At 71.4% G+C, this 55,992-nt stretch carries 50 protein-coding genes and 1 pseudogene (2 of these 51 running past the window's edge); 21 read left to right on the top strand and 30 right to left on the bottom strand.

Features of this window, described 5'->3' with window-relative positions:
* The 9 genes in view from ACTMTU_RS14725 to ACTMTU_RS14685 are tightly spaced (at most 41 nt apart) and all read right to left on the bottom strand, a layout consistent with a single transcriptional unit that may run on beyond the window.
* Positions 1-692, bottom strand: partial view of a GNAT family N-acetyltransferase gene (locus ACTMTU_RS14725; protein ID WP_441263927.1) — the 5' portion only. Its footprint begins 463 nt before the window's first position; 692 of the gene's 1,155 nt are visible here — the first part of the coding sequence; the start codon lies at positions 690-692; its stop codon lies beyond the left edge, outside the window.
* Positions 689-1,354 (bottom strand): lipopolysaccharide biosynthesis protein, encoded by a 666-nt coding sequence (locus tag ACTMTU_RS14720; protein WP_441263926.1) that lies wholly within the window; start codon positions 1,352-1,354, stop codon positions 689-691. Before ACTMTU_RS14720 ends, ACTMTU_RS14725 begins: the two co-directional genes overlap by 4 nt.
* Positions 1,351-2,508: a glycosyltransferase gene (locus tag ACTMTU_RS14715; protein WP_441263925.1), complete on the bottom strand. Its 1,158-nt coding sequence runs from the start codon at positions 2,506-2,508 to the stop codon at positions 1,351-1,353. Before ACTMTU_RS14715 ends, ACTMTU_RS14720 begins: the two co-directional genes overlap by 4 nt.
* Positions 2,505-3,275 (bottom strand): polysaccharide deacetylase family protein, encoded by a 771-nt coding sequence (locus ACTMTU_RS14710; protein ID WP_441263924.1) that lies wholly within the window; start codon positions 3,273-3,275, stop codon positions 2,505-2,507. Before ACTMTU_RS14710 ends, ACTMTU_RS14715 begins: the two co-directional genes overlap by 4 nt.
* On the bottom strand, positions 3,265-5,160 hold the full coding sequence (gene murJ / locus ACTMTU_RS14705) for a murein biosynthesis integral membrane protein MurJ (RefSeq protein ID WP_441263923.1): 1,896 nt from the start codon (positions 5,158-5,160) through the stop codon (positions 3,265-3,267). Before murJ ends, ACTMTU_RS14710 begins: the two co-directional genes overlap by 11 nt.
* Positions 5,157-6,473, bottom strand: a complete 1,317-nt coding sequence (locus ACTMTU_RS14700) for an O-antigen ligase family protein (protein WP_441263922.1) — start codon at positions 6,471-6,473, stop codon at positions 5,157-5,159. Before ACTMTU_RS14700 ends, murJ begins: the two co-directional genes overlap by 4 nt.
* 1 nt (position 6,474) lies before the next feature.
* Positions 6,475-7,959: an exopolysaccharide biosynthesis polyprenyl glycosylphosphotransferase gene (locus ACTMTU_RS14695; protein WP_441263921.1), complete on the bottom strand. Its 1,485-nt coding sequence runs from the start codon at positions 7,957-7,959 to the stop codon at positions 6,475-6,477.
* On the bottom strand, positions 7,956-9,137 hold the full coding sequence (locus tag ACTMTU_RS14690; protein ID WP_441263920.1) for a glycosyltransferase: 1,182 nt from the start codon (positions 9,135-9,137) through the stop codon (positions 7,956-7,958). Before ACTMTU_RS14690 ends, ACTMTU_RS14695 begins: the two co-directional genes overlap by 4 nt.
* Before the next feature lie 41 nt (positions 9,138-9,178).
* The gene (locus tag ACTMTU_RS14685) at positions 9,179-10,279 is read right to left on the bottom strand and encodes a DUF3344 domain-containing protein (protein WP_441263919.1); all 1,101 of its coding nucleotides are present in this window, start codon (positions 10,277-10,279) and stop codon (positions 9,179-9,181) included.
* Positions 10,280-10,631: 352 nt separating this feature from the next.
* Between ACTMTU_RS14685 and ACTMTU_RS14680 the strand changes: the two genes are divergently transcribed.
* Positions 10,632-10,928 (top strand): hypothetical protein, encoded by a 297-nt coding sequence (locus ACTMTU_RS14680; protein ID WP_441263918.1) that lies wholly within the window; start codon positions 10,632-10,634, stop codon positions 10,926-10,928.
* A 193-nt stretch (positions 10,929-11,121) separates the two neighbouring features.
* Complete coding sequence (locus ACTMTU_RS14675) at positions 11,122-11,532, top strand: rodlin (RefSeq protein ID WP_441263917.1); 411 nt, start codon at positions 11,122-11,124, stop codon at positions 11,530-11,532.
* A 67-nt stretch (positions 11,533-11,599) separates the two neighbouring features.
* Here ACTMTU_RS14675 and ACTMTU_RS14670 read toward each other — a convergent pair whose 3' ends face one another.
* Positions 11,600-12,241 (bottom strand): vitamin K epoxide reductase family protein, encoded by a 642-nt coding sequence (locus ACTMTU_RS14670; RefSeq protein ID WP_441263916.1) that lies wholly within the window; start codon positions 12,239-12,241, stop codon positions 11,600-11,602.
* A gap of 158 nt (positions 12,242-12,399) precedes the next feature.
* On the opposite strand from ACTMTU_RS14670, the gene ACTMTU_RS14665 reads away from it, so the two are divergent.
* Both ACTMTU_RS14665 and ACTMTU_RS14660 read left to right on the top strand, forming a co-directional pair.
* Positions 12,400-12,810 carry a rodlin gene (locus tag ACTMTU_RS14665; RefSeq protein ID WP_441263915.1) on the top strand — a complete coding sequence of 137 codons (411 nt, stop codon included), beginning with the start codon at positions 12,400-12,402 and terminating at the stop codon, positions 12,808-12,810.
* Between the two features lie 288 nt (positions 12,811-13,098).
* On the top strand, positions 13,099-13,332 hold the full coding sequence (locus ACTMTU_RS14660; protein ID WP_441263914.1) for a chaplin: 234 nt from the start codon (positions 13,099-13,101) through the stop codon (positions 13,330-13,332).
* Positions 13,333-13,416: 84 nt separating this feature from the next.
* Here the strand turns inward: ACTMTU_RS14660 and ACTMTU_RS14655 are convergent, their stop codons facing one another.
* Positions 13,417-14,250: a putative protein N(5)-glutamine methyltransferase gene (locus tag ACTMTU_RS14655; protein ID WP_441263913.1), complete on the bottom strand. Its 834-nt coding sequence runs from the start codon at positions 14,248-14,250 to the stop codon at positions 13,417-13,419.
* Between the two features lie 360 nt (positions 14,251-14,610).
* Here ACTMTU_RS14655 and ACTMTU_RS14650 point away from each other — a divergent pair, with 360 nt between their 5' ends.
* Together ACTMTU_RS14650 and ACTMTU_RS14645 are read left to right on the top strand one after the other, a co-directional pair.
* Positions 14,611-15,822, top strand: a complete 1,212-nt coding sequence (locus ACTMTU_RS14650; protein WP_005312781.1) for a pyridoxal phosphate-dependent aminotransferase — start codon at positions 14,611-14,613, stop codon at positions 15,820-15,822.
* Between the two features lie 90 nt (positions 15,823-15,912).
* Positions 15,913-16,299 (top strand): SCO4983 family protein, encoded by a 387-nt coding sequence (locus ACTMTU_RS14645; RefSeq protein ID WP_441263912.1) that lies wholly within the window; start codon positions 15,913-15,915, stop codon positions 16,297-16,299.
* A 169-nt stretch (positions 16,300-16,468) separates the two neighbouring features.
* Here ACTMTU_RS14645 and ACTMTU_RS14640 read toward each other — a convergent pair whose 3' ends face one another.
* Together ACTMTU_RS14640 and ACTMTU_RS14635 are read right to left on the bottom strand one after the other, a co-directional pair.
* Positions 16,469-17,557: a glycosyltransferase gene (locus tag ACTMTU_RS14640; protein ID WP_441263911.1), complete on the bottom strand. Its 1,089-nt coding sequence runs from the start codon at positions 17,555-17,557 to the stop codon at positions 16,469-16,471.
* Between the two features lie 46 nt (positions 17,558-17,603).
* Positions 17,604-19,103, bottom strand: a complete 1,500-nt coding sequence (locus ACTMTU_RS14635) for a glycosyltransferase family 39 protein (protein ID WP_441263910.1) — start codon at positions 19,101-19,103, stop codon at positions 17,604-17,606.
* A gap of 323 nt (positions 19,104-19,426) precedes the next feature.
* Between ACTMTU_RS14635 and ACTMTU_RS14630 the strand changes: the two genes are divergently transcribed.
* Positions 19,427-20,341: a hypothetical protein gene (locus ACTMTU_RS14630; protein WP_441263909.1), complete on the top strand. Its 915-nt coding sequence runs from the start codon at positions 19,427-19,429 to the stop codon at positions 20,339-20,341.
* A gap of 71 nt (positions 20,342-20,412) precedes the next feature.
* On the opposite strand, the gene ACTMTU_RS14625 is transcribed toward ACTMTU_RS14630, so the two are convergent.
* Both ACTMTU_RS14625 and ACTMTU_RS14620 read right to left on the bottom strand, forming a co-directional pair.
* On the bottom strand, positions 20,413-22,128 hold the full coding sequence (locus tag ACTMTU_RS14625; RefSeq protein ID WP_441263908.1) for an Ig-like domain repeat protein: 1,716 nt from the start codon (positions 22,126-22,128) through the stop codon (positions 20,413-20,415).
* Positions 22,129-22,373: 245 nt separating this feature from the next.
* Entirely contained in the window at positions 22,374-24,194 is a 1,821-nt protein-coding gene (locus ACTMTU_RS14620; protein ID WP_441263907.1) for a phosphoenolpyruvate carboxykinase (GTP), read from the bottom strand.
* A 207-nt stretch (positions 24,195-24,401) separates the two neighbouring features.
* Between ACTMTU_RS14620 and trhA the strand changes: the two genes are divergently transcribed.
* The 4 genes from trhA to ACTMTU_RS14600 all read left to right on the top strand — a co-directional run bounded on the left by trhA (position 24,402) and on the right by ACTMTU_RS14600 (position 29,147).
* A complete protein-coding gene (gene trhA / locus ACTMTU_RS14615; RefSeq protein WP_441263906.1) occupies positions 24,402-25,079 on the top strand; it encodes a PAQR family membrane homeostasis protein TrhA in 678 nt (225 codons plus the stop codon).
* A 98-nt stretch (positions 25,080-25,177) separates the two neighbouring features.
* Positions 25,178-26,686 carry an MFS transporter gene (locus ACTMTU_RS14610; RefSeq protein WP_441263905.1) on the top strand — a complete coding sequence of 503 codons (1,509 nt, stop codon included), beginning with the start codon at positions 25,178-25,180 and terminating at the stop codon, positions 26,684-26,686.
* 5 nt (positions 26,687-26,691) lie between these two features.
* On the top strand, positions 26,692-27,315 hold the full coding sequence (locus tag ACTMTU_RS14605; RefSeq protein WP_441263904.1) for a TetR/AcrR family transcriptional regulator: 624 nt from the start codon (positions 26,692-26,694) through the stop codon (positions 27,313-27,315).
* A 77-nt stretch (positions 27,316-27,392) separates the two neighbouring features.
* Positions 27,393-29,147, top strand: coding sequence for an NlpC/P60 family protein (locus ACTMTU_RS14600; RefSeq protein WP_441263903.1), 1,755 nt, complete (start codon positions 27,393-27,395; stop codon positions 29,145-29,147).
* A gap of 122 nt (positions 29,148-29,269) precedes the next feature.
* On the opposite strand, the gene ACTMTU_RS14595 is transcribed toward ACTMTU_RS14600, so the two are convergent.
* The 5 genes from ACTMTU_RS14595 to ACTMTU_RS14575 form a co-directional block, all read right to left on the bottom strand.
* Complete coding sequence (locus ACTMTU_RS14595; protein ID WP_441264225.1) at positions 29,270-31,648, bottom strand: galactose oxidase-like domain-containing protein; 2,379 nt, start codon at positions 31,646-31,648, stop codon at positions 29,270-29,272.
* 117 nt (positions 31,649-31,765) lie between these two features.
* Entirely contained in the window at positions 31,766-32,971 is a 1,206-nt protein-coding gene (locus ACTMTU_RS14590; RefSeq protein WP_441263902.1) for a glycosyltransferase, read from the bottom strand.
* Complete coding sequence (locus ACTMTU_RS14585) at positions 32,968-34,644, bottom strand: ArnT family glycosyltransferase (protein WP_441263901.1); 1,677 nt, start codon at positions 34,642-34,644, stop codon at positions 32,968-32,970. Before ACTMTU_RS14585 ends, ACTMTU_RS14590 begins: the two co-directional genes overlap by 4 nt.
* Positions 34,641-35,912 carry a glycosyltransferase gene (locus ACTMTU_RS14580; protein WP_441263900.1) on the bottom strand — a complete coding sequence of 424 codons (1,272 nt, stop codon included), beginning with the start codon at positions 35,910-35,912 and terminating at the stop codon, positions 34,641-34,643. The genes ACTMTU_RS14585 and ACTMTU_RS14580 overlap by 4 nt, the downstream gene beginning before the upstream one ends.
* Before the next feature lie 168 nt (positions 35,913-36,080).
* A complete protein-coding gene (locus tag ACTMTU_RS14575; RefSeq protein WP_441263899.1) occupies positions 36,081-38,099 on the bottom strand; it encodes a thioredoxin domain-containing protein in 2,019 nt (672 codons plus the stop codon).
* 407 nt (positions 38,100-38,506) lie between these two features.
* Between ACTMTU_RS14575 and ACTMTU_RS14570 the strand changes: the two are divergent.
* Positions 38,507-38,686: pseudogene (locus ACTMTU_RS14570) on the top strand (Uma2 family endonuclease); the annotation flags it as partial.
* Positions 38,687-38,766: 80 nt separating this feature from the next.
* Here the strand turns inward: ACTMTU_RS14570 and ACTMTU_RS14565 are convergent.
* Both ACTMTU_RS14565 and ACTMTU_RS14560 read right to left on the bottom strand, forming a co-directional pair.
* Positions 38,767-39,321 carry a dihydrofolate reductase family protein gene (locus ACTMTU_RS14565; RefSeq protein WP_441263898.1) on the bottom strand — a complete coding sequence of 185 codons (555 nt, stop codon included), beginning with the start codon at positions 39,319-39,321 and terminating at the stop codon, positions 38,767-38,769.
* Between the two features lie 112 nt (positions 39,322-39,433).
* Positions 39,434-40,135, bottom strand: coding sequence for a helix-turn-helix domain-containing protein (locus ACTMTU_RS14560; protein ID WP_441263897.1), 702 nt, complete (start codon positions 40,133-40,135; stop codon positions 39,434-39,436).
* Positions 40,136-40,324: 189 nt separating this feature from the next.
* Here ACTMTU_RS14560 and ACTMTU_RS14555 point away from each other — a divergent pair, with 189 nt between their 5' ends.
* Positions 40,325-43,531 carry a tetratricopeptide repeat protein gene (locus ACTMTU_RS14555; RefSeq protein ID WP_441263896.1) on the top strand — a complete coding sequence of 1,069 codons (3,207 nt, stop codon included), beginning with the start codon at positions 40,325-40,327 and terminating at the stop codon, positions 43,529-43,531.
* A 69-nt stretch (positions 43,532-43,600) separates the two neighbouring features.
* On the opposite strand, the gene ACTMTU_RS14550 is transcribed toward ACTMTU_RS14555, so the two are convergent.
* Positions 43,601-43,951 carry a DoxX family protein gene (locus ACTMTU_RS14550; protein WP_441263895.1) on the bottom strand — a complete coding sequence of 117 codons (351 nt, stop codon included), beginning with the start codon at positions 43,949-43,951 and terminating at the stop codon, positions 43,601-43,603.
* 127 nt (positions 43,952-44,078) lie between these two features.
* Between ACTMTU_RS14550 and ACTMTU_RS14545 the strand changes: the two genes are divergently transcribed.
* The gene (locus ACTMTU_RS14545; RefSeq protein ID WP_441263894.1) at positions 44,079-44,984 is read left to right on the top strand and encodes a LysR family transcriptional regulator; all 906 of its coding nucleotides are present in this window, start codon (positions 44,079-44,081) and stop codon (positions 44,982-44,984) included.
* Positions 44,985-45,052: 68 nt separating this feature from the next.
* Here the strand turns inward: ACTMTU_RS14545 and ACTMTU_RS14540 are convergent, their stop codons facing one another.
* The 3 genes from ACTMTU_RS14540 to mca all read right to left on the bottom strand — a co-directional run bounded on the left by ACTMTU_RS14540 (position 45,053) and on the right by mca (position 47,457).
* Positions 45,053-45,298, bottom strand: coding sequence for a hypothetical protein (locus ACTMTU_RS14540; protein WP_441263893.1), 246 nt, complete (start codon positions 45,296-45,298; stop codon positions 45,053-45,055).
* A 1,039-nt stretch (positions 45,299-46,337) separates the two neighbouring features.
* Entirely contained in the window at positions 46,338-46,583 is a 246-nt protein-coding gene (locus tag ACTMTU_RS14535) for a hypothetical protein (RefSeq protein ID WP_441263892.1), read from the bottom strand.
* Positions 46,576-47,457: a mycothiol conjugate amidase Mca gene (mca, locus tag ACTMTU_RS14530; RefSeq protein WP_441263891.1), complete on the bottom strand. Its 882-nt coding sequence runs from the start codon at positions 47,455-47,457 to the stop codon at positions 46,576-46,578. Before mca ends, ACTMTU_RS14535 begins: the two co-directional genes overlap by 8 nt.
* Positions 47,458-47,554: 97 nt before the next feature.
* Here mca and ACTMTU_RS14525 point away from each other — a divergent pair, with 97 nt between their 5' ends.
* Both ACTMTU_RS14525 and greA read left to right on the top strand, forming a co-directional pair.
* Positions 47,555-47,962, top strand: a complete 408-nt coding sequence (locus ACTMTU_RS14525) for a DUF4307 domain-containing protein (protein WP_441263890.1) — start codon at positions 47,555-47,557, stop codon at positions 47,960-47,962.
* Between the two features lie 162 nt (positions 47,963-48,124).
* Positions 48,125-48,622, top strand: a complete 498-nt coding sequence (gene greA / locus ACTMTU_RS14520) for a transcription elongation factor GreA (RefSeq protein ID WP_005312833.1) — start codon at positions 48,125-48,127, stop codon at positions 48,620-48,622.
* 61 nt (positions 48,623-48,683) lie between these two features.
* Here greA and ACTMTU_RS14515 read toward each other — a convergent pair whose 3' ends face one another.
* The 3 genes from ACTMTU_RS14515 to ilvA form a co-directional block, all read right to left on the bottom strand.
* Positions 48,684-49,541 carry an ABC transporter permease gene (locus ACTMTU_RS14515; RefSeq protein WP_441263889.1) on the bottom strand — a complete coding sequence of 286 codons (858 nt, stop codon included), beginning with the start codon at positions 49,539-49,541 and terminating at the stop codon, positions 48,684-48,686.
* On the bottom strand, positions 49,538-50,551 hold the full coding sequence (locus tag ACTMTU_RS14510) for an ATP-binding cassette domain-containing protein (protein ID WP_441263888.1): 1,014 nt from the start codon (positions 50,549-50,551) through the stop codon (positions 49,538-49,540). The genes ACTMTU_RS14515 and ACTMTU_RS14510 overlap by 4 nt, the downstream gene beginning before the upstream one ends.
* 196 nt (positions 50,552-50,747) lie before the next feature.
* On the bottom strand, positions 50,748-51,974 hold the full coding sequence (gene ilvA, locus ACTMTU_RS14505; RefSeq protein ID WP_441263887.1) for a threonine ammonia-lyase: 1,227 nt from the start codon (positions 51,972-51,974) through the stop codon (positions 50,748-50,750).
* A 246-nt stretch (positions 51,975-52,220) separates the two neighbouring features.
* Between ilvA and ACTMTU_RS14500 the strand changes: the two genes are divergently transcribed.
* The 4 genes from ACTMTU_RS14500 to ACTMTU_RS14485 all read left to right on the top strand — a co-directional run bounded on the left by ACTMTU_RS14500 (position 52,221) and on the right by ACTMTU_RS14485 (position 53,760).
* Positions 52,221-52,751: a MarR family winged helix-turn-helix transcriptional regulator gene (locus ACTMTU_RS14500; RefSeq protein WP_441263886.1), complete on the top strand. Its 531-nt coding sequence runs from the start codon at positions 52,221-52,223 to the stop codon at positions 52,749-52,751.
* 53 nt (positions 52,752-52,804) lie between these two features.
* A complete protein-coding gene (locus ACTMTU_RS14495; RefSeq protein WP_441263885.1) occupies positions 52,805-53,257 on the top strand; it encodes a sigma factor-like helix-turn-helix DNA-binding protein in 453 nt (150 codons plus the stop codon).
* Positions 53,254-53,505 carry a hypothetical protein gene (locus tag ACTMTU_RS14490; protein ID WP_441263884.1) on the top strand — a complete coding sequence of 84 codons (252 nt, stop codon included), beginning with the start codon at positions 53,254-53,256 and terminating at the stop codon, positions 53,503-53,505. The genes ACTMTU_RS14495 and ACTMTU_RS14490 overlap by 4 nt, the downstream gene beginning before the upstream one ends.
* A gap of 63 nt (positions 53,506-53,568) precedes the next feature.
* The gene (locus ACTMTU_RS14485; protein ID WP_441263883.1) at positions 53,569-53,760 is read left to right on the top strand and encodes a DUF1059 domain-containing protein; all 192 of its coding nucleotides are present in this window, start codon (positions 53,569-53,571) and stop codon (positions 53,758-53,760) included.
* Between the two features lie 65 nt (positions 53,761-53,825).
* Here the strand turns inward: ACTMTU_RS14485 and ACTMTU_RS14480 are convergent, their stop codons facing one another.
* Complete coding sequence (locus ACTMTU_RS14480) at positions 53,826-54,980, bottom strand: cystathionine gamma-synthase (RefSeq protein WP_441263882.1); 1,155 nt, start codon at positions 54,978-54,980, stop codon at positions 53,826-53,828.
* Positions 54,981-55,050: 70 nt separating this feature from the next.
* Here ACTMTU_RS14480 and ACTMTU_RS14475 point away from each other — a divergent pair, with 70 nt between their 5' ends.
* On the top strand, positions 55,051-55,992 hold the 5' portion of the coding sequence (locus ACTMTU_RS14475; protein ID WP_441263881.1) for a hypothetical protein. Its footprint extends 162 nt past the window's final position; 942 of the gene's 1,104 nt are visible here — the first part of the coding sequence; it begins with the start codon at positions 55,051-55,053; its stop codon lies beyond the right edge, outside the window.

The raw sequence follows: 55,992 nt of genomic DNA, 5'->3' as shown, positions 1-55,992 counted from the left end.
GCGAACCGGGGCCTGAGATGCTCCGGGTTGACGCCGCGGCCGCGCCACTGGAGTTCGTGCAGCCGCAGCAGGTTCGCGACCGCCTCCGCGACCTCCGCCCCGGGCACCGGGTGTGCCTCGATCTTCAACGCGTCGATCTTGCGCAGTTTGGCGCGCACACGCTGCGCCCTGGGACTCGTCATCCGCTTGGCGAGCTCCTCGACGGGGGCGGCCGGCAGCTCCATGCAGACCGAGTCGGTGAGCCGGGCACGGGCGCCCTTCCAGCTCTCGTAGAGCCGCTCCGCCGCCGCGCCGGGACGCACCTCGCGCAGGTCGATCACCGCGTGGCGTGCCGCCCTGTGCAGGCCCCGCTCCAACGCCCCGACCGCGGTCCGGACGTCGCCGCCGTCGACGAGTACGTCGCAGTGGTCGGAGATCCGGCCGCCCATCGGCACGAGCAGCGGCATGGGTGCGTGCGTCAGCGTCAACGGAGCGGCGCCGATCAGCCGGCCGTCGCGGCGGGCGAGGACGACGCGCAGCCGGCCGCTCGTGCCGTAGGACCGCCACCAGGAGTGGAGCCAGGCGTGGCTCTGGAAGGGGGTGGCGGTGGCACAGTCGTCGTACAGCCGGTTCCACTCCGGCTCCAGTGCGGCGAAGGCCTCCGGATCGCGGCAGAGGGTGACGGAGACGCGCCGCCCGCCGCCGGGGGTCACACCAGCTCCCGTTCGCCCGCCGGTTCGGCGGGGTGCGCGGGCGCGGGCACCCCGGCGGTGGTGACGGCAGCCCTGCGGCGCGGTCCCACGAGCAGCGCCAGTCCGCCGATCAGACCGCCCGCGCAGCCGCCGACCGCGGCGGCGACCGGCAGCGACGGGGAGACCGACTCGTCCGGGGAGACGGCCTGCGAGAAGAGGGTCAGTGAGACGCCGGTGTTCTTGGACACCTGATTGCTGCTCACGAAGACGGCGTCGGCCACGGCGTTGGCGATGTCGGCGGCCTGGTCCGGATCGGTGGACGTGCCGGTGATCGCGATCATCGGCGAGTCGGGCGACGTCTCCGTCTCCACCCGGTCACGCAGTTCGCCCGCCGGCACGCCGGCCGCGACCCGCGCGTACGCGAGGGTCGAGTCGCTGGTGGCGATCCGCCCGTAGGCCTGGGCGAAGCCGAGCGCCGCGGCGGGGTCGGAGCCCTTGGCGGCCACGGCGACGACATAGCTGGTGGAGGCGTACTCGGGTGCTTTGAGCAGGCCGTAGGAGGCACCGCAGGCCGTGCCGAGCAGGGCGCAGACCGGCAGGGGCCACCAGACGGGCAGGTTGATCTTCGCGAGGCGGCGGAACCGGCCGCGGGCGGCGGGCTCCTGCTCGTGCGTCTCGGTCATGGGAGTGCTCTCCGGGTCGGGTCGGGATGGAAGTGCTCCGGCCGGTCGCGGTCCGGCCGGGCGGTGTCCAGGGCGTGCGCGTACACGTCCATCAGGAGGCGGCTGCCCCGCGCGATGTCGTAGCGGCCGACCGCGCGGGGCGGCGGCAGCCGGCGGGGGCCTGTGGTCGTCCGGGCGCGCAGCGCTTCCGCGAGCTCTCGGACTCCGCCGTCGCGCAGCCGGGTGGCGCCCGGTGCGTCGTCCGCCGGAAGGTCGTCGACGGCGGGGCAGGTGCTGTGCAGGACCGGCAGCCCGGCGGCGAGGGCCTCGACCACGGCGAGCCCGAACGCCTCTTCACGGGAGACCGACACGAACAGGTCCACGGCGGACAGCAGCGCGGCGACACCGTCGGCGTCGCACTCGCCGACCAGTCGGATCCGGTCGCCCGCACCGAGCCGTACGGCGAGGGAGTGCAGCGCGTCCCGCTCCGGACCGTCGCCGGCGAGCAGCAGCCGGACGCCGGGCAGCGCGGCGACCGCCTCGATCAGGACGTCGAAGCATTTGCCGGGAACGAGCCGGCCCACGCCGCCGACCACGCAGGCATCGGCGGGGACGCCGAGCCGCCCCCGGGCGGCGCGCCGACGGGAGGCGTCGAAACGGAACCGGGCCGCGTCGATGCCGTTCGGCACGACGTGGATGCGGGGGCCGGGGACGCCCCAGTCGCGGAGCCGGCCGGCCACGGTCGGGGAGACGGCGACGGTGGCGGCGCCGAGGCGTTCGGTGGTCAGGTACAGCGCGCGGGTGCCCGGGGTGAGCGGCCGGCCCTCGATCTCCCGCCCGCCCAGGGAGTGTTCGGTGGCGACGGCGGCCCGCACCCCGGCCAGCCGGGCGGCGATCCGCCCGTAGACGCAGGCCCGGTACAGGTGCGTGTGCACGAGGTCGTAACGGCCGCGCCGGACGAACCGGGCGAGCCGCGGCAGGGCCGTGAGATCCGTGTTGCCGCCCATGCCGAGGTGGGTGACCGGCACCCCGTCCGCGCGCAGCCCGGCGGCGACCGGGCCGGGATTGGTCAGGGTCACGACGTCGCACTCGGCGGGGAGATGGCGCAGCAGCAGCCGCAGTTGCTGTTCCGCGCCGCCGACGCCGAGGCCGGTGATGATGTGCAGGACCCTCACCCTGCACCGCCGAAGCGCACCGGGCCGAGCACCGGACTGCGGCGTGCCCGGTGCCGCAGCCGCTTCACCCACAGCCGGGTGCCGCGGTCGGCCTGGCTGATGTGCGTGCGGGGCAGGGCGTACGGGCCGGCCGCCGCGCCGGGGGTGATGGCGCAGGCGTACGTGTAGCCCGCCCGGCGCACGGCGTCGGCGGCGCGCTCGTCGAAGGTGCCGTACGGGTAGCAGAACCCGGCCGGGGCCGTGCCGGTGAGTCGGTGGAGCAGTTCGCGGCTGCGGGCGGTCTCCTCGGCGAGTACGTCGTCCGGGCAGCCCGCCAGGCGGCGGTGGAACAGACCGTGCGAGGCGATCTCGGTGCCCGCGTCCGCGGCGGCCCTGATCTGCGGGCCGGTGAGCAGCGCCCTGCGCGGACCCTCGGGGTCCCACTCGTTGGTACCGCCGAGCCTGCCGGGCAGTACGAACACGGTGGCCGCGCAGTCGTACCTGGCCAGGAGCGGCAGCGCCGTCCCGACGAAGTCGGCGTAACCGTCGTCGAAGGTGAGGCCGACGAGACCGGCGGCGTCGCCCGCGCTGTGGGCGCGCAGCAGGTCGGCCACGCCGACCCCGCGCAGGCCGCGGGCGCGCAGCCAGCGGAGGTGGAGTTCGAGGCGGTCGGGCGCGACGGCGATGCCGTACGGGTCGGTGGTGGGGTCGCCCACGGCGTGGTACATCAGGATCCACGGCCGGGCGAGGGCCGGGGCGGCGGGTGGCGCCGCGGTGTCAGTGGTCATGAAGCAGCCTCCGTCGTGCGAGTCCCAGCAGGTGTACGGCTTCGGGGGCGCGCAGGGCGCGGGCGGTGAGCAGGAAGACGGCGGGCAGCAGCAGGCAGCCGGCGGCGAGGCTCCGCAGCGGCCCGCCGGTCAGCGGCGCGGCGAGGAGTCCGGCCGCCGTGGCGGCGGCCGCGGCCACCGTGAGCCGTCCGATGCGGCCGCCGACGGAGCGCACCTGGATGGCGACCCCCCGGGACCCGAGGCCGCACAGCAGCAGCAGCGCGGTGGTGCTGATGCCGGCGGCGTTGGCGGCCGCGATGCCGTGCACACCGAACGTGCCGACGGTGACGGCACCGGCGGCGACGGTGACGGCGAGCCCCGCCGCCATCGCGGCGGCCGGGAACCAGGTGGGCCGGCCGGAGGAGAAGAACGGCCGGCCGAGCGCGCCGACGAGGCAGTGGCCGAGGAGACCGGCGGCGTACACCCGCATGACGGTGGCGGTGGCCTCGGTGTCCCGTGCGTCGAACGCGCCGCGCTGGAAGAGCACTTCGATGATCTGGGGCGCGTATCCGACGACCATCGCCGTGCCGAGCAGCACCGTCGCGCCGGCCATGGCGAGGTCCTGTTCGACGCGGCGGCGGGCCCGGTCGCGGTCGCCCTCCGCCATGGCCTTGGCGACGACGGGGAAGGTCACCGTGCACACCATCAGCGACAGCACCATCGGCATCTGGGCGACCTTCTGCGCGTAGTTGAGATGGGAGATCGCCCCGGCGGGGAGCGGCGCGGCGAGGAAGCGTTCGACGAGGACCTGGGACTGGCGGCTGACGGCGAAGAGGACGACGGGGGCGAGGACGGCGGCGCCGAGGAGGGGCGCCCTGGACCGGGCGCGGCGCACCAGCGGCCGCAGCGTCACACGGCGGGCGAAGGCGGGCAGTTGCACGGCCACCATGAGCAGGCCGCCGACGGCGACACCGGCCGCGGCGGCGCGTACGCCCCACACGGAGTGCAGGGCGAGTGTCGTGGCGATGATGCCGGCGTTGTAGGCGACGTAGACGCTCGCCGGGCGGAGGAAGCTGCCGTGGGCGCGCAGGGCGGCGCTGAAGTATCCGGTGACGCCGAAGGTGAGCACGGTCAGCGCGGTCATCCGGGTGCAGTCCACGGCGAGTGCGGGGTCGCCGAAGCCGGGCGCGAGCACCCGTACGACGAGCGGCGCGCCGATCAGCAGCAGGCCGGCGGCACAGGTCAGCAGGGCGAACAGCCGTGGGAAGGTGGCGGAGACCAGTTCCCCCACGGGATCGGCACTCCGGTCCCCGGCGGTCCGCCGGGCGAGGGCATGGCTGAACGCGGGCACCAGCAGCAGGGCCATCGCGTCCTCGATGAGGAGTGTGGAGGCCATCTCGGGGACGGTCCAGGCGATGAGGAACGCGTCGCTCTCCACGCCGGCCCCGAAGAAGTGCGCGATGGTCTGGTCCCGCACCAGCCCGAGCACGGACCCCGCCGCGGTGAGCCCGGCGGTGACCGCGGCCGCCCGGACGAGGAACCGCCCGAGCACGGGCGGTGTGCCGCGCCCCGCGCCGCCCGCTCGCCCGCCCCTGCGGGCGTGCCGCCCCCGCGCCGGGGCGGCGGCCCGGGGGAACGCCCCGGTCGCGGCGCCGTGGCCCCGCCGCGCCGACGCCCCGCGCGGCTTCCCGCCGACGGCCACCGCGGGCCGCTGCTCGGGGCCTTCGTGGGACGGCCGGTCGTCTGCGGCGCCGTCGGCGATCGAGGCCCGGGTCGCCCGTTCCGGGGCAAGGGCCCGCGCGGCCCCGGCGGCGTCGTCCGCCGGCGGTGCCGCGTGGCGGCCAGGTGCCAGGGACGCCCCTCCGGGCGGGCGACGGCCGGGGGCCGGGCCTGGTTCGTCGGTCACGCGCGCCTCGTTCCCCCGAGTGCCCACCAGGCCGCCAGGCCCAGCAGCACACCCGTGAGGGCCGTCGACGGGCCGCCGATGTCCGCGTAGAGGAAGTCGACGGTCTGCCAGAGCATCAGGCCCACCGCCGCCAGCCCGCAGTCCGCGGCTCGCCCGTGCGGTCCGCCGGCGAGCCGGCGCAGGCCGAGGACGAGGACGGCGGCGAGGCTGCCGGCGAACGCGGTCAGCCCGATCAGGCCCTGTTCGCCGAGGACGAGCAGGTACATGTTGTGCGGCGACAGCAGCGGCTGCTTCTCGAACTCCCTGCCCGCACCGGCGATGTCGCTGCCGGCGGACAGGCCGATCGAGGAATGACCGTCGCGGTGTGCCGGGAAGCCCTTCATCCCGACCCCCGCCGCCGGCTCCTCGCGCCACATCCCGGCCGCTGCCGCCCACATCGCGTACCGGTCGCCGACCGACCGGTCCGGCGCGTCGGTGACGCGGGTGATGCTGCTGACGCGCTCGGAGATCATCTGGGAGCCGATGCCGAGGCCCCCGACGAGTACGACGGCGAGCGCGGCCACCGCCGAGAGGACCCGCACCGCCTGCCGCAGCCCGCACAGCGCGACCACGGCGAAGGCGGCGAGCGCCGTGGCGATCCACGCGCCCCTGCTGAACGACAGGGCGAGCGGCACGACGAGCACGGCCGCGGCCGTGAACGCGGACGGCCTCAGCCAGGCGGGCGCGTCGGCCGGGGGGCGCAGGGCGAGGGCGAGCGCCGCGAGCAGCCCGTACGACACGACCGTCGCCATCCCCATGACGTCCGTCGGCCCGAAGGTGCCAACGGCCCGGATGTCCTCCCCCATGTACGAGGCGCCGGTGCCGGTGGCGAACTGGTAGGTGCCCACGGCGCCCTGGGCGAGCGCCAGGACGACGAGGGCGCCGGCGACGACTCGGAAGTCCCGCGCGTCCCGCACGAGCAGCACGACGGCCAGCGGCACGAGGACGAAGACCTGGAGGTAGCGCACGAACCCGGGCAGCGCGGCCTGCGGTTGGGCGGCGGTGACGGTGGCGACCGCGAAGCCGACGACGGGCAGGCCGAACACGACGGCGGCGACGGGCGTCAGGGACCGGGAGCGGCGGTGCACGACCTGCGCCGCGCACCACACGACCAGGACCCCCGAGGCGATGTCCGCCGGGCCCACCGTGCCCGCCCCGCCGCCGACCGAAGGAAGCGGCGCGGCCGGCAGCAGCACGGTCACGACCAGGGGCAGCAGTCGGAGGAAGCGCGGTGTGCGCCTGTGCCGCACGGCGGTCCAGGTGACGGCTGTCATCTCAGCTGCCTCCCAGCCTCAGCACGGAGGCGGCGGTGCGGGCCAGGATGCAGACGTCCTGCCACAGCGACCAGGTGTCGATGTAGTGGTTGTCGAAGCGGGCGCGTTCCTCGATGGACGTGTCGCCGCGCAGGCCGTGGATCTGCGCGAGCCCGGTGATGCCGGCGGGCATCCGGTGGCGTGCCTGGTAGCCGGGATGGACATGGCTGAACTTGGCGACGAAGTAGGGGCGTTCCGGCCGGGGGCCGACGAGGCTCATGTCGCCCCGCAGCACGTTCCACAGCTGCGGCAGTTCGTCGAGGGAGGTGCGGCGCAACAGGCTGCCGGTGACGCTCATCCGCCGGTCGGAGGCCACGCTCCAGCGCGTGGCCGACTCGTGCTCGTCGACGGGCGGGATGGTGCGGAACTTCAGCAGCACGAACGGCCGTCCGTCCAGCCCGATCCGCTCCTGCCGGAAGATGATTCCGGGCCCGTCGAAGAGACGGACGGCGAGGGCGCAGAGGGCCAGTACGGGCGCCGCCGCGACGAGGGCGACAGCGGCGAGGCACACGTCCATGACCCGCTTGCCCACGAGGGCGAACGGCCGGCGCGTCCCGTCCAGCGGTCTGACGGGAAATCCCCACAGGTGGTCACCGCCGGATGCCCGCCGAGGCGTGCCGGGCTCCGCGGGCGTGCCGTCGACCAGCCACACACGGCAGCCGTGCCGGGCGAACAGGCGGAGCAGCGCGGCGCTCTCCGCACCGGTCCCCGGCGGCCGGGTGAAGACGGCGTGCCCGACGGCGTTCTGGATGACCGCGCGGCTGACGTCCTCCGGTCCGACCAGGACGGGCAGGGCCGGCAGGCCCGGCCCGGCCGGCCCGCCGGTGTCGACCTGCCCGACGGGCCGCATCCCGTATTCGGGGTGCCCGTACAGCGCCGCGGTGACCTGCTGGGCGACCGGCCCGCGGCCGACGACGAGCGCGGACCGCGGCCTGCGCGCGGCCGACCGCCGGCGCGCGTGGTGGACGGCCGCCCTGCCGGCGCAGGCGAGCAGCGTCTGGCCGCAGGCGGCGAGGGCCGGTGCGGCCGGGACGACGCCGTAGTGGGGGCCCTGGGCGACGAAGGTGGCGGCGAGGGCGTACCACTGGAGCATCGCGAGCCCGAGGAGCGTGGGCAGTTCGGCGAGCGCGGACGGCGACAGCCTGTGCCGGTAGAGGCCGCGCCAGGTGTGCAGCACGCCCTGGAGGAGCACGAGCGGCACCGCCGACGCGGCCGGCCAGGGAGCCGTGGGCCACAGCAGGGCCGGTGCGAGGGCCAGGGTGACGACGGCGGCGGTGGCGTCGGCCAGGAGCAGCGCGGTCGGACGTTCACGGCGGGCGGAGAGGCGGTGCGGACGGACGGGTGGACGGCGTTCCGCCGTGCGGCGTGGCGCGTGGACCGAGAGCGCCGGGCGGCGGGCGGCCGTCGCCGGGGCGCTGTGGGGAGCGGGGGCACTCTCCGTCGTCATCGTTCGCTGCGCTCCCTCGTCAAGGGTCGGTGCGGGCTCAGTAGTTCCTGGTACAGGCGCAGGACGGCCGCTGCCGTCCCGCGCACGTCGGACGTGGCCCGTGTGTGCTCCTCGGCCCGGCGGCCCAGGTCGTGACGGAGCGCGGGATCCGTCAGCAGCCGGACCAGCGTCGCGGCGAGCGCGGGCGGGTCCTCCGGCGGGACCAGCGCGTACGGCTCCTGACCGGGCGGCAGGCTCTCCCTCGCGCCGCTGACGTCAGTGACCACGACGGGCAGCCCGCAGGCCATCGCCTCCAGCGGGGCGAGCGCCATGCCCTCCCAGCGCGAGGGCAGTACGGCCACGTCCGCGGCGTGCAGCCACGGCCGGGTGTCGGCGCGGTCACCGGCGAAGAGCACTCCCGGCGGTGCGCCCTGCCGCAGCGCCTCCCGGTCCGGCCCGTCGCCCACCAGTACGAGCCGGGAGCCGGGGACCGCCCCGGCCACCTCGCCCCAGGCCCGCAGCAGCACGTCCTGTCCCTTCTGCCGGCACAGCCGGCCCACGCAGACGACAAGGGGCGTCCGCGCGGGCATACCGTCCAGCTCCGGCAGAAGGGCGCGGGCCTCCTCGCGGCCGCGGCTGCCGCGAGGGGTGAAGTACGTCAGGTCGATGCCGTTGGGGATCACGGACCAGCGGGCACGGATGCCCGCTTCTTCCCCCGCGCGGCGCTCGCCCTCGCTGACACAGAGGGTGCGGGTGCTCCAGCGCGAGCCGTGGCGCTCCCAGGTAAGGGCGAGTTCGGCACTGCGCCCCCGGACGGCGTCGAACGACCAGGCGTGCGGCTGGAAGACCGTCGGTACCCGGCCGCGTACGGCGAGCCGCCCGGCGAGCCCGGCCTTGGCACTGTGCGCGTGCACGATGTGGGGTGCGCCGGCCCGGATAAGCCGGGTGACGGCACGCACTTCGCTCGCGAGCCGCGGACCCGGCTCCCGCCCGGCCGGCCATGGATGCACCTGTGCACCGGCCTGTGCCGCCAGGTGAGGAAGCCGCCCCTGCGGAGGGCAGGCGACGACGGTCCGGATGCCCTCGCGGACCTGTGCCCTGACCAGGTCGGTGACGACCCGCGCGACTCCCCCCTCCACCGGCTGAACCAGGTGGAACACCGTCATTCGGCTTTTCTCAGTCCAGTTTCTTTGCAGCACGTACGGCCTTCTTCGAACGCGGTGGACTGTGGGTGCGTGAATCAGCGGCGCGCGTCGGCCTGCACGAAGAGAGCGCCGAGGAAATGCCCGTTGGCTTCGGCGCCGAAGCGGAACGTCAGCGAATGGGCGCCGTTCGTCAGGGCGGGCCGGATGTCGAACACGTCCGAGTCGTATCCGAGCGTGTTGACGTGGGCGGGCTGCCGTCCCTTCACCGTGGTGCCGAAGTCGGCAATGGTCGAATTCATGCCGTCGTCGGCCGGATTGGCGAGGTCGTCGATCAGAAGCGGTCTCCCGTCGCCGGCCCGCACGCTCACCGAGTCGCCGCGCGCGCCGCGGTCGCCGTCGTAGGCGACGAGCCCGGCACGTCCCACTGATCTTGGCCCGATCCGCAGGCCGGCGAGTGTCACGGAGTGCTGCCCGCGCCCGGGGCGGACGCTTTCGAAGCCGTCCCACAGGACGAGTTCGCGCAGGGGTTCGGTGTCCTTCTCGTAGGCCACGACCATGGTCCAGCCGCCCCAGGCGCCTGCCTCGGAGTGGCCCATCGCCACGTTGATCTGGGCGACGGTCCAGTAGCCGGTGCCGCCGCTGCGCACCAGGGGCGTGATGTCGGCGGACGCGTGGTAGGCGTCGCTGCCGTCCGCGTCGCGGTGTGCGATCTGGGTGTCGGCCAGCACCTCCTTGTACTCACCGCCCGGTTCGGCGATCAGGACACGGCCGTTGTCCTTCGGGGGTTTCTGCTCTCCGACGCGGAGGTTCCCGCCCCAGTACAGGCGGGCGTAACGCACGCGGGAGTCCGCCGGCAGGGCGAGGCGTGCCCGGCTCGAGTTGTACGTGTTGGGGTCGTCGTCGAGGTCGACGTAGAACATGTCGTAGTCGCCGTTGGCGCCCTGCGCGCCTCGCTGAAGGGACGAACAGGGCGCTGCCGAGCGGCTGTCGGCGCTACGGCAGGTGATGGCGGAGTTGGCGGCGCGGACGATCCCGCCGTGGTGCACCGCGTGGTAGCGCTGCGTGAAGGGGATGCCGGATGCTTCCGGCGGCGTGGGGGCCGGGGCCGCCGCGGCCGTGAGCGGAGCGGCCGAGAACGCCGTGCAGAGCAGTGCTCCCAGGACGCCTCGTGCGGCGAAGCCCGGCGACTCCGGCATGGGTGGCTCTCCATTTTCGATCAAGTCGACAAAACAGGAGTGCACTTTGTCAGAAAGCTAGTTGGAAATCACGCTGGACGCGCATGTACGGCCATTTGGCTGCCATCTCATTCGCCTTGCATACGGCCCTGTCACACATGACGGCAGCGTTGGGCCGGTGCGAACGGAGCCATTACATCGAGTGATCCGGCAAAACCCTTTCTCCGTTCGGTCGTTGAGCGAAACTGCCTGCGAGCGGGGACCCGTCGCGCCGGACGCCGGAGAAAGGCCGGGATGCGGGGTTTCCCGTACGTCCACGGCTCGTTACCCCTGTCGACGGCGGAGAACCCGCCGGGGAAAGGGATTCGAAAAGATGAAGTACTCGAAGGCTGCCGCGATCATTGCCGGTTCCGTGGCGGCGCTGGGGGCGGCCTCTCCCGCCTTCGCCGCCGGTTCGGCGGGCATGCCGCCCATGAGCCTCAACGGCGGCGTCGCCGAGGTGGTGTCCTCGCTCCCGGACATGGAGACGGTCGAGGCGGGCCCCACGGTGAACGAGGTCGCGGGCAGGGCGAGCGAGCTCAACAACGTCAAGGGCGACGCCCCGGGGCAGGTGCTGAAGACCGCCGGCTCGCTCACGCCCATGCTGGGCGGCGTCTCCCTGGGCGGCTGACCGGGCAGGACGGTTCCGCAGCCACGGGGGCGGCCCCGCCGACGACGCGCGGCGGGGCCGCCCTCGCCTGTCACCTGCGGAACACCGTCTCGCGGACAGGGCCGTTGGAGTGAATCGCAAGAACCAAACGCAGCCGCTCCCGGTTGTCCAGGGCGCTCCATCGGCGGGCACCCAAGCAACAGAAGGACAGAAAATGCTGAAGAAGGTTACGGCTACGGCAGCGCTGGCGCTCTCCGTGGCGGCCGCCGGCGCATCCATGGCGCCGCAGGCGATGGCCCTCGGCAACGACGGCGGGACCAACTCGCTGAGCGGCAACGGCGCCACCCAGAGCTACGGCAACTCCGCCACGTACGGCAAGATGAGCCCGCAGCTCAGCCTGGTCCAGGGCTCCCTCAACAAGCCCTGCGTCGGCCTGCCGCTCAAGGCGAACGTCGGCTCCCTCGTCGGCGCCATCCCGGTCGCCGTCCAGGACGTGCCGATCCTGTCGGCCCCGCAGAACCAGCAGTGCGTCGAGAACTCCACCCAGGCCAAGGGTGACGAGCCCCTCTCGCACCTCCTCAACGACATCCCGGTCCTGTCGGGCAGCGGCTCGGCCGTCGACTAGTCGCACCGCACGACGAAGGACCCCGGCGGCCGCGGGCCGCCGGGGTCCTTCGTCGTCACGCACCGCCTCAGGAGGTCCAGAAGTCCCACCAGCGGGTCAGGATCAGCATGCCGACCACACCGGTGTGCAGGACCGGCGGCACCCACCCGAACTCGTCGAGGAAGCCGCGCAGCCAGGCGGGCGCGGGCAGCAGCCGGTGGCGGACGTTGTGCGCGGTCACGGCCCAGAACATGAAGATCGTGGCGACCCAGGCGAGGGAGCACCACAGGCACAGCGCGTTGATCTCGTACAGCGACTGGTACTGCAGCCAGGTGCAGAAGCCGACGCCGAAGCCGCAACCGGCGTTCAGGCCCAGCCAGTAGGCCCGGCCGAAGCGTGCGCCTGCCAGCAGCGCCATGCCGATGCCGATCACCACGGAGTACGTCGCCAGGCCCAGCATGGGGTTGGGGAAGCCGAAGACGGTCGCCTGGTCGCTCTCCATGACGCTGCCGCAGGAAACCACCGGGTTGAGACTGCAGCCGGGTGTGAAGCCCGGGTCCTCGGCGAGCTTGATCTTGTCGGTCATGATGACCCACGCCGCCAGCAGCCCCGCCGCGCCCGTGATCACGAGCAGCCTGGCGAGGGCCCGGCTGCCTCCGACGCCCTCCTTGACGGCCCGCCGCCGTCCCTTCTCCTCGGCGGACACGGGCCCGGTCGCCAAAATTGTCATATTGAATTCACCGATCGGATAGCTTGCAGGGTCGCCAATTGTGCACCAGTCCCGATCCACATTGCGGCATTCGGGTGAATGCCCGGAACCAAACGGCGCAGATGCAGTTGATCAGTCTGCTCCTCGTTCGAGCGTTCATAGCGAAAAGGGACAAGTAAGTGATCAAGAAGATTCTGACGACGGCCATGGTCACGGCTTCCATGGCGGGTGCCGGCGCAATGATGGCCCCGCAGGCTCTGGCTCTCGGCAACGACGGGGGCACCAACTCGGCGAGCGGCAACTTCGCCTCTCAGGAGTACGGCAACTCCGCCACCCACGGCGACATGAGCCCGCAGATGAGCCTCATCCAGGGCTCGCTCAACAAGCCCTGCATCGGCCTGCCGGCCAAGGCCAACGTGGGGTCCCTCATCGGCCTCATCCCGGTTGCCGTCCAGGACGTGCCGATCCTGTCGGCCCCGCAGAACCAGCAGTGCGTCGAGAACTCCACCCAGGCCAAGGGTGACGAGCCGCTGTCGCACATCCTCAGCGACATCCCGGTCCTGTCGGGCAACGGCTCGGCCGTCGACTAGTCGCACCTTCCCCGGTACGCCCCCGAGCGCGCAGCGCGCCCGGGGGCGCAGCCTTGCCCGGAACAAATGAGCAGCGGCGTCACGGAATTTCGGGAGCGAAATCCGGAACACGGTTCGAAGAATGAATCATGAGGCATACGAGTGACTTTTCCATTCACCGGCCTCGGGGTGGGTTCCGAGCGGGAAACGAATCGTTACTAGTTCTGCGGTGACGCACGCCTGCACAGAATCCGGCAGCGTGGCGCGAAGGTCGTGGCTACGCATGGTGTCACTGCTGAGAGGATCGAAATGAAGCACATGAAGGCTGCAGCAGTCGTCGCGGGCATCATCATGGCCCTGGGCAGCGCGGCGCCCGCCATGGCCGACTCGGGTTCCGACGGCCTCGCCGCCGGCTCGCCGGGCCTGCTCTCCGGGAACGTCATCCAGGTCCCGGTCCACGTCCCGGTCAACGCCTGCGGCAACGCGATCAGTGTGATCGGCCTGCTGAACCCGGCCGGGGGCACCGGCTGCGCCAACGTCTGACACTTCGGGCCGGCGCCGACGGCGCCGGCCGGCAGGGCCCCGGGTGCGCCATCGCCCCGGGGCCCTGCCATGTCCGCCGCCGGGTCAATCGGCCCGGGCGCCCTCCACGCCGGCGCCGTGACGGGCCCGCGTCCCGATGACGACGGTGGCGTCCAGGTCCTCGCAGACGGCCACCTGCGCCTCGAGTCCGTGGCGGGTGAAAGCGGCCACGGTCTCGGGCGCCTGCCGCTCGCTGGTCTCGATGAGCAGGGACCCGCCGGGCGCCAGCCACCGGCCGGCCCCCGCGGTCACCCGCCGCTGGATGTCGAGCCCGTCGGCGCCGCCGTCGAGAGCCACCAGGGGCTCGAAGTCACGGGCCTCCGGCGGCAGCAGCCCGATCTCGCCGGTGGGTACGTACGGGGCGTTGGCGATGAGCACGTCGACCCGGCCGGCCAGCGCGGGCGGCAACGGATCGTAGAGGTCCCCCTGATGGACCCGGCCGCCGACGGGTTCGACGTTGCGCCGGGCGCACCGCACGGCGGCGGGCTCGATGTCGGCGGCGTGCAGTTCACCGGCGCCGACGGCGCGCAGCACCGCCGCGCCCAGCGCTCCGGAGCCGCAGCACAGGTCGACGACGACGGGGCGGGGCGGGGCCAGGACGACCGCCCGGCCGACGAGGAACTCACTGCGGCGACGGGGCACGAAGACACCGGGGTCGACGGCCACGCGCACGCCGCGGAACTCGGCCCAGCCGAGCACGTGCTCCAGAGGGAGACCGAGGACGCGCCGCTCGACCATGGCGGCGAGTTCGCGGTGGTCGCGGGCGGCGGCGATCAACAGATCCGCCTCGTCCTCGGCGAACACGCAGCCCGCGGAGCGGAGCGCGGAGACGACGGAGGAGACGGAGGAAGGGGACGGGTACAGCTCGAAGACCGACATGAAAGCCTTTCGGGGGCACCGACGGGGGCGCCCTCGCGGTCACCTGTGCCCGGTGGACCGTACGGCTGTGGGAGAGAGCGCCCAGCCTGCTGCTGCGGGAATGGGTCTCACCTCCTCGGTCGTGGCACCGCTGCCGGATCGCCGGAAGCACTGCTCGGGCGAGCCACCTTACCGGAAGGTGACGAGGGCAACACCCATGCGACCGACCGCCGGTTTCACAGGCGTCCGGCCTTCCTCGCCCCGGTTTCGAAGGGGCCGCGACCGTGCCACCCGGTGAGCAACAAAGCAGACATTCACGCCGTGCTCCCGGTGGCCCAAAACACGGAGCGATCAGCGTTATGCGCCCGTAAGCTCACAGACATGCAGGTGATCCAGTCCACGAAGCTCGCGAACGTCTGTTACGAAATCCGGGGCCCGGTCCTCGAGGAGGCGATGCGGCTCGAGGCAGCAGGTCATCGCATCCTCAAGCTGAACACGGGCAACCCGGCCGCCTTCGGGTTCGAGTGCCCGCCGGAGATCCTCGAGGACATCCTCCGCAACCTCAGCACCGCCCATGGTTACGGCGACGCGAAGGGGCTGCTGTCCGCACGGCGGGCGGTGATGCAGCACTACCAGACCAAGGGCATCGAGCTCGGCGTCGAGGACATCTATCTGGGCAACGGCGTCTCCGAGCTGATCCAGATGTCGATGCAGGCGCTGCTCGACGACGGCGACGAGGTACTCGTACCGGCGCCCGACTATCCGCTGTGGACGGCGTCGGTGTCGCTGTCCGGCGGCACGGCCGTGCACTACCGGTGCGACGAGCAGTCCGACTGGATGCCCGACCTCGCCGACATCGAGCGCAAGATCACCGACCGCACCAAGGCGATCGTGATCATCAACCCGAACAACCCGACGGGCGCCGTCTACGACGACGAGATGCTGCGCAGCCTCACCGAGATCGCCCGGCGCCACAACCTGGTCGTGTGCTCCGACGAGATCTACGACCGGATCCTGTACGACGGCGCGACCCACACCCCCACCGCCGCGCTCGCCCCGGACCTGATGGTCCTCACCTTCAACGGGCTGTCCAAGAACTACCGGGTGGCCGGTTACCGTGCCGGCTGGATGGCGGTCTGCGGTCCCAAGGCGCACGCGTCCTCGTACATCGAGGGGCTGACGATCCTCGCCAACATGCGGCTGTGCGCCAACATGCCCTCGCAGCACGCGGTGGCCACGGCGCTCGGCGGGAGGCAGTCGATCGAGGAGCTCGTGCTGCCGGGCGGCCGGATCCTGGAGCAGCGGGACGTCGCGTACGACCTGCTGACGCAGATCCCCGGGGTGACCTGTGTGAAGCCGAAGGGGGCGCTCTATCTGTTCCCGCGGCTCGACCCGAAGGTCTACAAGATCAAGGACGACCGGCAGATGGTGCTGGACCTGCTGCGCGCCGAGAAGATCATGGTCGTCCACGGCACGGGCTTCAACTGGCCGGAGCCGGACCACTTCCGGATCGTGACCCTGCCGACGGCGAAGGACCTGGCGGACGCAGTGACCCGGATCGGCACCTTCCTGGACGGATACGGACAGCCGTAGGGCGCCGCCCACGGGACTCCCGAAGCCACTCAACTTTAGACTCGATCCAATGTAGGATGGTCTCCTGACTGTGAGCAGGAGGCCATCCCCATGTACGAGCCGATCCGCACCAAGTCGGTCCACTCGATGGCCGACGAGGCGCAGTACCCCCACCGCAGCCGCGAGGAGGAGCTGGACATCCAGTTGGCCGGTCACCTCGCCGCGCTCCTGGCCGTGACCGACGAACTGGGCCTCGACCGGGCGGCGGACGCCATCGCCGAGCAGGTCTCGAGGCTCCGTGGCGCGCCGCCGGCCCGCCACGCGGGCCTCAGCGGCGCCGACCCGGCAGACCTGCACCGGCGCGCTCTCGCCCTCGCCGGCCGCGCCCTCGTCGTCGCCGCGTCGCGCGCGGACACCGCCGCCGCGATCCTCTCCGCCGAGCGGATGGACGCGCACACCGCCGCGCTCGAGGACAAGCACCTGGTCGGCGCCCCCTGACGGCCCCGGTCCACCCCCGCGACCTTCGGCGCGGGACGTGCCCCCGTCCGGGGAGGCTGCGGACCGGGTGCCACTTGTCCGCGTCGAGCCGGCCGGGGTGGTGCCTCGGTTTCTTCGGCGCACTCGCCGTACACCTCGCGGTTCGGCGGGCGCATCACGCCCCGCCCTGTCAGACACTCACAAGTTCTTTCGAACCCAGCTTGCCCAACGCGAATTTCAGGTTGCGGGTCACGCGCTCGCGCTGTTCCTCGGGCAACTTGCCGCCTTCGAGGAGCCGTTCACAGCACTGCTTCGACTCCTCGTACTCCCCCACCCAGTAGGCGGAAATGGCGAGTTCGTCGAGTGCGCGCCATGTGTACCAGTCACGGTCGACGAACAGAATGTCGGTCGGGAACGGGATCCGCGCCGCCTGCTTCGCGAAGAGATGGGCGAGCGGCCAGCGTTGACCTTTGACTCGGCAGTAGCGCGCCAGGTTGCCGAGGGCCTCGGCGCGCGACGGGCGGCTCTCGTGCGCGCGCAGATAGCGGTCGATCACCTCGGACGCCGGCCGGTCGACGCTCGCGGCGAGCCGGGCGGCGTTGAGGTGGGCGCAGAAGACCTCCTGGGGCCAGCCGCCCATGGCCGCCCTGCGCTCGTAGACGGCGATCGCCTTCTCCGGTTCACCGGCATCGCGCCAGCTCTGCGCGAGGTAGAAGACGTAGCGGGCGTTGTCGGGCTCGTCGATCAGGCCCTGGGTGAGGATCTCGACGTCACGCAGGTACTTCGCCCGCTGGCCTTCCTTCAGGCGCGCGCCGCCGCTCAGGGTGAGAATGTTGGCGCCCTTGAACGTCCCCCGGCTGTACGGCTTTCCACATTCGATGTACTCGTGCAGCACGCCGACATACCGCCAGGGCAGCCGGGTCGAGACGAGCGCGGGACGCCAGTGGATCATGGTTCCGTGGTGCAGCGCGACGCTGTAGGCGTCGTGAGTCAGCTTCGGCATACGGAATCCGGGCTCCACCTCCATCACGTCGTCCGCGTCGATGAACAGCAGGTAGTCCGCCTTGCCGCGGGCGAGTTCGATCGCCTCGCTCCGGCTCTTGTCGAACCCCTTCCAGGGGCGTTCGTAAAGGGTGCCCGGCACATCGGCGAAGGTGTCGCGAATGACGTCCTGAGTTCCGTCTGTCGAGCCTGTGTCGACGATGACCCAGGTGTCGATCAACGGGCGAACGGATTCGAGGCAGCGTCGGATCACGTGCGCCTCGTCCTTGACGATCATGTTGAGGCAGACCGTTTTTTTCACTGGTCCCATCCAAAGATCGGGTCTACGACTTCTTGCGCTGAAGGAGGGTGACGGTCAGACCGCTGAGGCGGTCCGTACCGAAGGTGGTGTATGCCGCACGCAGCGCCATCTGCTGGCTCAGGGGGACGGTGTCGAGGGGATCGGAAGCGTTGCCCGGGACAACCACCCAGATCCGGCTCTCGCCCTTGAGGCATTTGACCGACCTCTTGCAATAGACCGGAGCCAGTTCGTTGTTCTCGGCCGCCGTTCGGTCGAGGAACACCTCCCGTGGCTTCACGTCGGCCGGGAGGTAGTAGCGGACTCCCTGGTCGAGCATCCATGGAGCACCCCTGACGTAGACCACTCCGTCACCCGAGCGGTAGTACTTCTCGATCGTCCGGGCGGCTCCCGCGTAGTCCGCGTTGTGCGGCACGTCGTGCTGGAACTCCCCTCGCACCCTGCGCTGGTCGGGCAGTACGAGCAGCGCGAGTACGGTCAGAGCCGCGCCGGCCGTCCTCCAGGACCGCGTCACCGCGGCCAGTCCCGCCCCCGCCAGTACCGCCCAGGCCGGGACGGTGAACATGGCGTACTGGTAACGGAAGTAGGAGATGTCCCCGTGGGACGCCGCCCAGAGGATCAACGGCGGCAGCACAGCCACCGTGGCACACAGCACAAGGGCGTCGCGGCGTTCCCTGCCCGCCATCGCGGCCAGAGTGATGACCACTCCGGCGCACAGGGCCGAGGCGAACACCTGAGGCCAGATCTCGACCAGCCCCCACGCGTCCGGCTCGGGGACCCAGAAGATCTGGCGGGAGGCGTGCGACAGGCCCAGCACGACGACAGGAGCGGTACCGACGGCGCCGGCGAGAACCGCGACGCAGAAGCGCCAGAAGACCCCGTGCTCCTGTCGGGCGCGGAGGGCGACCGCGATCAGATGCCCCGGCAGAATGCTCAGCGCGATCAGGTGAAGCAGCCCGACGAACACCAGACACAGGGCATATCCGGTCCAGCGACCCCAGCTACGGGGTCTGTCCAGCGCCCGTAGCAGCAGCAACGTCGCCAACGTCGCGGCCATGACCACCAGGGCGTAGCTGCGCGCCTCCTGACCGAACCGGCTCACGACGGGAATCAGGGCGAAGAGCAGCCCGGCGCACATCCCGGCCCGCCGGCCGAAGAGCCGGCACCCGATCAATGCCACGAGAGCGGCAGTCGCGCTCATGGCCAACGCGGAGGGCATGCGCAGGGCGGTGTGCGAGTCCCCGAAGGCCCCCATCCACCCGTGCATCAGGAGGTAGTAGGTGGCGTGCACGGCGTCGACGTTGTGCAGCAGGCCCAGCACCTGGTCGACGCTACGGGTGCCCACGTCCCAGGTGACCAGTTCGTCGGTCCCCAGTTGCGGGGTGTTGATCGAGTGGGCCGCGAGCGTCAGTGTGGTCAGCGCCGGCCACAGCCACAGGCCCGCCTGCGCGAGTGAAGAGCGGCGCCGCGCGGCCTTCGGCTCGACCTCTGCGTCGGTCTCGGTCGGACGGATAAGAGTCGTCACGGGACAGTGATAGCGCTGACATGGCGTCCTGCTGTGTCAGCCACGGAGAGGAACGCCATTGTTCGCCTGATCGGCTCCGCGAGGCGACACATATAAACCGGATCATTCAACCGGTCACCCGATCACCCGCTGCTTTCACGCATCTCGCCCGCAGACCGAACAGGCACATAAACGACGGGCAAATCAGCCTGGTTGAAACGGCAAGGGTTGCTAGTCCATTGTGTTGACTCATTCTGCGTGCCTCTCAAGCGAATTGCTTTCTTCACCGAATGATGCCCTGGGGAGCGGCTGAGCTCCCCCCAGTTCGACAAGGAGCAATTCACATGAGTCCTGAAAACAGGACCCCCGGCGGCTTCGGTCCGCTTCCGCAGCGTGGCAGGTGGCTTGTCGGCGGTGCGATGGCATCGGTGACCCTGCTGATGCTCGGCTTCTCCGGCAGCGCGGTGGCGGTCGGCATGACCCCGCAGCAGGCAGGCCCGGCGTACGAGTCCTCTGAAGGGGACGACTGCAAGGGCGACGGGTACGACCTGGAGCTGTCCCGCTTCCTGGGTCCGATGGGCGACGACTTCGACCTCGGCCACGGCGACAAGGACAAGGACAAGGACAAGTGCAAGGTCGGCCCCACGGGTGACACCGGCCCGAAGGGCGACACCGGCGACACCGGCCCGAAGGGCGACACGGGCGACACCGGCCCGACCGGACCTGGCGGCGGCGACACGGGCCCGACCGGCGACACCGGCGACACCGGCCCGAAGGGCGACACCGGCGACACCGGCCCGAAGGGCGACACGGGCGACACCGGCCCGGCTGGGCCGTGCGTCGACGTGGACGCCTACCGGCCGAGCAACGCGGTCGACCTGAAGGCGGTGCTGAGCGACGACGTGGCGTACGCGGGAATCCGCAACCTCACGGGCACCGAGCCTGGCCCCTTCATCTGGTACGACCTCACTGACGACCCGGGGACGGGCTTCCCTCCGAACCCGTGCGCCATCTCCATCGCCAGCCAGACCAACGCCGCGGGCGGGGTCTCGATCCAGGTGCTGACCACCGAGGGAGAGGTCTTCGAGACCACCTGTGAGGTGGGCGTTCCCGGAGATCCCTTCGTGCTCGACTGCGACGAGGTCTGGACGGAGCTGACCACGCCGACCCCGGGTGACCCGCCGGAGAACGGCACCGCGACCGCTCTCAACCGTGCCCCCGGCGCCGAACTGAACCACCGCGCCAAGGACATGAAGTAATCCCGGACCGGTAGCGATCGATACATGTGCCGTGCCCGGCGCCGACCGGGCACGGCACACGCATGTCCGGCTCAGCGCGTGACGAACACCGTCGCCGACGCCTCGCTGCCGGTGTGCAGATCGTCGCCTCCGTACGACACCGTGTACGTCACTTCGCGCCGTGCGCGCGGCAGGTCCTTGACCGTGAACGTGCCGTCGGCCGCGACCGGCACCGAGGACAGGGTGCCCGTGCCCAGCCGGTCCGTGCGCTCGACCGCGAGCGTGGCGCCGGCGGGGAGTGCGCGCCCCTGAGCCGTCAGTTTGCCGGTGATCACGACACCGGAGCTCATCGGCGCCTCCGCCGGGGCGGTGAGGGAGATCGACGTCGGGGCCTTCGCCACGTCGATCGTGAGCGAGACGTCCTCGGCCGGCCGGTGGGTGAGGTCGCCGAGGAACGAGACCGTGTAGGTCGCGCTGCCGACGGCGTCCGGCACGTCCAGCACCGTGAAGGTCCCGTCCGCCGCGACCTCCGCCTCGGCGAGCTTGCGCGTGCCGTCGGCCGTGGTGCGTACCGCGCTGACCCTGACGGGCTCGGCCGGCGCGGTGCCGTCGAGTTCGAGGCGGCCGCGGATGCCGACCGGTTCGCCGACGACGGCCTGTCCCGGGGTGTGGGTCAGCGCGCCGGAGAAGCGGGAGTCGTACTGGGCGGCCGGGGGCTGCACGATGTGCAGCCAGAAGGCGTTGCCGTACGCGTTGGTGGTGACGGCGAACAGCCGGGAGCCGTCCTTGGACCACTCCAGGCCGCGCGGGACGACGCGGCTTCCGTCGAGGTCGCCCTCGAAGGCGAACTCCATCGCCGTCGTGCCGTTCGCCGGGTCGGCCGGCTGGATCAGCAGGTCGGGGGTGCTGCCCGTGGCCGAGGCTCCGCGCGCCACGTACTTCCCGTCGCCGCTGAAGGCGACGGCGGACGCCGTCGCGCCCGTGGGCAGCGGCTGGTAGCCGGGGCCGGCGTCGCTCAGGTCGCCGGAGTTCAGCAGGCGCGTGCCGTACGCGGCGTCGGCGACCGCGAGCCGGCTGCCGTCCGCGCTGACGGCGATGTCCTTCAGGTCCAGCGCGCCCTTGCCCTCGGCGTCGGCGAAACGGCGGGAGTCACCGCGCACGGGGGTGTCGCCGGAGGTGTCGAACGACGTGAGGAACGGGTCGGGCGAGACCGGGCCCTTGGCCTGGCCCATGAACAGCCGGTCCGCCGCCCCGTCACCGGTCGCCAGCAGCAGCTTGCCCGCGGCGTTCCAGTTGGTGCGCGTGTGCACCCCGCCCACCACCGAGTCCAGGTCGGTCCGGTTCTGGTCGCAGTAGGAGTCGCTGGACGCGGGGGTGGTGGTGTGCCAGCGCTTGGTTCCGGTGACCGCGAGTTCCCGGCCGCAGTAGTCCTGGTAGACGCCGGTGCGGCCGGTCTCCTGAAGGGTCAGGGTGTCGTAGGCGAAGACGCCTTCGCGCTGGCCCACGTACAGGGTGGCCGCGTCCTCGCTCAGCGCGAGACCGGAGGCGCGGGTCTCGGTGGTGAACGAACCGACCCGGTGGCCCTCGAAGTCGTAGGCGACGACCACACCCCCGTACAGGGCGGCTGTCGACTTGTCGGAGATGAAGACGCGCTGGTTCCGCGAGTCGACCACCATGTCCGAGAACGAGGAAGCGGGCAGCTTCGCCACCACGTCGGACGCTTCCGCCGCGTGTGCGGCGGGCGCCGCGAGGACGAGCCCCGTGCCGCCGACCGCGAATGCGGCCACCATCGCGGCAAGACGTCTCACGTTGTACTGAAAAGCGCTCAACTGTGCCCCCCACAGGCTCAATTCACGTTCATCGTCGAACATGAAGATCCCATGGAACATGTGAGCGATGCGTGTGCACAAGGCGCCGCGCCTGAACATCGAGAGACTTCGGCCCCCGGAGCCTGAGGGGGCTCCGGGGGCCGTTCACGCGTGACGGGTCGTTCGTGACCCCCACTGGTCAGGGCGGATGTCGGGGCGCCCCGCCACGCGGCCTACGGGGTGGCTCAGCCGAGGCGGGCCACCAGTGCGCGGTACTCGTCCCACAGCTCCTTGGGCGTGTGGTCACCGAAGGTGTTGAGGTGCTCGGGAACCAGAGCGGCCTCCTCGCGCCAGACCTCGGCGTCGACCTTGAGCAGGAAGTCGAGGTCCTCCTCCGGCATCTCCAGGCCCTCGGTGTCGAGCGCGTCGCGCGTCGGCAGGATGCCGATCGGCGTCTCGACGCCCTCGGCCTTGCCCTCGAGGCGCTCCACGATCCACTTCAGCACGCGGCTGTTCTCGCCGAAGCCGGGCCAGACGAACTTGCCGGCGTCGTTCTTGCGGAACCAGTTCACGTAGTAGATCTTCGGCAGCTTGGACGCGTCCGCATCGGCGCCGACCTTGAGCCAGTGGGCCATGTAGTCGCCCATGTTGTAGCCGCAGAACGGCAGCATGGCGAACGGGTCGCGGCGCAGCTCGCCGACCTTGCCCTCGGCGGCGGCGGTCTTCTCGGAGGCGACGTTCGCGCCCAGGAAGACGCCGTGCTGCCAGTTGAAGGACTCGGTCACCAGCGGGACCGCGGAGGCGCGGCGGCCGCCGAAGAGGATCGCCGAGATCGGCACGCCCTTCGGATCCTCCCACTCCGGCGCGGCGATCGGGCACTGCGAGGCCGGGACGGTGAAGCGGGCGTTGGGGTGGGCGGCCGGAGTCGGGGACTCGGGCGTCCAGTCGTTGCCCTTCCAGTCCGTGAGGTGGGCCGGGGGCTCCTCGGTCATGCCCTCCCACCACACGTCGCCGTCGTCGGTGAGCGCGACGTTGGTGAAGACGGCGTTGCCCCAGAGCGTCTTCATGGCGTTGGCGTTGGTGTGCTCACCGGTGCCGGGCGCGACACCGAAGAAGCCCGCCTCGGGGTTGATCGCGTAGAGGCGGCCGTCCTCGCCGAAGCGCATCCAGGCGATGTCGTCGCCGATGGTCTCGACCGTCCAGCCGGAGATCGTGGGCTCCAGCATGGCGAGGTTGGTCTTGCCGCAGGCGGACGGGAACGCGGCGGCCACGTACTTGGACTCGCCCTGCGGCGGGGTGAGCTTGAGGATCAGCATGTGCTCGGCGAGCCAGCCCTCGTCGCGGGCCATGACGGACGCGATGCGCAGCGCGTAACACTTCTTTCCGAGCAGGGCGTTGCCGCCGTAGCCGGAGCCGTAGGACCAGATCTCACGGGTCTCGGGGAAGTGCGAGATGTACTTGGTGGAGTTGCACGGCCACGGGACGTCGGCCTCGCCCTCCGCCAGGGGCGCGCCCAGCGTGTGGACGGCCTTGACGAAGAAGCCGTCCTCGCCCAGTTCGTCGAGGACGGCCTGCCCCATGCGGGTCATGGTGCGCATGGACACGGCGACGTACGCGGAGTCGGTGATCTCGACGCCGATCGCGGACAGCGGCGAGCCGAGCGGGCCCATGCAGAAGGGCACGACGTACATCGTGCGGCCCTTCATCGAGCCGCGGAAGATCCCCTTCTCACCGGCGAAGATCTCCTTCATCTCCGCAGGCGCCTTCCAGTGGTTCGTCGGGCCGGCGTCCTCCTCCTTCTCGGAGCAGATGAAGGTGCGGTCCTCGACGCGGGCGACGTCGGAGGGGTCGGACGCGGCGTAGTAGGAGTTGGGGCGCTTGATCGGGTCCAGTTTCTTGAACGTGCCCTTGGCCACCAGCTCCTCGGCCAGCCGCTCGTACTCGGCCTCCGAGCCGTCGCACCAGACGATGTTGTCCGGCTGCGTGAGAGCTGCGATCTCGTCGACCCAGGAAATGAGCTCCTGGTGATTGGTGGGGACGCTGGGAGCCGCGATGTCGCGCGCCACGATCGCTCCTAAGTGAGGGTTTGTTTGGTTTGTGCCCCGTGGGGGCCGCGACCCGGATGCTTCGTACCTACTTTTGGCTGGCGCTCATCCGGTGCCGACCGCACTCATCTGATCATCGGTGCCGAATGCCCATATGTCCAGAGGCCCTCTCACGTGAGCATCGCCACTCGTCACTGTTACCTACGGTTGCGTAGGTAACATTCGGGCATGACTGCAGCCATGCCCGACGTGACCGAGATGGACCCGCCCCCGGTGAAACCGCGGCTGCGCGGGTGGCTGCACGCAGGAATGTTCCCCGCCGTGGTGATCGCGGGAATCACCCTCACCGCACTCGCGGACTCGACCAAGGCCAAGATCGCCTGCGGCGTCTACGTGGTGACTGCCTGCCTGCTCTTCGGCGTCAGCGCGCTCTACCACCGCGGCAACTGGGGCCCGCGTGCCACGGCCGTGCTGCGCCGGCTGGACCACGCCAACATCTTCCTGATCATCGCGGGCACCTACACGCCGCTCACGCTGCTCCTGCTCCCCTCGTCCACAGGGCGGGTGCTGCTGTGGGCGGTCTGGGTGGCCGCGGTGGCCGGGATCGCCTTCCGGGTGTTCTGGGTGGGCGCACCGCGCTGGCTGTACACGCCCTGCTACATAGCGATGGGCTGGGCCGCGGTGTTCTTCCTGCCCGACTTCCTGCGCGAGGGCGGCATCGCCGTGCTCGTACTGGTGGTCGTCGGCGGGCTGCTCTACAGCGCGGGCGGCGTGATCTACGGGCTCAAGCGACCGAACCCGTCACCGCGGTGGTTCGGCTTCCACGAGGTGTTCCACTCCCTCACGCTCGCGGCGTTCATCGTCCACTACGTGGGGATCTCCCTGGTGGCGTACCAGCACTCCTGAGCCGGGGTGCCCGGCTCAGGACCACAACCAAATATTGACGCTCACCTCTTTTTGAGAGTTACTGTCACTTGACACTGACTCTCCGAAGGAGGTGCGTCATGTCCGCACCCGACGCCCGGCGCTGGTGGGCACTGGCAGCGATGGTCGCGAGCCTGCTCGTCCTGGGCTTCGACATGACCATCCTGAACGTGGCCCTGCCCGCCATGGCGGAACAGCTCGGCGCCACCACAGGGGAGCAGCAGTGGATGGCGGACGGCTACATCGTGGTCTTCGCCGCCCTGATGCTCCCCGCCGGGCTGATCGGCGACCGGTTCGGCCGCCGGCGGATGCTGGTGACGGGCCTCGGCGTCTTCCTGGCCGGCTCGGTCGTCGGCGCCCTCGCCGACGACGTCACCACCGTCATCGCCGCACGCGCCGCCATGGGCGTCGGCGCCGCCTTCGTGATGCCGCTCGGCATGGCCGTCGTGCCGTCGCTGTTCGCCGGCCGGGAGCGGGCCAAGGCCGTCGGTGTCGTCACCGCCGCCTCCGCGCTCGGCCTGCCGCTCGGGCCGGTCGTCGGCGGCTGGCTGCTCGACCACTTCTGGTGGGGCTCCGTCTTCGTCGTCAACATCCCGATGGTCGCGATCGGGATCACCGCCTGCCTGTTCCTGCTGCCGGAGACCCGCGACCCCGCGGCGCCCCGGGTCGGCGTCCTTTCCACGGCGCTGACCGCAACCGGTCTCGGCGCGCTGATCTACGGGATCATCGAGGCACCCGTCCGCGGCTGGACGGACCCGGTGGTCCTCGGCGCACTCGCCGCCGCCGCGGTGCTGATCGCGGCCCTCGTCGTACGGGAGAGGCGCACGGCGCGGCCCATGCTCGACATGGCTCTCCTCGCCGACCGCTCGTTCCTGCTCAACACCCTGACCGTGACCCTGGCGATGTTCATGCTCTCCGGGCTGATGTTCGTGCTCCCGCCGTACCTCCAGGCCGTCCTCGGGAACGACGCCTTCGGCACCGGGGTGCGGATGCTGCCGCTGATGGGCGGGCTGATCGTCGCCGCGAAGGGCAGTGCCCCGCTGGCCGAGCGGTTCGGCGCCCGTGCCGTGATCACCGCCGGGCTCGTCGTCCTCGCCTTCGCGGGGTTCCTCGGCAGCCGCGTCACCGCGGAGAGCGGCTACGGCTTCACCGCGCTGTGGCTGTCGGTCGCCGGGCTCGGCTTCGGCTTCTCGATGGTGCCCGCGATGACGGCCGCCATCGACACCCTGCCGCCGGACCGCGCGGGCTCCGGCTCCGGGCTGCTGACGACCGTACGCCAGGTCGGCAGCGCGATCGGGATCGCGATCGTCGGGTCGCTGCTGGCGGCCGTCTACGAAAGCCGGCTGCCGGCCGGCGCGCCCGATGCGGCCGGGGACTCCGTGGTCGCCGCGCATCTGCTGGGTGACCCGGCGCTCACCGCGGCGGCGGACGCCGCGTACGCGAGGGGCATGGGTGTGGTGCTGCTGGTCTCCGGGATCGCCGCGCTGATCACGGCGCTCCTCGCGGCGGCCCTGCTGCCGAGGACGGGGAGCACCGTGGCCGCCGTGACCCCGGACGTGGCCGGGGCGACGGCGGATGCCCGACAATGACGACCATGGCCGCCACCGCACCTCTCCCGTTCGAACAGCACCAGCCCCCGATGGGGCTGCGGGAGCGCAAGAAGCTCAAGACCCGTATCGCGATCCGCAAGGCCACGTACCGGCTGATCGCCGAGCAGGGGTACGACGCGACCACGGTCGAGCAGATCGCGGCGGCGGCCGAGGTCTCTCCCTCCACGGTCTTCCGCTACTTCCCCACCAAGGAAGACATCGTCCTCACCGACGAGTTCGACCCGGTCATGGAAACGGTGCTGCGGACGCGGCCTGCGGACGAACCGCCGCTCGAGTCCCTGCGGGTCATCCTGACCGACGCCGTCGCCGCGATCCTCGAGAACGAGCCCGAGGAGATGCAGCTGCGCACCCGGCTCATGCTCGAGGTCCCCGCCCTGCGGGCCCGGATGACCGAGACGATGGCCGAGACCTCCCAGCTGCTCGCCCGCCCGATCGCCGACCGGGCGGGCCGGGAACCGGACGACCTGGAGGTACGGGTCTTCACCGCCGCCGTCATGGCCGCGCTGCGCGAGGCTCTGATCCACTGGGGCGAGCGCGGCCGGCAGGACGACCTGGTCGCTCTCGTGGACCGCACGCTGGATGTGCTGGAGGGCGGCCTGCGGCTCTGATCGCCGGGCAGCACCGGGAGGTTCGCCCTCCGGGGGCTGCCGTACCGGGCGGCGATCCCCTGCCCGATCATGACGGCATGTCGAACACCTCACGGCGTGGTCTTCTCGCCGTCCTCGCCGCCTCCGCCGCTGCCGTCCCGCTCGGCGCTCTGACAGCCGCCCCGGCCCGCGCCGCGGGGCCCGCCCGGGCCGCCGCGCCGCTCGCGGCCCCGGCCGGCCTCGGCACCGCCCGCTCGTCCGTCACACAGGCCCCGCTGGACGCCTCGTACTTCACCCGGCTGACGCTGCACACTCCGCTCACCGCGACCGTGCTGCCGGGGACCCCGGCGCGGACCGAGGTCACCTCCGGCGGCGAACGCGTCGCGCTGCTGACCCATGGCGCGCGGACCGTCGTACTGCCCGGCCCCGAAAGGACGTTCACCGAGAACAAGAAGCCGTACACGGACGACTTCGGGCGCACCCTGCCGGACCTGTCCCTGCCGGCGGCGGAGCGCCGCTACTGGGGAAGCACGCCCGGCGGCGGCAGCTGGTCCACGCTCGGGCCCGACGAGACCGATTACTCGGTCGCGCCCGGCGCCGGCGTCATCGCCCTCACCACCGACCACGCGAGCCGCCACGCCAGCGTGCGCGACGACGGCATCACCGACGTCGACGTGCGTTCTGTGGCCCGGTTCGACAAGGTGCCCACCGGTCAGGCCTGCTCGTACGCGCTGTCCTTCGGCTATCAGAGCACCCACGACAACTACCGGGCCCGGCTGTCGTTCCTCACCTCGGGCGCGGTCGAATTCCGCGTCGAGAAGGAGGTCGCCGACAACGTCACCCAGCTGGCCTCCGCCCTCACGCTCGCCACCGGTGTGCCCGCCGGGACCGACTGGACGATCCGGGTGCGCCGTGAAGGCACCCGGATCCGGGCCAAGGCATGGCGATCGGACCTCGCGGAGCCGTCCGCCTGGGCCGTCGACGTCAGCGACTCCACGTTCGGCGCCGGGCGGGTCGGCCTGCGGGCACTGGCCAACAGCGGCTGCACCAATCTGCCCGTCAGGCTCACCGTCAGCCGCTTCCAGGTCGACGCCGCCGCTTGGGAGACGCCGCCCAGCGTCACGCACCGGGAATGGGTGCGGGTGCTGCCGCAGCCGTTCGACGGGAGCTGGACACCGGAGCTCGAGCAGACGATACGCGGCTGGGCCGGCTCCACCGCTCCCGACGTCCTCGCCCACGCGGCCATGTTCCTGCCCGGCGCCCCGGCGGTGACGAGCGGGGCGGGACCGGCCAAGGACAAGCAGGTGCTGGGCGAGGCCGGGTACGGATACCTCGATCCGCGGGGCGACCGCTATGAAGGCGCCGACTTCCACGAGTACATGAACCTCGGCTGGACCTTCCCCGACGGCACCTGGACGGGGCCGTCCGCCAAGCAGGTCGGCAACCTCGACTGCTCGGGCTACACACGCATGGTCTACGGCTACCACCTGGGCGTGCCGCTGGCCGCGGGCGAGGACACGTCGGGCACCCGGCTCCCGCGCAGGTCCCGTGACATGGCCGAGCACGCGCCCGGCGCCCGCATCGACCGGACCGACGGCACCCGGCCGCCCGCCGCCACGCAGTTGCAACCCGGTGACCTGGTCCTGTTCAACGCCGACTCGGGCGACGACGGCGTGAGCGCCACGGTCGACCACGTCGGCATCTACCTGGGCTTGGACCAGGCCGGCAGCCGCCGCTTCCTGTCCAGCCGCAAGACCGTCGACGGGCCGACGATGTCCGACCTGGGCGGCGCGTCGCTGCTCGACGGCACGGGCACATACGCCAGGACGCTGCACACCGTGCACCGCATCTGACGCCGCGCCGACGCCCTCGCCGGCCAGGGGAGGGCGTCGGTCCGGTCCCGGTGAGCCACGTGTGCGAGCCCTGTCCGCCGGCCGGCGGACAGGGCTCGCACACGTGGCTCACCGGCGGCCGTTCACCTCCTGCGCACGTCCCCCTTCCCGCACGCCACGCCGTCCCGGTTCGGGTCGAGCCGCAGGGGGTCGTCCCCGCCGTTGACCTTCAGGCGGCCGTAGTCGTGCGCGGCGAGCCAGGCGCAGCGGGCCGCCGTGGTCGCCTTCACGGTCTTCGGGAAGGTGGTGGGGACGCAGACGCCCGCGTTGCCGTAGTGCCGGTCGCAGCCCGCGATCTGCGGGTCCACGGGCACCGAACTCCGCTTCTTCAGCGGCTTCTTCGGCGCCCGGGCCAGATCGTCCGCGAAGTCGTGGACATGGGCGGAGGGATGGTCCGCCGCCGCCCGCGCCATGGCCGGCGGGCCGCCGAGGTGCACCCACCGAGCCACCGACGGCACGCCGTTGGCGTCGACCGCGAAGAGCATGTACCAGCCCGGCGGCGCGAGGTTCGGGTTGCTCGTGACGTTCAGGTCGACGTTGTTGCCGTCGACCGTCATCGGCAGGTCCACGAACCGCTGGTTGGGGTCGGACGAGTGCGTGACCGCCGCCGGGCGGATCAGCTCCGCCTTCGCGATCGGCCGGTCGACGGTGATCCGCTGGGTGTCGCCGTACGTCCACTGCCCGTCGATCACCGAAGTGATCTGCGGCCGGGCTCCCTTGAGCAGGTACGGCGGCGTGTAGATGGACACGTTGTGGTTGTAGGTGCCGTTGCCGGGGTTGTCGCCGACCGACATGACGCGGCCGTCGGGCAGCAGGAAGGACGAGGAGTGGTAGCCGCGCGGGATCGGGTCGGTCGCGAGCCCCGCCTCGTAGGTGTTGGTCACCGGGTCGAAGAACGACGCCTCGTACACCGGGTCGGCCCGGTCGTGCAGGGCGCCGCCGGTCTCGAGGACCTTGCCGTCCGGGAGCAGGACGGCCGAGACGTACATCTTGCCCTCGGCGCCGGTCTGGGGCCGGCGTCCCTGGCCCTGGTCGACCTCGCCCTGCGGCAGCAGCGGGCCGTGCACATAAGCCGGGTTCGGCTGCTTGAGGTCGATGATGTCGGTGAAGCGGTTGGCGACCGGATTGGTCTCGTTGTTGCCGCCGCCGATCGTCAGCACCCGCTGGTCCTGCGCGGGCGGCAGCAGCACGCTCGCCGACTCGTCGCGTTCGTCCTTGGCCTGGAGGCCGGGGACGTCGGTGATGGTGTTGGCCTCGTAGTCGTAGATCGAGGCGCCGGTGCCGGAGGTGCCGTTACCGAAGGTGTGGCTGCCGGAGTAGAAGAGGCGGCCGTCCTGCATGAGGATCATCGACGGATACAGGCCCCAGTACGACCAGGTCTGGTTGACCTCGTTCATCGGGAGCCACTTGTTCTGGGCGGCGGAGAACTTCTCCGCGGTCACATTGCCGGTCGAGTCCTCCTTCAGACCGCCGAAGGAGATGACGTCGCCGTTGCCGAGGATGGTCGCCGACGGGTACCAGTGGCCGCCGTTCATGTCGTTGGTGCGTGTGTAGGTCTCGGTCTCCGGGTCGAAGACGAACGAGTCCTTCAGGCCCTGATAGCCGATCGAGCCGTCCGCGGAGGGATAGCCCTTGTTGCCCGACATGATCAGGATCTTGCCGTCCTGGAGCTGCACATGGCCCGCGCAGAACATGTCGACCGGCGTGGGAATCGTCTTGAAGGTACCGGTCGCCGGATCGTAGACGGCCGAGGTGAAGGTGCCCGCCTCGAAGAGTGCCTGGTCGTTCCCCGAACCGGCGATGACGAGGACCTTGCCGTTGTGCATGACCACCGAGTGCATGGAGCGCACCGGGTTCTGCACCGGAAGGACGTCCCAGCGGCCCTTGAGGCACTCCTGCGGCGTTCCGGTGCAGGTGGGCTCCGGAGCCGGGACCGACACCTCCTCCATCACGTAGTCGTCGGTGGTGACCGAGCCCGTGCCGTACACGGACACGCCCCACGCGATCCGGTCGGTGCCGGGCGGGACGGCGGGGGTGCGGACCTCGGTGCGCTGGTAACCGGCGCTCATCCCGAGGGTCTTCAGGTCCGTCCAGTACTGCCAGCCGGCCGTGGTGTCGTGCCGGAAGAGCGTGACGGAGGCGTCCGGGGTGGTCGACTTGTACCAGAGCGAGAGGTCGTACTGCCGGTCCGGCGTCACCTGCGGCGCGCAGGCCGTTGTCTCGGTGATCAGGGCCTTGCGGTCGCCGTCGACACGGCGGGTCAGCGAGACCTTCATCGCCTTGGTGCCGGAGTGGGCGTCGGCGACCGTCTCGAACGTGAAGTCGTTGTCCCCCCAGCCGGACTTGGACCAGCAGGCGGGCATGTCACCCGTGCCCGCCGCCTCGAAGCCCGGGTTGGAGACCAGGTTGGGCGGACCGGCCTGGGCCGTCTGCGGGACGGACATCAGCAGCGCCGTGGTCATGGCGGCGACGGCGAGCAGGGCGGTCCTGCGTCTGCGTCGGCGGGAGATCCGGAGCGGTGGCGGCATGAGCGGGTTCCCTTCGTGCGGCTCTCTTCCGGGTGATGACGGTGGGGCGGTTCAGGAGCCGGCGACCCGCGCGTCCGGCCGGACGGCCTGCGGGGCGCTCTTCCTGCGCGGCAGATAGACCAGCGTCTCCGTCGCGGCGAAGCGCACGACGAACGTGGTCAGCAGCGCGAGCGCCGTCGCCGGGAGCACCGCCATGTCCAGCCAGGACACGAACAGCGCGATCAGCGGGATCCGCAGCAGCAGGTCGGCGTTGGCCAGCAGCGCGAAGCGACCGGCCCGGTCCGCCCAGTGCCGGTGGCGTCTGCGGTCGCGGAACAGCAGCACCTCGATGAGCAGGAAGTTCCAGGCCACACCGAACTGGTTGGCCACGACCTCGGCCGGCAGGTAGTGCATGCCGGCGCCGGTCAGCAGATGCAGCGCCAGGAGGTTCGGTACGAAGCCGGTCAGCCCGATCAGACCGAACGCGACCATCCTGGCCATCGCGGAGGCGGTGCGCAGCCCGCTGAGATGACCGAGGAACCGCATGCCCTCCTTCGCCGTCGACTTCGACTCGCCGGCGAACCGGTCCTGGAAGACGAACGGCACCTCGGCGACCGTCTCCGGGCGGCAGCGCACCGCCAGTTCCAGAAGGATCTTGTAGCCGAGCGGCTTCAGCGCGTCGGCCGTCACCACACTGCGCCGGATCGCGAAGAAACCGCTCATCGGATCGCTGATGCCGCGCAGCCGCCGCGGGAACAGTGCCTTGGTCAGCCACGTCGCGCCGCGCGAGACGGCGATACGGTAACCGCCGGCGAGGCCCTCGCGGCTGCCGCCGCGGATGTAGCGGCTGGCGACGACCAGGTCCGCGCCCGCGCCTTCGCCCGCCGCGACCAGGTCCGGTACCAGGGCGGGGGGATGCTGGAGGTCGGCGTCCATGACGACGATCCAGTCGGAGCCCGCCCTCCGCATGCCTTCGACGACGGCCCCGCCGAGCCCGCCGTCCGGAGTGTCCCGGTGCAGCACGCCGACCGGGAACGGGCAGTCCTGCGCGGCGCTGCGGATCACGTCCGGGGTGTCGTCGGTCGAGTCGTCGACGAACAGCACCTCGCAGGGCAGCCGGGACGGCACCGAGTCGGTGAGTCTGCGCAGCAGTTCACGGATGTTGCCGGACTCGTTGTAGGTGGGGACGACGATGGTGACGGCGCCGGGTTCGGCGACCTGGGTAGCACTCAGCTCCGGATCGCCGAGTTCCTCGGCGCCCGTACGGGGGGTGGTCACAGTTCGCCTCCAGCGATCCTGCGGATCTCGATACGGTCCTCGCCCGTGCCGAAGACGGCGACCGGCGTCGAGTGTTCGAGGGCGGACTTGACGTTGGGCAGGTCGACGGCGTCACGCCGTACGGTCGGTGACGACACGACGTAGTCGAGGTCGCGCCAGCCGCGCGGCATCGTCTTCGCCACCGCCGGGTCGAGGTCCGCCTTGTAGAACCAGATCGCCCCGGTGCCGGGCTCGAAACCGTCGTGCACGAGATCCAGCCAGAGGGCGTCGTCGACGAGCACGCGGGTGCCGGCCGGGTCGTCGACCTCGTTCTGCATCCATGCGGCCGCCGCGCGGTAGGGGGCGTTGGCGTCGACGGTGAGTGCGGCCCGGTTGCCGTCGTACCAGCGTGGAGCGACGTACCCGGCCGCCGCCACGGCCAGCAGGGTCGCCGCGGTCAGGCGTGCGGCGCGCGCCCGGGCGAGCGGCGTGGACAGGCCGGGCCGGGCGGGCGCCGCGCCCGGGCTGCCGCGGCGGAGCACGGCGTGGGCCACGCTGGCCGCCGCTGCCGCCAGCACCAGCGCGAGGAACGGCAGCGCCTGGATCACGTACATCGCCGGGAGATAGCCCGAGGGCCGCATCGCGACGACCGCGAGGATCGCCACCACCAGCGCCGGGCCGGCGAGTGCCCGGGCCGTGACCGACCAGCGGACCGTGAGGAGCAGCAGCGCTGCGCCGGCCAGTCCGCCCAGCGGCAGCACGGTGTCGTAGTAGAGCCAGGACGTGAGGACCCCGTGGGAGCCGGTGCCCTCGTCGAGGATGAACCCGGAGCCGGGCCGGCTCATCTGGTAGGTGATGCCGTCGATCAGCGACACATGGCCGGCGCCCGGGAACAGTTCGCTGTTCAGCAGCGCGTACAGCGGATACGACAGGCCGATCAGCGCGCAGGCCGTGATCGCTCCGGTCACCGCGAACTTACGGGTGTCGCGGTGACTGTGCCGCCACATCGTCACCAGCAGCGCGGGCAGCACGACCAGCATGGTCTCCTTGGTCAGCACGGAGACGGCGGCGGTGAGGCCCGCGGCGAAGTGGTGCCACAGGTGCCGGCTGGGCGACGCGGCCAGGCAGAACGCCAGCAGCATCCACATCACGGCGATGTTGTCGAGGAAGATCTCGCGCTGCAGCACGACGGACAGCGGCGAGAGACCGAAGAGGGCCATCGCCAGTCCGGCCGCCCATCGCGGCAGGAACAGCCGGCGCGCCAGCACGTACAGCAGCACCGCGCACGCCGCGCTGACCGCCAGCATCGCGAACCGCATGGAGGCGACGCTCATCGTCTCGGGGGCGATCAGGGAGGGTATCCAGGTCAGGAACGCTATCTGGATCCAGCCGAGCGGCGGATGGTCGTACCAGTACGTGTAGTGGGCGAGCCCTTCGCCCTGCTGGACCGCCCACGCCTGGGCGAGGTAGGTGCCCTCGTCGTCGCTGAGCGTCGGGAACTGTGTGATGTTCCAGCCCTGGACGAGCAGGATCACGCACAGCAGCACGCCGCACAGCAGCAGGTCGGGCCGCGATGTGCGGAACCGTACGACCGGGCGGACGTGCGCGGGCGCGGCGGTGGTGGCCGTCGCCTTCGCGGGTGCGGCGGATACCGGCTCGGTGGCTTCAGGGGCCGGAGGCAGTGTGGTCGTCATCGGCGGGCGTCCTCTCTGGTCCCGGACACCTCGGTGAGGTGCGCGCCGACATGGCTGGTGAGCTCCCACTCGTTACGGCCGCGCTGCTCCCGCCAGACCGCGCGCACGGCGGCGCCGGCGAGGAGGACCTGGTAGAAGGGGCCGCCGACGACGAGCTTGACGTAGTGGATCGCACGGACCCGCAGGCCGTACTGCTTGCCGAAGTCGTGCAGTCCGACGATCTCGAAGACGAAGGTGACCATCGCCGTGATCAGTGGCAGGAAGGTCACGATGGCGACCCCCACCGGGACGTCGAGGAAGAGCGCGATCGCGACGTTGACCGGGATGACGACGCCCGAGTACGCCTGGAGGAACGGCGTCATCAGGGTGTAGCGGGCCAGCATGCGCTGCCCGCGTCCGGGCAGTTGCTTCCAGTCCTTCTTCCGGTAGACCTGAAGGAACCCCTGGTTCCAGCGGGTGCGCTGCTTGAGCAGGCTCATCAAGGTGCCCGGGGTCTCCTCCCGGGTGACCATGTCGCTGTCGTACGCGACGACGACCTTCTTGCCGACGGACGACAGCCGTACGCCCAGGTCGCAGTCCTCGGCGAGGCAGTTCGGGTCCCAGCCGCCGGCCTCGCGCAGCACCGGAGTGCGTACGAAGACGGTGTTGCCGCCGAGCGGGATGAAGCCCTTCTGCGCGTGCAGGTGGAGCCTGCTGCGGAACCAGAAGAAGTACTCCAGGCAGTTGCGCAGGCTGTACCAGCTGGAGTGGAAGTTGATCAGCTGCACCCCGCCCTGCACCACGTCCGCGCCGGTGGAGGTGAAGGCGTGGTCGACGTGGGCCAGCAGCTCCGGGTGGACCTGGTCCTCGGCGTCGAACACGCCGACGATGTCGCCACGGCAGTGCGGCAGTGCCGTGTTGAGCGCCTTCGGTTTGTTCTTGGTCTCGTGCGTGTCGGTGATGACCCGCACCCGCACGGGATCGCGGGCCGCGGCGCGTTCGGCGACCGCTGCGGTCTCCGGGTCGTCGTGTCCGACGATGACGATGATCTCGAAGTTGGAGTGGCTGGACTCCAGCAGCCGCTCGATGGTGTGCTCCAGCACCGCCTGCTCGTGGCGGGCCGGCAGCAGCAGCGAGAAGGAGAGACCGACCCCTCCGTGGGGCCGGTCGAACCGTGTCGCCGCGAGAGTCTCCGGCGTACGCCAGGCGTGCATCTGCCACCACAGCGTGAACGCCGCCATCCAGAAGAGCGCCACCGAAATGGCAGCAATGAACAGCGATATGAGCATGAATGGCCCCCCTGCCACTGTGCCGCGGCAGGACCCCCCTGGCCGTCAGCACGTACTTCCCCCACGCGCGTCACTCCCCAGTACGCGCGCCAACTCATCTGCGTTCAGGACAATAGAGGCGGAGGATTTCGTTCCGGGGCCCGACGGTTAAATTCAGCTGTTCTCGTCTCAGTCGGTGAGTTTCCGGGCAAGTTCTGTTGCGTTTGTGGTCGGTGAATCGCACACGAAACCACGGCAGACGTAAGCGGCCGAACTGCTGTTCACCAAAGGACGGTCCCGCAGCAACGGAAACTCGTCGCTGTCCGGCTCCCCCACCGCGACCGCCGCCCCCGGCGCCGTACCCATCAGTGCCGTCAGATGCAGCTCCCGCGTCGCCGGGTCGCCCTGGGGGCCGACGACCGCCACCTCACGCGGTCCGTCCAGCAGCGCCTCCGCGACGGCGAGACCCCAGCCGACGAACCGCGGGGCACGCGGACCGAGCCCCTTCACCACGCCCAGCGCCCCCTCCGCCGCGGTGCGATGGGCCTCCGAGCCGGTGTGCGCGGCGTACGTCAGCAGCGCTCCGGCCGCCGCCGACCAGCCCGAGGGAGCGGCGTTGTCCGTGGGGTCCTGCGGGCGGCGGATCAGGGGCTCCGCGTCGTGGGCGGTGTCGTACAACTGGCCGCCCTCCCCCGCGAACCGGTCCATGACCATGTCCAGCAGGAAGCCCGCGAACTCCAGCCAGCTGCCCTCGCCGCCGACCGCCGCGAGCGCCAGGAAGCCCTCCGCGACGTCCGCGTAGTCCTCCAGCACACCGGCGTTCGCCCCGGCCGTGCCGTCCTTGGACGTGCGGTGCAGGCGGACGCCACCCGCCTCGAAGTCCATGTGCACCCGCACCAGCAGGTCCGCGGCCTCCGTGGCGCGCTCGACGAGGTCCGGCCGGCCGAAGAAGGCGCCGGTCTCGGCGAGCGCGGCGATCGCGAGGCCGTTCCAGGCGGCCACCACCTTGTCGTCGCGTCCCGGGCGCGGCCGCTCCTCACGGGCCGCGAGGAGCCGGGCGCGCAGGTCCGCGTCCGGTTCGCCGACCGGCAGTCGCAGCACCGACGAACCCTCCTCGAAGGTGCCCTCCTCGGTCACCGCGAAGAGCTCCGCCGCCCGTGCCCCGTCCTCGTCGCCGAGCACCTCGCGCAGCTCCGCGGGTGTCCACACGTAGAAAGCGCCCTCGGCGTGACCGCCGTCCGCCGTGTCGCTGTCCGCGTCCAGCGCGGAGGCGAAGCCGCCCTCCGACGTCCGCAGCTCGCGCACCAGGAAGTCGGCGGTCTCCAGCGCGACCCGCTTGGCCAGATCGCTGCCCGTGGCACGCCACAGGTGGGCGTACACCCGGCACAGCAGGGCGTTGTCGTACAGCATCTTCTCGAAGTGCGGGACGACCCACTCGCGGTCCACCGAGTAGCGGGCGAACCCGCCGCCGAGCTGGTCGTAGATGCCGCCGCGGGCCATCGCCTCGCAGGTGTCGGCAGCCATCTGCAGCGCACCCTCGCCGCCCGTGCGCGCGTGGTGCCGCAGCAGGAACTCCAGGACCATCGACGGCGGGAACTTCGGCGCGCCGCCGAAGCCGCCGTGCCGCTCGTCGTAGTCCCGGGTCAGTCCGAGCAGCGCCTGTGCCAGTTCCTCCTCGCCGGGCACCCCGTCGCCGCCGACCACCAGCGACCGCCCGGCCAGATCGGAGGCGATCCGCTGCGCGACCTCCCCGACCTCGTCCCGTCGCCCGGTCCAGGCGTCGCTGACGCCCTCCAGCACCTGCCGGAAGGACGGCATGCCGTGGCGGGGCTCGGGCGGGAAGTAGGTCCCGAAGTAGAACGGCTCCCCGTCGGCCGTCATCCACACGGACATCGGCCAGCCGCCCTGCCCGGTCGCGGCCTGCACGGCCTCCATGTAGACGGCGTCGACGTCCGGCCGCTCCTCGCGGTCGACCTTGATGTTGACGAAGTGCTCGTTCATGTACGCGGCGGTCCGCGCGTCCTCGAAGCTCTCGTGCGCGAGGACATGGCACCAGTGGCAGCTGCTGTACCCGACGCTCAGGAAGACCGGCACGCCGCGCCGCCGCGCCTCTTCGAAGGCAGCGGGCTCCCACTGCCACCAGTCGACGGGGTTGTCGGCGTGCTGGAGGAGGTAGGGGGACGTGGCCTGCGCAAGTCGGTTCGCCATACCTCCATCCTTGCGCAACAGCTGGTTGGGGCGCGGCATCGACCCCCAGGCCGTCCACCGCACGCTCACCGCCGCCCTTCCGGACGGGCCGATCTTCCGCCCGGCGGGCCTGCTCGCCCACCGCCTCACGACCCTCCTCCCACCACCGCTCCCGGCGGCGGCACCGGCCGCGCCGCGCCCCGGCCCCCTCCAGAACTGCGACGACTGCGACCGGGCCTCCGCGCGCCCGGACCCGGCCGTTGCCGCGCCTGCGAGCCCACGCCCCACACGATCGGTGCGGCGGCGTGAAGGGGCCACCCGCGTCGCCCCTGCCCGCCCGCGCCGTGCGGGCTGCGGAACGGCATCGCGGGACTGCTCTGAGCCAGGTACGGCCTCACCCCGTCGAGCCGGATCAGGGAGGTCCTTCCATGGGCGCGGAGATGATCGCCCCCGGGTGGATGCATGACCAGGTGACCGCCGACCGGTACGACTCCTGGAGCGAGGAGCAGTGCTCGGGCATCGAGATCGTGGACGGGATGATCGTCGTGAGCCCCAGCGCGTCCGAACGGCACAATCGGCTGGCGCGAATCCTTGCGAACGCCCTGGAAGGCCGTGGCGCCCTTCGCCGTCGGGGTCGACCTCGGCACGCTCTGAGCGCCCGCCGGCGGACCCGCCTGACTCGCGCCGGTCAGCGCACCGGTCGGTAGGTCGCGATGATCACGCCGCTGCTGGTCGGCTCGGCGCTCACCAGCTCCAGCTTCTTCATCGCGGCGTCGTCGGTGAACAGCTTCTTGCGCCCCTCTCCGGCCACCACCGGGTGGATCAGCAGGACCAGCTCGTCCAGCAGGTCCTGCTCCAGCAGCGAGCGCACCAGCGTCGGGCTGCCGGCGACGGTGATGTCCTTGCCCTCGCCCGACTTGAGTTCATTGACCGCGGCCGCGAGATCGCCCTTGACCAGCTTGCTGTTCGCCCAGTCGTCGACGCCGTCCAGCGTCGAGGAGAACACGTACTTCGGCGATTCGTTGATCCACTTGGCGAAGCCGGCGTCCTCGCCGCTGGTCACGGTGGGCCAGTACCCGGCCCATTCGGTGAACGTCACCCGGCCCAGCAGGATCGTGTCGGCCGTCTCCAGCGTGTTGGCCATCGCCGCGCCCATCTCCTCGTCGAACGCGAACTGCCACTCGTCGGGGGCCTGTGCGACACCGTCGAGCGAGATGAACAGACCCGAGACAACCTTGCGCATGATTCCTCCATGATGAGTGCGGGGTCAGCCGTCCGTCCCGGCCCTGACGGCGCTCCGGCCGGGACGGGCCGACCCCTTCGGCCACGTCAGGAACACTAGGCGGGGCCGCAGCTCAGGTCTTGTACAGAAGCGACAGCGGCTCCGCGTGGTCCGGGACACTCAGCCGAGTGGCGCTCCGGCCGATGTACCGGCTCAAGGACCGCGCCAGGTGCGGCTGGTCGAAGTACCCCAGCCGGTGGACGACGTCCTGGGCCGGCACCCCCTCCTGGACCAGTACCGCGGCCTGCCGTGCGCGCTGGATCTGCCGGACGGCGCCCTGTGTCAGGCCCGTCGCCGCGACGAAACGCCGCTGCATGGTGCGGTCGGAGACGTCCGGACGGGCGCCGCCGAGCACAGCGGGCACGATCGGGTCCTGGTCCACGATCCCCTCCCGCACCATCCGCAGGACGAACGCCTCCGCGTTGTCGTAGCCCGGCACGTGCCAGGCCGAGCCCTTCAGCCACAGCGAACGCCGCGTCACGTCGGGGATCTCCGCGTTGCCGCCCACCAGGCTGCTCACCGGGAGGTGCGGCATCGAGGTGCCCAGCGCGAAACTGATCCCGAAGAAGACCGCGTCGTCCGGCACCGGCGCCTGGGACGCCCTCGGCTCCGGGCCCAGCACGGCGGCCTGTGTCCGGCCCTGGTGCTCCCAGAACACCAACTCCCAGTGGCACGTCGCGACCGACATCATCCGGGCGACGTCGTCGCTCCGGCTGCGCCACACCCGCTCGATGTACGGCAGCTCCGACGTCCGGCTCTCGATCACCAGACTCATCCCGGTCCCCTTCGCACGGCCCCGACACCGAAATCCCGGACCCCGGAACCCCGGAAGAGCTGCCAGTCTGACACCTCCGCTCACCCCCTCCCCCGCCGGAACCCCTCGCACTTCCTCCCCACGGCGACGACACTTGACGGGCCGGTAGATGGGTAGCGACACGGAATCGGGTCTTCTAGGGGGACGCACATGCGGGACGGCCACCGGGCTGAAGCGGAACGGCTGTTGGCACGAGCGGTGGAGGAGGAGGTGCGGCGCTCGGGCGGCAGCTCGGACGCCGGGACGCTGCTCGCGCGAGGGCGTGCCGCTCTCGACTCGATGGCGGCCGGCGCGAGCGAGGAGTACGCGGCCTACGAACAGGCGCTCACCGAGGCCGAAGCCGGGCAGCAGCCGCTGTCGCAGCGCTTCAGCCGCGAGACGCTGGGCGCTCCGGTGCTGGTCACCGCCGTCGCCGCCGTCGCCGCGATCGGCGCCGACGTGGCCCTCGGCACGGCGACGGGCACCGCGCTCGGGGCCGGTGCCGTCGTGGCCGTCGCCGGGGCGGCGACCACCGTCGCCAAAGTGACCGCCGCGCACTGGCCCGCGGCCCACCGCAGGGCGGGAGCACTCTCGCAGCCCGGCGGCGTGGAGCAGCTGCGGCTCCAGTGGCTGACGGCGCTGGAGGTACGGGGCATCCGCCCGTTCCTGGACCAGCAGCGGATGCTGGCCGCGTCGGCCCGGCCCGCGAAGAAGGCTTCCGTCGTGCCGCAGTTGCGCGGCGCCGACCGGTCGGCGGCCGCACGGCGCAGGTCCGTGCTGGAGCAGTCGTTCGGTCATCTGCCCGATCCAGGGGGCCCGTTCGCCGGGCGCCGCAACCAGATGGCACAGATCACCCAGTGGGTGCACGCGGCCCGCGCGGCGACGCAGACCCTTCCGGTGGTGGTGGTACTCCACGGTGATCCGGGCTCGGGACGCACGACGCTCGCGGTGCGCGCCGCCCACCATCTCAAGGACCTGTTCCGCGGCGCGTGCGTGGTCGACCTCCGGGGCGACGGCGAGCAGCCGCTGCCGACCCGTGACGCGCTGCTGCACCTGCTGAACCGGCTCGGTGCGCCGCGCGAGCAACTGCTCTTCCGTGAACGCGCCTCCGCGGAGCAGCACGTGCGGAGGCTGAGCGAGCTGTACCACCAGTATCTGACCGGGCTGCCGGTGACGGTGGTGCTCGACGACGCGAGCGACCCGGACCAGGTGCGCACGCTGCTGCCGGAGCGGTCGGACAGTCTGGTGCTGGTGACGGCCCGCACGCCGCTCGACCTGCCCGACAACATCCCGGCCCGGGTGCACCAGTTGCCGGTGGAGGCGCTGGACGCGGCGGGCGCGGAGGAGCTGCTGCGGTCCGCGGCGGCGGGGCCCGCACCGGGGCCGTACGACGTCCGGTCCACGGACGAGGTCCGCGAGCTGTGCGGCGGACTGCCGCTGGCGCTGCGGGCGGCGGGCTCCTCGCTGGGCGAGCGTTCCGCGGACCGTCTGGCCGCCGACCTCCGGGCCCTGGGGCCGCTGGATCCGGTCGAGCGGGCGCTGCGGCTGCGCTACACCGACCAGCCGGAGCAGGCGCGGCGGCTGCTGCGCCGGCTGGCGCTGGCGGGCCGGGCCTCGCTCGGCCCGGCGGCGGCCGCGGCGCTGCTGGCCACCGACGAGAAGGAGGCGAAGCGGCTGCTGTCGGCGCTCGCCGAGGCGGGGCTGATCGACCATGTGCGCTCGGGGCGTTACCGGCTGCACGACGCGGTGCGCCGCTTCGCCACGAACCGGCTCATGGACGAGGAGGACGCCGCCGACCGCGGCGCGGCGCAGGAGCGGCTGATCCGGAACTACGCGGAGCTGGCCGGCGCGGTGATCCGGATGGTCGACGGCAAGATGTCGACGAGGGCCGGGCAGTTCGGGGCGTACGGCTTCCCCTCGCTCGACGCGGCGCTGCGCTGGCTGGACGACGAGTCGAGCTTCATCACCTCGGCGCTGCGGCACGCGGAGGGTGTGGACCAGCAGGCCGTGCTCGGGCTGCTGGGCGCGCTGTGCGACTACTGCCTGCTGCGCGGGGACCTGTACCGGCTGGGCGAGATCAGCGAGCTCACCCAGGCCGTGGACCAGGGTCTGCTGGAGCGCTCCGTGCGCTGGCGTACCGGTATCGCGGCCCGGCAGCTCGGCGAGCTGGACAAGGCGCGTACGACGCTGTCGTCGGTGGTGGGCCTGTACCGGGAGGCGCACCACGACGCCGGTGCGGCGCTCGCGCTGTGCTCGCTCGGGATCACCCTGCACCACCAGGGCAACCTCACGGAGGCGGCGGCGAAGCTGCACGAGGCGATCGCGCTGCAGGACTCCCAGGAGCAGGCGGAGGACCGCGCCTGGTCACTGCACGCGCTGGCTGCCGTGGAGCGCGACCGGGCGAATCTCGCGGAGGCGCTGCGGCTGCTGGAGACGGCGCTGGCGCTGCACCGGGAGGGCGAGTCCCTGCACGGCGAGGCCTGGTCGCAGTTCCAGCTGGGCCAGGTGTTCCTGCGCACGGGCGACGTGCCCGCCGCCCGGACGGCGCTGGAGGTGGCCCTCGACCTGTACGGCCGCACCCAGGACGGCCGCGGTGAGGCATGGGCGCTGACCCAGCTGGCGCGTGCCCGGCTCGTCGACGGCGACCCGGCGCCCGCGGTGGACGACCTGCGCCGGGCGCTGGCCAGGCACCGCGAGAACGAGGACGCCCGCGGTGAGGCGTGGACCCTGTACTACCTGGGCCAGGCCCTGGAGGAGTCCGGCGACCGCGACCAGGCGGTACGGGAGCTGGAGCGGGCGCGGACGATGTTCTCCCGGATGCGCGACGTGTACGGGCTGGCATGCGCCCGGCACCACTCGGGCCGGGTCACCCGCGACCAGCTCGCGGCCAGGACGGGCAGCCTGCGCAACTCGGGCTTCGCCCGCCAACTCCTCGTCGACGCCCGCGCGGACTTCGCCCGGATCGGCGTCGCGCACGGCGAGGCGTGGACGTGCCTGGAGCTGGCGATGATCGACGCCGGGAACAGCCGCGCGCCACAGGCGCTTGGGCTGTGCGACGAGGCGGCGGCCCTGTTCGCCTCGTACGGCGACGAGCGCGGCGGCGACTGGGCGCGTTTCCTGCGCTGCACCCTGCTGCCGTACGCCTCGCCCGGCGGCATCGAGGTCGGCACGGTCGTCGCCCAGGAGGAGCTGTCGCGTCTGATGGCAGCCGGGCACGCGTCGCGTGACGCGAAGCTGGAGGACTGCGCGGAGGCGCTGGCGGTGATGCTGGAACGCGGGGTGCGCCTGGAGGACGGCTGGCAGGCGTGGCAGCTGGGCCTGGTCCCGAACCGGCACGCGCGGGAGGTCATGGGGGTGCCGGTGGAGGCGGGCCGCTAGCTGGCGGACCCGCCGCGGCGGAACGAGGGGCGGCCTGCGGCCCGTTCAGGGCGACGCCAGGCGCAGGGCTCAGGACGACGCCAGCCGCAGGGCCAGAGATGCCACGACCAGCAGGAGGAACGGCAGCGGGGCGGGCAGATGGGCCCAGCGGCCCGAGCGCGCGATCACGATCACTGCACCCACGTAGTAGAGCATCAGCCCGACCGACGCCGCGACGGCGATCGGGACCCACCCGATGCCGATCAGCAGGCCCAGGACACCGGCCCCTTTCAGCACGCCCAGTGCGGGCACCCAGGTGAGCGGCACTCCGTAACTCGCCAGGTTGTCGAGCATCCATCGGGGTCGAATCAGGTGGTTGGCGGCCGAGTAGCCGCTGGTCGCGGCGGCGAGAAGGGTGACGACGAGGTAGGCCGTGAACATGACCGGTCTCCAGTCGGACGGAACGCAGACGGAACGATGACGACCGGGCCGCGCTGACGCCCCGTGACCTCAACCCTGACGAGTCGGCCACCCAAGCGTCCAATAGCCGTTTCCATAACCTGGCGGCATGGACATCGACACCCGGTTGCTGCGTTCCTTCAACACCGTGGCGGAGGAGGGGAACCTGACGCGCGCCGCACAGCGGCTCTTCGTGGCGCAGCCGACCCTGACCAAGCAGATCAAGCAGCTGGAGACCCAGCTGGGTGTTCCGCTGTTCATCCGCTCCCGGGCAGGGATGGAGCTCACGGCGGCGGGCCGTGCCCTGGCCGGCGAGGCGGCAGAGGTGCTGTCCCACTGGGACCGGGCGGTACGGGAGGCCCGGGGGGCGGCCGGGCGGGAGGCACGTGTCCTGCGGGTCGGATTCGTCGCCAGCGCGGCCAACGAGGCGACGCAGCGCATCATCGCGGAGTTCGCACGCCGGCGCCCGGACTGGCAGGTCTCCCTGCGGCACACCGACTGGACCGACCCGTCCGCGGGCCTCGCCGACGGAGAGGTGGATGCCGCACTGGTCCGCCTGCCGTTCCCCGGCGAGGACGCCTTCCGCGTCGAAGTCCTTTTCACCGAACCCCGCTGGGTCGCCCTGTGGGACGCCCATCCGCTGGCCGCGCTCGACGAGGTCCCGTTCGACCGGTTGCGTGACGAGCCCTTTGTGGCGGCGCCGCTCGAAACCGGGACCTGGCGGGACTTCTGGGTCGGCGACGACGCTGACGACGGCCGCACCGCCCTGATCGGAGCCGTCGCCCGCAACACGGACGAATGGCTGGCGGCGATCGCGGGCGGCCACGGCATCAGCCTCACGCCTGCGGCCTCCGCCCGCTTCTACCCCCGCCCCGGCGTCACCTACCGCCCGGTCAGCGGCCTCGCCCCCACCCGCGTCGGTGTCGCCCGGGCCCTGGCCCCGACCACCGATCCGGCAGTCCAGGACTTCGTCCGCGCCTGCCTCACGGAAGCCGGTGGCGGCCCTGCCGCCTGAAACAACCGGCCTCCCCAACCACGACGGGCAAGCATCCGATCGGCCCGCTGATCGCCCCCAGGGTCGACCTATCCGTCGTCGGGCGCCTGGTCGCGCTGCGGTTCCTGGCCCTGCGCGGCGTCCCCAAGGCGGAGTTGAAGGCCGGTACGCGGCTGCTGCACCTGTGCGGCCTGCTCACCCTCGCCCTGAACACCGCCGAACCGCTGCTGGCCGGACGCTACGGACGGGCCTGCCTGGATACCGTCGCGCCGCTCCTGCTCCTCGGCTGGGGCCACGTCGGCCCCGCCTTCCTCGCCCAGTTCCACACCCCCCATCCGCCCCACTCCGCATCTGGAGGCCGCCCCCACCTCTGAGCCCGTGCCCGACGAAGCCTCCGACTTTTCGACGCCCGCCCCGGTCGTCGTCGTCTCCCCGGCTGAGAAACTGGAGCCCGCTCCGGTGGCTGTTCCGCCCGTCGTCGTCGTCAAAGCGACTCGGCCCGCCTCCGGCCCGGCCCTGTCGGCCGCTCTGCTGGAGGCGGCCCGGCACATCGCGGACACCCACCGCGCCGAGCACGGAACACCGATCACCGCCGCCCACCTGGGGACGCGCATGGGCGTCGCTTCCGGTGGCCACCGCCGCACTCGCTCAGCTCTGAGCCCCGGCCCCCACCGGCCACATCCCCTCACTGGGCCCACGCCCGCGCCCGCGGGTCTGGTTCGCCATGCCCCGAGCAGCACCAACACACATACGGATTCTGCTGGTTGCTGCTCGGGGCCCAACCCGAACAGAAGGGACACGCCCCAAATCGTCACCCTGGACCTGCGCCACGTGGCAAGCCCCGCCGTGCGGGACCTGCTCCACCTCGTCAACCATCCCGACACCGTCCGACCGCAGCAGCGTCCGCTCGGACTCGCCCCATGTCACCGTCGGGTCGATGAAGAGGGGGAACGCAGCCGTCGCCGTCCTCGTGAGCATCTCCGCGTCCGGTATGACCGACAGCGAGCCCTTGCCGAGCTTCACACCCATCCGGGACACCTTGTCGCCCTGGCCCGGAGCGCGCCCCGAACCCGAGGGCGCCGCCTCGGAGGGTCCGCAGGCACGCGCGATGCCGGTGCCACCAAGCTCTTCGCACTGCCGGCGGCCCTCTTCGCCACGGGGTCGACGGCGCTGCTCATGCTGATCGGCGGTCGGCTCCGCCTCCCGGGTCCCGTGTAGGGGCGCGGGGATCGTGTGGCCGGGGAGGGGCCGGTGGTGCTACCGGTGCGCCTGCCGTCCGCGCCCGGCTACGCCGTGGGCACGAGACAGCACAAAGCGTGATTCCACGGCACCACCCGGTGCCGTGGAATCACGCCGGAGACGATTTACGGCCGGTCAGGCCGCCGAGCCGCGGGCCTGCTTCTTCGAGGTACCGGCCGTCTCCGGCTCGGGGGCCTCCTCGAAGTTCACCCGGCCCATGTGGCGGTTCATGGACTTCATCAGGGCCCACACGCCCACAGCCAGCGCCGCGAAGACGAGAAAGCCGAGGACACCCGGGGTGACCTTGTTCTCGTCGAGCTCCTTGGCGAGGGTGGCCATGTGCGTCATTGCGAGGTGTGCGCTTGCGCTCATGTCAGGCATTGTCCCGGATGCCCGCGAAGAGGTCGTCCTCGGGGAGGGAGGTTTCGACGAGCGACTTCGCGAGCTCGTACTCCTCCGTCGGCCAGACCTCCTTCTGGATCTCCATGGGGACGCGGAACCAGCCGCCCTCCGGGTCGATCTGCGTGGCGTGCGCGATCAGCGCCCGGTCACGGGTCTCGAAGAAGTCGGCGCAGGGAACGTACGTGGTCAGCGTCCGCTCCGCGCGCTGGAACTCCTTCCAGCGCTCGAGCCACTCGCCGTAAGGCGACTCGAGACCGCGCTCGAGCAGTGCCTCGTGGAGGGCGACGGTGCGGGGACGGTTGAAGCCCTGGTTGTAGTAGAGCTTCTGGGGCTGGAAGGCCGGCCCGTACTCGGACTCGGGGAACTTCTCCCGGTCGGCCGCGCCCTCGAAGGCCACCATCGTGATCTTGTGGGTCATGATGTGGTCGGGGTGCGGGTAGCCGCCGTTCTCGTCGTAGGTCGTGATGACCTGGGGACGGAAGTCGCGGATCCTGCGGACCAGTTCACCGGCCGCCTTGTCGACGTCCTCGAGGGCGAAGCACCCCTGCGGGAGCGGCGGCAGCGGGTCGCCCTCCGGCAGGCCGGAGTCGACGAAGCCGAGCCAGTCCTGCTTGACCCCGAGGATCTCGCGGGCCTCGTCCATCTCCTTCCTGCGTACCTCGTGGATGTTCTCCTCGATATAGGCGTCGCCCTGGAGCTTGGGATTGAGGATGGAGCCGCGCTCGCCTCCCGTGCAGGTCACGACCAGCACGTCCACCCCCTCGGACACATACTTGGCCATCGTCGCCGCGCCCTTGCTCGACTCGTCGTCGGGGTGGGCGTGCACGGCCATCAGTCGCAGCTGCTCAGTCAAGACTCGATCCTCAATGAATAGTCGCGTCGTGCAACTTCTATAGTGACCGAATCGGCGGACGGAAAATTCCTGCCTCCGGCTCTCGAGAGGAACGATCATGGCGGCTGTCGGCGAAAAGCTTCCGCAGGGGCGCTACGGGCGCACGGCGGACGAGCGCGCGGACCGCAAGCTGAGGATCGTGGGGGCCGTCCTCGGCGCCTGCATGCTCGCTGTCGTCGGCTGGTTCGGCTACGACTACGTCGCCGGTACGCGGATCAGCGCCGAGGTGATCAAGTTCGACGTCATGGAGGGCGCCGACGAGGTCCAGGTCCATCTCGAGGTCCGCAAGGACGCGGGGGCCGCCGGCAGCTGCACGGTGCGGGCCCTCGCAGAGGACGGCGCCGAGGTCGGACGGCTGGACGTGGCGATCGGTCAGGAGGGTGAGAACCGCATCGACGAGGTCGTGAAGATCCGTACGACGCGGCAGGCGACGAGCGCCGAGCTGATGGGATGCAACGCCGCGTGACACCCCGAACCCCTCGCTGAGCAGGGGTTCTGTATTTACCGAGGCCTTTGTCCTCCCCCTTTGCCGCCGGAATTGTTAGGCTCGTGGTTTCGCCCACCCATGGGGGTACATCCTTGTGGGTAGGGCGATGCTTTGTATTCCCAGTACCTACGAGGAGCACCTGTGACCCAGACCAGCGACAACGTCACCTGGCTTACCCAGGAGGCGTACAACCAGCTCAAGGCCGAGCTGGAGTACCTGTCTGGTCCCGCGCGCACCGAGATCGCCAAGAAGATCGAGGCGGCGCGCGAGGAGGGCGACCTGCGGGAGAACGGCGGGTACCACGCGGCCAAGGAGGAGCAGGGCAAGCAGGAACTCCGTGTGCGCCAGCTGACCCAGCTCCTGGACAACGCCAAGGTCGGCGAGGCCCCGGCGGACGACGGCGTCGTCGAGCCCGGCATGGTCGTCACGATCGCCTTCGACGGCGACGAGGACGACACCCTGACGTTCCTGATGGCGTCGCGCGAGTACGCGAGCGCGGACATCGAGACGTATTCGCCGCAGTCGCCGCTGGGCGTCGGCGTGAACGGCAAGAAGGTCGGCGACGACGCCGAGTACGAACTGCCGAACGGCAAGAAGGCCGCGGTGAAGATCCTCGCGGCGAAGCCCTACTCGGGCTGAGCGAGACGCAGACGACGAAGGGGCCGGACCGCGGAAGCGGTCCGGCCCCTTCTTGTGCCGGTCAGGCGGCGGAGCGGTACTTGCGGACCGCCAGGGTGCGGAAGACCACCAGGATCAGCAGCGACCAGAGCGCCGAGGCCAGGACCGGGTGCTGCATGGGCCAGGCGTCGGGCGCCTTGAAGCCGGGCGGCAGATTGCCGAACAGCTCGCGGCATGCCTGCACGGTCGCGCTGAACGGGTTCCACTCGGCGATGGTCTGCAGGAAGCCCGGCATGTTGTTGGCGTCCACGAAGGCATTCGAGATGAACGTCAGCGGGAACAGCCAGATCAGCCCGCCGGAGGTCGCGGCCTCCGGCGTGCGGACCGAGAGGCCGATCAGCGCGCCGATCCAGGAGAACGCGTATCCGAGGAAGAGCAGCAGCAGGAAGCCGAGCAGCACCTTGCCGAGGTTCTCGTGGACCCGCCAGCCGAGGATCAGCGCGACGACCGCGAGCACGACGAGCGTGAACGCCGTCTGCACGAGGTCGGCGAGGGTGCGGCCGGTGAGAACCGCGCCGCGCGCCATGGGCAGCGAGCGGAAGCGGTCGATGAGGCCCTTGTGCATGTCGTCGGCGATGCCGGCGCCGGCGCCGGCGGTGGCGAAGGTGACGGTCTGGGCGAAGATGCCCGCCATCAGGAACTCGCGGTAGTCCTGCGGCGAGATGGAGCCGCCGACCTGGATGGAGCCGCCGAAGACGTACGTGAAGAGCACCACGAACATGATCGGCTGGAAAAGCCCGAAGATGATCATCTCGGGGATGCGCATCATCCGGATCAGGTTGCGCTTGGCCACGACCAGGGAGTCCCTGACGGACTGGCCGATGCCGCCACGGGGGCGGGGCGCCGCGAGCGGCGGCGCTGTCTGCGTGGTGGCGCTCACTTGGCGCCCTCCTTCCTGGCGCTGCGGCCCGCGGCGTCTTCCGGGTCCGCGCCGCCGTTGGCCTCTTCCGTCTCCGCCGCGTGGCCGGTGAGCGAGATGAAGACGTCGTCGAGGGTGGGGCGGCGCAGGCCGATGTCGTCGATCTCCACGCCGCGGGCGTCGAGGTCGCGGATGACCTCGGCGAGCAGCTTGGCGCCGCCGGTGACGGGGACGGTGAGCTTGCGGGTGTGCTCGGCCACGGTGACCTCGCCCTTGCCGTAGCCGACGAGGACCTCGCGGGCGGGCACGATCTGTTCGGGCTCGTGGACGACGACCTCGACACGCTCGCCACCCGTGCGGGCCTTGAGCTGGTCGGACGTGCCGCGGGCGATGACCTTGCCTTGGTCGACGACGCAGATGTCGTCGGCGAGGTGGTCGGCCTCCTCCAGGTACTGGGTGGTCAGCAGCAGCGTCGTACCGCCGCCGACGAGTTCCTGGATGACCTCCCACAGCTGCTGCCGGTTGCGCGGGTCGAGGCCGGTCGTCGGCTCGTCCATGAACATCACGGGCGGGGACACGACCAGCGCCGCGGCCAGGTCGAGCCGGCGGCGCATACCGCCGGAGTAGGTCTTGGCGGGGCGGTCGGCGGCGTCGGCCAGATTGAACCGCTCGAGCAGCTGACCTGCCCTCTTCCTCGCGTCCCTGGAGCTCATCTGGTACAGCTGCCCGACCATCTGGAGGTTCTCCCGGCCGGTCAGGTACTCGTCGACGGCGGCGAACTGGCCGGAGAGGCCGATGGACCTGCGCACCTCGTTGGGGTGCTTGAGCACATCGATGCCGGCGACGACCGCGGAGCCGCTGTCCGGCTGGAGGAGAGTGGTCAGTACGCGCACGGTGGTGGTCTTGCCGGCGCCGTTCGGGCCGAGAAGTCCGAGGACCGTGCCTTCGGGGACGTCGAGATCGACGCCGTCCAGTGCCTTTACGTCGCCGAAGGTCTTGACCAGACCTTCGGCGTAGATGGCGCCTGGCATAGAGGGTCTCCCATGGTGACGGGTGGAGTGGATGAATGCTTGCGCGCGACAGGCCGGCTCGGCCGCTCCCTTGGCGGGAGCATGGCAGGGACCCACACCATAACGCGATACATCGCGTCTCTCAAGAGGGTGTCGCGTCATGGCGCGCCGGGTATCGCGATACAGGCGCCTCGCCCTCCCGCCGGCGCGGAAGCGCTCAGACCATCACCGTGTAACCCGCGGCGCGCAGGGTCGCCGCGACCTCCTCGCAGTGCTCGGGCCCCTTCGTCTCCAGGTGCAGCTCCACCTCCACCTCCGTGAGCCCGAGCCGCGGGTCGGTCCGTACATGGCTCACATCGAGAACATTGGCATCCGCCACTGACAACAGGCCGAGAAGACCGGCGAGCGCACCCGGCCGGTCCGTCAGCCGCAGTCGCAGCGACAGGTACCTGCCCGCCGCGGCCATGCCGTGCCGGAGGATGCGCTGCATCAGCAGCGGGTCCACGTTGCCGCCCGACAGCAGGGCGACGACCGGGCCCTCGAACGACCTCGGATCGCTCAACAGTGCCGCCACCGTGCTCGCCCCGGCCGGTTCGACCACCATCTTCATCCGCTCGAGGCAGAGCAGCAGCGCACTGGAGAGCGCGTCCTCGGAGACCGTACGAACCTCCTCGACAAGATCGCCAATGATTTTGAAGGGCACATCGCCCGGCCGCCCCACCTTGATCCCGTCCGCCATCGTCGTCGGCTCGTCGACGGACACCGGATGCCCGGCCGCCAGCGAGGGCGGATAGGCGGCGGCGCCCTCGGCCTGCACGCCGATCAGCTTCACGTCCGGCCGCAGCGCCTGCACCGCGACCGCGATCCCGGCCAGCAGCCCGCCCCCGCCGACACCGACGAGGATCGTCCGCACCTCCGGGCACTGCTCGAGGATCTCCAGCCCCACCGTGCCCTGCCCGGCGATGATGTCCGGGTGGTCGAAGGGGTGGATGAAGACCGCGCCCGTCTCCCGTGCGTACTCCTGCGCCGCGGCCAGCGTCTCGTCGACGACCTGCCCCTGCAGACGCACATCGGCCCCGTACTCCCTGGTCGCGGCGACCTTCGGCAGCGGGGCCCCGACCGGCATGAAGACCGTCGAGCGCACCCCCAGCAGCGACGACGCCAGCGCCACGCCCTGCGCGTGGTTGCCCGCGGAGGCGGCGACGACGCCCGCCGCCCGCTCCTCCTGCCTGAGGCCGGCGATCCGCACGTACGCGCCGCGCAGCTTGAAGGACCCGGTGCGCTGAAGGTTCTCGCACTTGAGATGGACCGGCGCCCCCACCAGCTGCGACAGATGCCTGCTGCCCTCCATCGCCGTGACCCTGGCGACACCGGACAGCATCTTCTGCGCTCCCCGGATGTCGTCGAGGATCACGGAGGGAATCTCGGGCGTACGGAAGCTCATGCTGCCAAGTCTGGCAGTTCGGGCTTCGACGGGCGGCGCCGTCCGCATCCCGGTCCGGCGCCCGCCGCCGCCACCCGGAAGGGGCCCGCGGCAGGGCGGACGCACCGGCCCGGAGTCCGGCCGCGTAAGGGGCCCGTACCGGATTGTGCAGCGCAGGTACGCCGGGACCCGGGGCCGCGTACTCTGTCCCCCACCAACCGACCACCGCACAAGAGAGCCCCCGCAGCCATGCCCACTTCTCAGGACATGACGACCACTGCGTCTGCCTCTCGGGGTACCTCCCCCGAACCTCCCGGCGGCCGCGGTCTCCTCGATGCCCTCCAGCACCAGGTGGCCGTGTTCGCACGCCGCGCGGAACAGACACGGCTCGGCGGAGTCGGCCAGGTCCGCAACTCGATGGACCGTGCCGCGTACCTGCTGCTCAACCGCCTGGACCTGGAAGGTCCGATGGGCGTCAAGGCACTGGCCGCCGGGATGGGCATCGACTCCTCGACCGTCACCCGGCAGGTGGCGCCGCTCGTCGACACCGGCCTGGTCAAACGCACCTCGCACCCGGAGGACGGCCGTGCGGTCGTGCTCCAGCTGTCCCCGCGCGGCCTGGCCAAGCTCGAAGAGGTCCGCGCCTCACGCCGTGAACTGATGGCCCAGGTGACGGACGGCTGGACGGAGAGCGAGCGGGAATCGTTCTGCACCCTGCTCACCCGTTTCAACACGGCCCTCTCCGCCCGCCAGGCCGGTCTTCCCGCCGGTGAGACGGAGACGCCGCCGACCTCTTGACCCAGGGCCGTCACCGGGCTCTATATGAGGACGTGACCGAGCGGAATTCAGCCATGGACCGCCGTCGCGCCCGTGAGTTCGAGGCCTTCGTGGCAGGCGCGTCGAGCCGGCTGCTGCACGCCGCGACCCTGCTCACCGCCGAGCCCCCCACCGCCAACCCGCTCGCACAGCGGCTGCTGACCGGCGCCCTGGCCCGCACCTACGCGCACTGGGACCGGCTGCGCGGCGAGGACCCGTACAACCGCACCCGCCAGGAACTCGCCCTCCGCTTCGCCCGCAGCGCCTGGCGCTACCACCGGGTGCGGGGCGGGGTACTGGACCGCCTCACCCCGCAGGAACGCCTGATCCTCGTGCTCCGCCTGTACGAGGGGGTCGAGGAGGAGCAGACCGCCGCGATCATCGGGCTTCCCGCGGACCGGGTGCGGGCCGTCTGCAGCCGGGCGGTCTCCGCCATGCGCAGCGCCCGCAGGGCCCCGGGCCGCCCACTGCTGAGGACCGCCTCGTGAACGGCCCGGAACGCAAGGAGGACGAGGTCAGGCGGATGATGGACGCCCCCCATCCCGTGGTCCCCGCCGGCCTCGGCACGCGCGCCGCGGAACAGGGCGCACGACTGCTGCGCCGCCACCGGGCGGTCCGCCGGGCGTGGATCGGGCTGCTGATCGTGCTGGTGATCGCGTGCGCGGTGTGGGCGACGGTGACCGAACCGTGGGCGGTTCCTCCGTCGGACACGACACCGCCACTCGAAGGCTGGTAGCGGCGGCTCGTCGCGGATCTACCCTGAAGAGAGGGGCGCACCGAACGAGCCCAGGAGGCCGTCATGACCAGGAAAGTCGCCGACTGCCGCAACACTCCCAGCGTCTCCGGATGCACCCTCACCATCAGCGGCGAGGAGGAGGAAGTCGTGCGGGCGGCCGTGGAGCACGCCATCTCCGTGCACGAGCACGCCGACAGCCCCGAACTGAGGCAGATGGTGCGTGAGTCCCTGCAGGACGAGAAGGCCCACGTCTGACCGGATCCCGGTCCGGTTCCGTCAGGCCCCTGCGGGCTCGCCGGGGCCTGACGGAGCGTCCGGGGTCAGCCCAGCGCCTGCTGGAGATCGGCGAGCAGGTCGTCGGCCGCCTCGATGCCCACGGAGAGGCGGACCAGATCCGCCGGCACCTCCAGGGCGGAGCCCACGACGGAGGCGTGCGTCATCCGGCCCGGGTGCTCGATCAGCGACTCCACACCGCCCAGCGACTCACCCAGCGTGAACAGCTTCGCCCGGTTGCACACCTCGACCGCCGCCTGCTCGCCGCCCTCGACGCGGAACGAGACCATGCCGCCGAACGCCCGCATCTGCTTCGCCGCGATCTCGTGGCCGGGGTGCTCCGGCAGCCCCGGGTAGAGGACCTGGGTGACCTTCGGGTGGCTGGTGAGCATCTCCGCGACCCGCGTCGCGTTCTCGCTGTGCCGGTCCATGCGCACCGGCAGCGTCTTGATGCCGCGCAGCACCAGCCACGCGTCGAACGGTCCGGCGACCGCGCCCATCGCGTTCTGGTGGTACGCCAGTTCCTCGCCCAGCTCGGCGTCCGCGGCGATCAGCCCGCCGCCCACGACGTCCGAGTGGCCGCCCATGTACTTGGTCAGCGAGTGCACGACGACGTCGGCGCCGAGCGCGATCGGCTGCTGGAGGTAGGGGCTGGCGAAGGTGTTGTCGACGACGAGCTTCGCGCCCGCCGTGCGGGCGATGTCCGCGACGGCCGCGATGTCGGTGATGCCGAGCAGCGGGTTCGACGGCGTCTCGACCCAGATCACCTTCGTGCGGTCGGTGACCGAGGAACGCACGGCCGCCGGGTCGGAGGTGTCGGCCACGGAGAAGTCGACGCCCCACCGCTCGACCACCTTCGCGAAGAGCCGGAACGTGCCGCCGTACGCGTCGTTCGGGATCACCACGTGGTCGCCGGGGCGCAGCAGCGTACGCAGCAGGCAGTCCTCGGCGGCGAGCCCGGAGGCGAAGGCCAGACCCCGGCGTCCGCCCTCGATCGCGGCAAGGTTCTCCTCCAACGCGGTGCGCGTCGGGTTGGCGCTGCGGCTGTACTCGTAACCGCCGCGCAGGCCGCCCACGCCGTCCTGCTTGTACGTGGACACCTGATAGATGGGCGGTACGACCGCGCCGGTCAGCGGGTCCGCGGTGTTGCCCGCATGGATGGCGCGGGTCTCGAAGCTGTGGAAGCTGTGCTGGTCGCTCATGAGGCCCGAGCGTAGTCCGGTGCGGGACCGGCCGTGGCCGCACGGCGCAGGCGTCCGGGACAATGGGCTCATGGAGATTCTCTGGTTCCTGATCGCACTGTGCATGCTGACCGCGATCATCGGCCCCGTCGTGCTGCGCCGCCGGAACGGCATCCGCCTCGCCCGGCCCGGCTCGCCCGACGCCGCCGACCCGGACACGTACGGATTCGTACGCCAGGAGCAGCTGGACGTCCGGATGCCCGGACCGGACCAGGACCTCCTCGACGTACTGGACGTCGTCCAGCGGACCCAGGACTGGCAGGCCGCCTCCCAGCTGCTCGCCGGTACGCCGAAGGAGGGCGAGCGGCGCTGGCAGCGCGTCCAGGCCTTCGCCGGGGCCGCGTCCCTGGAACTGGCGCAGCAGCCCGGCGTCGGCGGCGCGTGGCTGCGCAAGTGGCGCTCGGAGGCGCCGAAGGACGCGGGCGCGGCGCAGGTGCACGCCGAGTTCCTGGTGCAGCAGGCGTGGCGCTCTTCGGCCGTCGGCGCGGACGACTTCCGGATCATCCTGGAGGAGGCCCGGACCGTCTGCGGCGAGGCCGCGCTGCTCGCGCCCGGCGACCCCGTCCCGTACATCATCGAGCTGGCCGTCGCCCGCGGACTCGGCTACAGCCACGAGCAGTTCGACCAGCTGTGGGCGAAGGTCATCGACCGCGCGCCCGACCACATGGGCGCCCACCTGGCCGCGCTGCACCACCTGTGCGAGAAGTGGCACGGCTCCCGCGAGGAGGCCGACCACTTCGCCACGACGGCCGCGGCCCGCGCCCCGCGGGGGTCGCTGCTGGCGGCCCTCCCCCTCTTCGCGGTCTACGAGCACCTGCCCGAGGTGAACCTCGTGCGCTCCTTCTACCAGAGCGCGGTGGTCACCAAGGCCATGGAGGGCGCGCTGTTCGCCGTGCACTCCGCCCGCCCGGACGACCCGATGCTCGCGCACGTACGCCACCTGCTCGTCGTCTTCCTGGTGAACTCCGAGCGG

Source organism: Streptomyces sp. OZ13 (assembly GCF_052068155.1).
In the GTDB taxonomy this organism is placed as follows: domain Bacteria; phylum Actinomycetota; class Actinomycetes; order Streptomycetales; family Streptomycetaceae; genus Streptomyces.
Note: the sequence above shows the minus strand (reverse complement) of the source record. Positions and strands in the feature narration are given on the sequence as shown.

Bases quoted from the DNA above. Each gene is read 5' to 3' on its own strand.
- ACTMTU_RS14720 (WP_441263926.1), bottom strand. From the start codon at position 1,354: ATGACCGAGACGCACGAGCAGGAGCCCGCCGCCCGCGGCCGGTTCCGC.
- ACTMTU_RS14710 (WP_441263924.1), bottom strand. From the start codon at position 3,275: ATGACCACTGACACCGCGGCGCCACCCGCCGCCCCGGCCCTCGCCCGG.
- ACTMTU_RS14700 (WP_441263922.1), bottom strand. From the start codon at position 6,473: ATGACAGCCGTCACCTGGACCGCCGTGCGGCACAGGCGCACACCGCGC.
- ACTMTU_RS14695 (WP_441263921.1), bottom strand. From the start codon at position 7,959: ATGACGACGGAGAGTGCCCCCGCTCCCCACAGCGCCCCGGCGACGGCC.
- ACTMTU_RS14685 (WP_441263919.1), bottom strand. From the start codon at position 10,279: ATGCCGGAGTCGCCGGGCTTCGCCGCACGAGGCGTCCTGGGAGCACTG.
- ACTMTU_RS14680 (WP_441263918.1), top strand. From the start codon at position 10,632: ATGAAGTACTCGAAGGCTGCCGCGATCATTGCCGGTTCCGTGGCGGCG.
- ACTMTU_RS14675 (WP_441263917.1), top strand. From the start codon at position 11,122: ATGCTGAAGAAGGTTACGGCTACGGCAGCGCTGGCGCTCTCCGTGGCG.
- ACTMTU_RS14670 (WP_441263916.1), bottom strand. From the start codon at position 12,241: ATGACAATTTTGGCGACCGGGCCCGTGTCCGCCGAGGAGAAGGGACGG.
- ACTMTU_RS14660 (WP_441263914.1), top strand. From the start codon at position 13,099: ATGAAGCACATGAAGGCTGCAGCAGTCGTCGCGGGCATCATCATGGCC.
- ACTMTU_RS14655 (WP_441263913.1), bottom strand. From the start codon at position 14,250: ATGTCGGTCTTCGAGCTGTACCCGTCCCCTTCCTCCGTCTCCTCCGTC.
- ACTMTU_RS14650 (WP_005312781.1), top strand. From the start codon at position 14,611: ATGCAGGTGATCCAGTCCACGAAGCTCGCGAACGTCTGTTACGAAATC.
- ACTMTU_RS14645 (WP_441263912.1), top strand. From the start codon at position 15,913: ATGTACGAGCCGATCCGCACCAAGTCGGTCCACTCGATGGCCGACGAG.
- ACTMTU_RS14640 (WP_441263911.1), bottom strand. From the start codon at position 17,557: ATGATCGTCAAGGACGAGGCGCACGTGATCCGACGCTGCCTCGAATCC.
- ACTMTU_RS14630 (WP_441263909.1), top strand. From the start codon at position 19,427: ATGAGTCCTGAAAACAGGACCCCCGGCGGCTTCGGTCCGCTTCCGCAG.
- trhA (WP_441263906.1), top strand. From the start codon at position 24,402: ATGACTGCAGCCATGCCCGACGTGACCGAGATGGACCCGCCCCCGGTG.
- ACTMTU_RS14610 (WP_441263905.1), top strand. From the start codon at position 25,178: ATGTCCGCACCCGACGCCCGGCGCTGGTGGGCACTGGCAGCGATGGTC.
- ACTMTU_RS14605 (WP_441263904.1), top strand. From the start codon at position 26,692: ATGGCCGCCACCGCACCTCTCCCGTTCGAACAGCACCAGCCCCCGATG.
- ACTMTU_RS14600 (WP_441263903.1), top strand. From the start codon at position 27,393: ATGTCGAACACCTCACGGCGTGGTCTTCTCGCCGTCCTCGCCGCCTCC.
- ACTMTU_RS14595 (WP_441264225.1), bottom strand. From the start codon at position 31,648: ATGACCACGGCGCTGCTGATGTCCGTCCCGCAGACGGCCCAGGCCGGT.
- ACTMTU_RS14585 (WP_441263901.1), bottom strand. From the start codon at position 34,644: ATGACGACCACACTGCCTCCGGCCCCTGAAGCCACCGAGCCGGTATCC.
- ACTMTU_RS14580 (WP_441263900.1), bottom strand. From the start codon at position 35,912: ATGCTCATATCGCTGTTCATTGCTGCCATTTCGGTGGCGCTCTTCTGG.
- ACTMTU_RS14575 (WP_441263899.1), bottom strand. From the start codon at position 38,099: ATGGCGAACCGACTTGCGCAGGCCACGTCCCCCTACCTCCTCCAGCAC.
- ACTMTU_RS14565 (WP_441263898.1), bottom strand. From the start codon at position 39,321: ATGCGCAAGGTTGTCTCGGGTCTGTTCATCTCGCTCGACGGTGTCGCA.
- ACTMTU_RS14560 (WP_441263897.1), bottom strand. From the start codon at position 40,135: ATGAGTCTGGTGATCGAGAGCCGGACGTCGGAGCTGCCGTACATCGAG.
- ACTMTU_RS14555 (WP_441263896.1), top strand. From the start codon at position 40,325: ATGCGGGACGGCCACCGGGCTGAAGCGGAACGGCTGTTGGCACGAGCG.
- ACTMTU_RS14550 (WP_441263895.1), bottom strand. From the start codon at position 43,951: ATGTTCACGGCCTACCTCGTCGTCACCCTTCTCGCCGCCGCGACCAGC.
- ACTMTU_RS14545 (WP_441263894.1), top strand. From the start codon at position 44,079: ATGGACATCGACACCCGGTTGCTGCGTTCCTTCAACACCGTGGCGGAG.
- ACTMTU_RS14540 (WP_441263893.1), bottom strand. From the start codon at position 45,298: ATGGGGGGTGTGGAACTGGGCGAGGAAGGCGGGGCCGACGTGGCCCCA.
- ACTMTU_RS14535 (WP_441263892.1), bottom strand. From the start codon at position 46,583: ATGCCTGACATGAGCGCAAGCGCACACCTCGCAATGACGCACATGGCC.
- ACTMTU_RS14525 (WP_441263890.1), top strand. From the start codon at position 47,555: ATGGCGGCTGTCGGCGAAAAGCTTCCGCAGGGGCGCTACGGGCGCACG.
- ACTMTU_RS14510 (WP_441263888.1), bottom strand. From the start codon at position 50,551: ATGCCAGGCGCCATCTACGCCGAAGGTCTGGTCAAGACCTTCGGCGAC.
- ilvA (WP_441263887.1), bottom strand. From the start codon at position 51,974: ATGAGCTTCCGTACGCCCGAGATTCCCTCCGTGATCCTCGACGACATC.
- ACTMTU_RS14500 (WP_441263886.1), top strand. From the start codon at position 52,221: ATGACGACCACTGCGTCTGCCTCTCGGGGTACCTCCCCCGAACCTCCC.
- ACTMTU_RS14495 (WP_441263885.1), top strand. From the start codon at position 52,805: ATGGACCGCCGTCGCGCCCGTGAGTTCGAGGCCTTCGTGGCAGGCGCG.
- ACTMTU_RS14485 (WP_441263883.1), top strand. From the start codon at position 53,569: ATGACCAGGAAAGTCGCCGACTGCCGCAACACTCCCAGCGTCTCCGGA.
- ACTMTU_RS14480 (WP_441263882.1), bottom strand. From the start codon at position 54,980: ATGAGCGACCAGCACAGCTTCCACAGCTTCGAGACCCGCGCCATCCAT.